52 protein-coding genes (2 of these 52 cut by a window edge) are annotated in these 57,671 nt (G+C 39.0%); 33 read left to right on the top strand and 19 right to left on the bottom strand.

What is annotated here, in order from left to right; all coding sequences use genetic code 11:
- Both JIV24_RS01735 and JIV24_RS01730 read right to left on the bottom strand, forming a co-directional pair.
- A protein-coding gene (locus tag JIV24_RS01735; protein ID WP_200463273.1) for a PadR family transcriptional regulator crosses the window boundary here: on the bottom strand, positions 1-266 show its 5' portion. Its footprint begins 79 nt before the window's first position; 266 of the gene's 345 nt are visible here — the first part of the coding sequence; its start codon is at positions 264-266; its stop codon lies beyond the left edge, outside the window.
- Between the two features lie 66 nt (positions 267-332).
- Entirely contained in the window at positions 333-599 is a 267-nt protein-coding gene (locus JIV24_RS01730; protein ID WP_200463272.1) for a hypothetical protein, read from the bottom strand.
- Positions 600-801: 202 nt separating this feature from the next.
- Here JIV24_RS01730 and JIV24_RS01725 point away from each other — a divergent pair, with 202 nt between their 5' ends.
- The 7 genes from JIV24_RS01725 (at position 802) to JIV24_RS01695 (ending at position 6,684) form a co-directional block, all read left to right on the top strand.
- The gene (locus tag JIV24_RS01725; protein WP_200463271.1) at positions 802-1,248 is read left to right on the top strand and encodes a YqaA family protein; all 447 of its coding nucleotides are present in this window, start codon (positions 802-804) and stop codon (positions 1,246-1,248) included.
- Positions 1,249-1,514: 266 nt separating this feature from the next.
- Complete coding sequence (trpS, locus tag JIV24_RS01720; RefSeq protein WP_200463270.1) at positions 1,515-2,600, top strand: tryptophan--tRNA ligase; 1,086 nt, start codon at positions 1,515-1,517, stop codon at positions 2,598-2,600.
- A 186-nt stretch (positions 2,601-2,786) separates the two neighbouring features.
- Positions 2,787-3,128 (top strand): ArsR/SmtB family transcription factor, encoded by a 342-nt coding sequence (locus tag JIV24_RS01715; RefSeq protein ID WP_200463269.1) that lies wholly within the window; start codon positions 2,787-2,789, stop codon positions 3,126-3,128.
- Positions 3,129-3,147: 19 nt separating this feature from the next.
- Positions 3,148-3,564: an arsenate reductase ArsC gene (locus tag JIV24_RS01710; RefSeq protein WP_200463268.1), complete on the top strand. Its 417-nt coding sequence runs from the start codon at positions 3,148-3,150 to the stop codon at positions 3,562-3,564.
- A gap of 46 nt (positions 3,565-3,610) precedes the next feature.
- Positions 3,611-4,642, top strand: a complete 1,032-nt coding sequence (gene arsB, locus JIV24_RS01705) for an ACR3 family arsenite efflux transporter (protein WP_200463267.1) — start codon at positions 3,611-3,613, stop codon at positions 4,640-4,642.
- Positions 4,643-4,738: 96 nt separating this feature from the next.
- Entirely contained in the window at positions 4,739-5,125 is a 387-nt protein-coding gene (locus tag JIV24_RS01700) for a hypothetical protein (RefSeq protein WP_200463266.1), read from the top strand.
- 128 nt (positions 5,126-5,253) lie between these two features.
- Positions 5,254-6,684 (top strand): sodium:solute symporter, encoded by a 1,431-nt coding sequence (locus JIV24_RS01695; protein ID WP_200463265.1) that lies wholly within the window; start codon positions 5,254-5,256, stop codon positions 6,682-6,684.
- Here the strand turns inward: JIV24_RS01695 and JIV24_RS01690 are convergent.
- Entirely contained in the window at positions 6,681-7,796 is a 1,116-nt protein-coding gene (locus JIV24_RS01690) for a CapA family protein (RefSeq protein ID WP_200463264.1), read from the bottom strand. The genes JIV24_RS01695 and JIV24_RS01690 overlap by 4 nt on opposite strands.
- A gap of 131 nt (positions 7,797-7,927) precedes the next feature.
- On the opposite strand from JIV24_RS01690, the gene JIV24_RS01685 reads away from it, so the two are divergent.
- From JIV24_RS01685 to JIV24_RS01665, 5 genes are all read left to right on the top strand, one after another.
- Entirely contained in the window at positions 7,928-8,266 is a 339-nt protein-coding gene (locus tag JIV24_RS01685) for a MerR family transcriptional regulator (RefSeq protein ID WP_200463263.1), read from the top strand.
- Positions 8,267-8,272: 6 nt separating this feature from the next.
- On the top strand, positions 8,273-9,367 hold the full coding sequence (locus JIV24_RS01680) for a Nif3-like dinuclear metal center hexameric protein (RefSeq protein ID WP_200463262.1): 1,095 nt from the start codon (positions 8,273-8,275) through the stop codon (positions 9,365-9,367).
- A 4-nt stretch (positions 9,368-9,371) separates the two neighbouring features.
- On the top strand, positions 9,372-10,139 hold the full coding sequence (locus JIV24_RS01675) for a zinc ribbon domain-containing protein (protein WP_200463261.1): 768 nt from the start codon (positions 9,372-9,374) through the stop codon (positions 10,137-10,139).
- Between the two features lie 78 nt (positions 10,140-10,217).
- On the top strand, positions 10,218-11,657 hold the full coding sequence (locus JIV24_RS01670; protein ID WP_200463260.1) for a hypothetical protein: 1,440 nt from the start codon (positions 10,218-10,220) through the stop codon (positions 11,655-11,657).
- Between the two features lie 219 nt (positions 11,658-11,876).
- A complete protein-coding gene (locus JIV24_RS01665; protein WP_200463259.1) occupies positions 11,877-12,695 on the top strand; it encodes a lamin tail domain-containing protein in 819 nt (272 codons plus the stop codon).
- Between the two features lie 120 nt (positions 12,696-12,815).
- On the opposite strand, the gene JIV24_RS01660 is transcribed toward JIV24_RS01665, so the two are convergent.
- Positions 12,816-14,822 carry a urocanate hydratase gene (locus JIV24_RS01660; protein ID WP_200463258.1) on the bottom strand — a complete coding sequence of 669 codons (2,007 nt, stop codon included), beginning with the start codon at positions 14,820-14,822 and terminating at the stop codon, positions 12,816-12,818.
- 313 nt (positions 14,823-15,135) lie between these two features.
- Between JIV24_RS01660 and JIV24_RS01655 the strand changes: the two genes are divergently transcribed.
- From JIV24_RS01655 to pepF, 3 genes are all read left to right on the top strand, one after another.
- Positions 15,136-16,533 carry an aminopeptidase P family protein gene (locus tag JIV24_RS01655; protein ID WP_200463257.1) on the top strand — a complete coding sequence of 466 codons (1,398 nt, stop codon included), beginning with the start codon at positions 15,136-15,138 and terminating at the stop codon, positions 16,531-16,533.
- A gap of 162 nt (positions 16,534-16,695) precedes the next feature.
- Complete coding sequence (locus JIV24_RS01650) at positions 16,696-17,799, top strand: C1 family peptidase (RefSeq protein ID WP_200463256.1); 1,104 nt, start codon at positions 16,696-16,698, stop codon at positions 17,797-17,799.
- 142 nt (positions 17,800-17,941) lie between these two features.
- A complete protein-coding gene (gene pepF, locus JIV24_RS01645) occupies positions 17,942-19,822 on the top strand; it encodes an oligoendopeptidase F (RefSeq protein ID WP_200463255.1) in 1,881 nt (626 codons plus the stop codon).
- A gap of 711 nt (positions 19,823-20,533) precedes the next feature.
- Here pepF and JIV24_RS01640 read toward each other — a convergent pair.
- On the bottom strand, positions 20,534-21,514 hold the full coding sequence (locus JIV24_RS01640; RefSeq protein WP_200463254.1) for a M23 family metallopeptidase: 981 nt from the start codon (positions 21,512-21,514) through the stop codon (positions 20,534-20,536).
- 123 nt (positions 21,515-21,637) lie between these two features.
- Here JIV24_RS01640 and alaS point away from each other — a divergent pair, with 123 nt between their 5' ends.
- From alaS to JIV24_RS01620, 4 genes are all read left to right on the top strand, one after another.
- Positions 21,638-24,274 (top strand): alanine--tRNA ligase, encoded by a 2,637-nt coding sequence (gene alaS / locus JIV24_RS01635; protein WP_234445664.1) that lies wholly within the window; start codon positions 21,638-21,640, stop codon positions 24,272-24,274.
- Positions 24,275-24,468: 194 nt separating this feature from the next.
- A complete protein-coding gene (locus JIV24_RS01630; protein ID WP_200463253.1) occupies positions 24,469-24,921 on the top strand; it encodes a DUF2846 domain-containing protein in 453 nt (150 codons plus the stop codon).
- A 77-nt stretch (positions 24,922-24,998) separates the two neighbouring features.
- Positions 24,999-25,466 carry a hypothetical protein gene (locus tag JIV24_RS01625; RefSeq protein WP_200463252.1) on the top strand — a complete coding sequence of 156 codons (468 nt, stop codon included), beginning with the start codon at positions 24,999-25,001 and terminating at the stop codon, positions 25,464-25,466.
- A 390-nt stretch (positions 25,467-25,856) separates the two neighbouring features.
- Positions 25,857-26,570, top strand: a complete 714-nt coding sequence (locus JIV24_RS01620) for a DNA-binding domain-containing protein (RefSeq protein WP_200463251.1) — start codon at positions 25,857-25,859, stop codon at positions 26,568-26,570.
- Positions 26,571-26,791: 221 nt separating this feature from the next.
- Here JIV24_RS01620 and JIV24_RS01615 read toward each other — a convergent pair whose 3' ends face one another.
- Entirely contained in the window at positions 26,792-29,548 is a 2,757-nt protein-coding gene (locus tag JIV24_RS01615) for an ATP-binding protein (protein ID WP_200463250.1), read from the bottom strand.
- A gap of 312 nt (positions 29,549-29,860) precedes the next feature.
- Positions 29,861-31,858 (bottom strand): 1-deoxy-D-xylulose-5-phosphate synthase, encoded by a 1,998-nt coding sequence (dxs, locus tag JIV24_RS01610; protein ID WP_289047719.1) that lies wholly within the window; start codon positions 31,856-31,858, stop codon positions 29,861-29,863.
- A 134-nt stretch (positions 31,859-31,992) separates the two neighbouring features.
- Between dxs and JIV24_RS01605 the strand changes: the two genes are divergently transcribed.
- The 5 genes from JIV24_RS01605 to hutG all read left to right on the top strand — a co-directional run bounded on the left by JIV24_RS01605 (position 31,993) and on the right by hutG (position 37,810).
- The gene (locus JIV24_RS01605) at positions 31,993-33,015 is read left to right on the top strand and encodes an OmpA family protein (protein WP_200463249.1); all 1,023 of its coding nucleotides are present in this window, start codon (positions 31,993-31,995) and stop codon (positions 33,013-33,015) included.
- A 3-nt stretch (positions 33,016-33,018) separates the two neighbouring features.
- Positions 33,019-34,032 carry a radical SAM/SPASM domain-containing protein gene (locus JIV24_RS01600; RefSeq protein ID WP_200463248.1) on the top strand — a complete coding sequence of 338 codons (1,014 nt, stop codon included), beginning with the start codon at positions 33,019-33,021 and terminating at the stop codon, positions 34,030-34,032.
- 187 nt (positions 34,033-34,219) lie between these two features.
- Positions 34,220-36,046 carry an ATP-binding protein gene (locus JIV24_RS01595; RefSeq protein ID WP_200463247.1) on the top strand — a complete coding sequence of 609 codons (1,827 nt, stop codon included), beginning with the start codon at positions 34,220-34,222 and terminating at the stop codon, positions 36,044-36,046.
- Positions 36,047-36,200: 154 nt separating this feature from the next.
- Positions 36,201-36,704, top strand: coding sequence for a hypothetical protein (locus JIV24_RS01590; RefSeq protein WP_200463246.1), 504 nt, complete (start codon positions 36,201-36,203; stop codon positions 36,702-36,704).
- A gap of 122 nt (positions 36,705-36,826) precedes the next feature.
- On the top strand, positions 36,827-37,810 hold the full coding sequence (hutG, locus tag JIV24_RS01585; protein WP_200463245.1) for a formimidoylglutamase: 984 nt from the start codon (positions 36,827-36,829) through the stop codon (positions 37,808-37,810).
- Here the strand turns inward: hutG and JIV24_RS01580 are convergent.
- Positions 37,800-38,495, bottom strand: coding sequence for a Crp/Fnr family transcriptional regulator (locus JIV24_RS01580; RefSeq protein ID WP_200463244.1), 696 nt, complete (start codon positions 38,493-38,495; stop codon positions 37,800-37,802). The genes hutG and JIV24_RS01580 overlap by 11 nt on opposite strands.
- Positions 38,496-38,873: 378 nt before the next feature.
- On the opposite strand from JIV24_RS01580, the gene JIV24_RS01575 reads away from it, so the two are divergent.
- The 6 genes from JIV24_RS01575 to JIV24_RS01550 all read left to right on the top strand — a co-directional run bounded on the left by JIV24_RS01575 (position 38,874) and on the right by JIV24_RS01550 (position 44,658).
- Positions 38,874-40,469 carry a tetrathionate reductase family octaheme c-type cytochrome gene (locus JIV24_RS01575; RefSeq protein WP_200463243.1) on the top strand — a complete coding sequence of 532 codons (1,596 nt, stop codon included), beginning with the start codon at positions 38,874-38,876 and terminating at the stop codon, positions 40,467-40,469.
- A gap of 2 nt (positions 40,470-40,471) precedes the next feature.
- Positions 40,472-41,080, top strand: a complete 609-nt coding sequence (locus tag JIV24_RS01570) for a cytochrome b/b6 domain-containing protein (RefSeq protein WP_200463242.1) — start codon at positions 40,472-40,474, stop codon at positions 41,078-41,080.
- Between the two features lie 28 nt (positions 41,081-41,108).
- Complete coding sequence (locus JIV24_RS01565) at positions 41,109-41,618, top strand: rhodanese-like domain-containing protein (RefSeq protein WP_200463241.1); 510 nt, start codon at positions 41,109-41,111, stop codon at positions 41,616-41,618.
- A 68-nt stretch (positions 41,619-41,686) separates the two neighbouring features.
- Entirely contained in the window at positions 41,687-42,721 is a 1,035-nt protein-coding gene (locus JIV24_RS01560) for a rhodanese-like domain-containing protein (protein ID WP_200463240.1), read from the top strand.
- Positions 42,722-42,780: 59 nt separating this feature from the next.
- Positions 42,781-43,806, top strand: a complete 1,026-nt coding sequence (locus JIV24_RS01555) for a porin (RefSeq protein ID WP_200463239.1) — start codon at positions 42,781-42,783, stop codon at positions 43,804-43,806.
- A gap of 18 nt (positions 43,807-43,824) precedes the next feature.
- Positions 43,825-44,658: a sulfurtransferase gene (locus JIV24_RS01550; RefSeq protein WP_200463238.1), complete on the top strand. Its 834-nt coding sequence runs from the start codon at positions 43,825-43,827 to the stop codon at positions 44,656-44,658.
- Positions 44,659-44,734: 76 nt separating this feature from the next.
- On the opposite strand, the gene JIV24_RS01545 is transcribed toward JIV24_RS01550, so the two are convergent.
- The 5 genes from JIV24_RS01545 to JIV24_RS01525 form a co-directional block, all read right to left on the bottom strand.
- Positions 44,735-45,115, bottom strand: coding sequence for a hypothetical protein (locus JIV24_RS01545; RefSeq protein WP_200463237.1), 381 nt, complete (start codon positions 45,113-45,115; stop codon positions 44,735-44,737).
- Between the two features lie 4 nt (positions 45,116-45,119).
- The gene (locus JIV24_RS01540; protein WP_200463236.1) at positions 45,120-45,362 is read right to left on the bottom strand and encodes a putative signal transducing protein; all 243 of its coding nucleotides are present in this window, start codon (positions 45,360-45,362) and stop codon (positions 45,120-45,122) included.
- Positions 45,363-45,449: 87 nt separating this feature from the next.
- Positions 45,450-46,526 (bottom strand): amidohydrolase family protein, encoded by a 1,077-nt coding sequence (locus JIV24_RS01535; RefSeq protein WP_200463235.1) that lies wholly within the window; start codon positions 46,524-46,526, stop codon positions 45,450-45,452.
- A gap of 112 nt (positions 46,527-46,638) precedes the next feature.
- The gene (locus JIV24_RS01530; protein ID WP_200463234.1) at positions 46,639-47,364 is read right to left on the bottom strand and encodes a LytR/AlgR family response regulator transcription factor; all 726 of its coding nucleotides are present in this window, start codon (positions 47,362-47,364) and stop codon (positions 46,639-46,641) included.
- The gene (locus JIV24_RS01525; RefSeq protein ID WP_200463233.1) at positions 47,351-48,418 is read right to left on the bottom strand and encodes a sensor histidine kinase; all 1,068 of its coding nucleotides are present in this window, start codon (positions 48,416-48,418) and stop codon (positions 47,351-47,353) included. Before JIV24_RS01525 ends, JIV24_RS01530 begins: the two co-directional genes overlap by 14 nt.
- 211 nt (positions 48,419-48,629) lie before the next feature.
- Between JIV24_RS01525 and JIV24_RS01520 the strand changes: the two genes are divergently transcribed.
- The 3 genes from JIV24_RS01520 to JIV24_RS01510 all read left to right on the top strand — a co-directional run bounded on the left by JIV24_RS01520 (position 48,630) and on the right by JIV24_RS01510 (position 52,319).
- Positions 48,630-48,989 carry a MotA/TolQ/ExbB proton channel family protein gene (locus tag JIV24_RS01520; protein WP_200463232.1) on the top strand — a complete coding sequence of 120 codons (360 nt, stop codon included), beginning with the start codon at positions 48,630-48,632 and terminating at the stop codon, positions 48,987-48,989.
- Between the two features lie 130 nt (positions 48,990-49,119).
- Positions 49,120-50,382 (top strand): DEAD/DEAH box helicase, encoded by a 1,263-nt coding sequence (locus JIV24_RS01515; RefSeq protein ID WP_200463231.1) that lies wholly within the window; start codon positions 49,120-49,122, stop codon positions 50,380-50,382.
- A gap of 95 nt (positions 50,383-50,477) precedes the next feature.
- Entirely contained in the window at positions 50,478-52,319 is a 1,842-nt protein-coding gene (locus tag JIV24_RS01510; protein ID WP_200463230.1) for a Xaa-Pro dipeptidyl-peptidase, read from the top strand.
- Between the two features lie 35 nt (positions 52,320-52,354).
- Here JIV24_RS01510 and JIV24_RS01505 read toward each other — a convergent pair whose 3' ends face one another.
- From JIV24_RS01505 to JIV24_RS01480, 6 genes are all read right to left on the bottom strand, one after another.
- Complete coding sequence (locus JIV24_RS01505) at positions 52,355-53,041, bottom strand: hypothetical protein (RefSeq protein ID WP_200463229.1); 687 nt, start codon at positions 53,039-53,041, stop codon at positions 52,355-52,357.
- A 23-nt stretch (positions 53,042-53,064) separates the two neighbouring features.
- Entirely contained in the window at positions 53,065-53,745 is a 681-nt protein-coding gene (locus tag JIV24_RS01500; protein ID WP_200463228.1) for a hypothetical protein, read from the bottom strand.
- Positions 53,746-53,802: 57 nt separating this feature from the next.
- Positions 53,803-54,069, bottom strand: a complete 267-nt coding sequence (locus tag JIV24_RS01495; RefSeq protein WP_200463227.1) for a DUF4834 family protein — start codon at positions 54,067-54,069, stop codon at positions 53,803-53,805.
- A gap of 171 nt (positions 54,070-54,240) precedes the next feature.
- A complete protein-coding gene (locus JIV24_RS01490) occupies positions 54,241-55,854 on the bottom strand; it encodes a S41 family peptidase (protein ID WP_200463226.1) in 1,614 nt (537 codons plus the stop codon).
- A 22-nt stretch (positions 55,855-55,876) separates the two neighbouring features.
- On the bottom strand, positions 55,877-56,356 hold the full coding sequence (locus JIV24_RS01485; protein WP_200463225.1) for a deoxycytidylate deaminase: 480 nt from the start codon (positions 56,354-56,356) through the stop codon (positions 55,877-55,879).
- A gap of 3 nt (positions 56,357-56,359) precedes the next feature.
- Positions 56,360-57,671, bottom strand: partial view of a YfhO family protein gene (locus JIV24_RS01480; protein ID WP_200463224.1) — the 3' portion only. It continues 1,181 nt past the right edge of the window; only the last 1,312 of its 2,493 coding nucleotides appear in the window; the start codon falls outside the window, past its right edge; it ends in the stop codon at positions 56,360-56,362.

The raw sequence follows: 57,671 nt of genomic DNA, 5'->3' as shown, positions 1-57,671 counted from the left end.
CCTAAAAATGTTCGACCTTCATCGGTAAGCGCGTAATATTTACGCGGTGGTCCCTGAGTTGACTCCTCCCAGCGGTAGCTAAGGAGTTTCGCATTTTTTAATCGCGTCAATAGCGGATATAGTGTTCCTTCAACAACAATCATCTTAGCTTCTTTCAGTTGATTAATTATATCAGAAGCATAAGCATCGTCATTTGACAGGATGAGCAATATGCAATACTCTAAAACTCCCTTCCGCATTTGCGCTTTTGCATTTTCTACATTCATTCTCCCGGTTTTATAGAGTTAAAATTATTATTCCCTTTTACTAAGCAGTCTTTTTAATTAGCTATCTTATAACTGGTGTATAGAATGCTGTTTAAATAAGAAGGCACTTTCCATGTTCTGATTGTTTTTCTTTTTCTTAGTATTCTTCTTCTCTTTCGGTTGACTCCTTTTTACTGACACTTCTTTTTCAACTACCTCAACTGTCTTTTTATGACTGATGATTTTACAAGTATCCGTTTTTTCAGCTTGAGCATTAAGACCTGCCACAGCAAGTAACATTAGAACTGTAACTGCTGTTACCCGACGATTTGATATTGAATTAAATAATAACATGATTAAAATACTATCTTAAACAATGAATTATGCATTACAAATATACGGCTATAGGATGGTACTTTGCAATGCATAGTACCATATTTTTTTATATTATTTTTTACAAAATCGCTGAAAGTCTTACCAACAATGACTTTCGGAAGAAAAAAAAATTCAATACAAAGCCCTTATTTTCTTACATTTGTGACACAATTCAATGAAAATGCTATTTGATTCAGGATATTTTGCGCTGTTTTTAGCCTCATTTTTGGCAGCTACTGTGATACCTTTTAGTTCTGAGGCACTCCTATCGGGCATGTTAGCAACAAACTACAATTTATATTGGTGCTTAGGACTTGCCACATTAGGCAACTGGTTAGGTGGCATGAGTTCGTATGGACTTGGCTGGCTAGGCAAAATCCAATGGATTGAGAAATATTTAAAAATCAAGCACAGTCAAATCAATAAAACTCAGAAACGAATTAAAGGCAAAGAATTGTGGGTAGCATTCTTTTGCTGGCTACCTGGAGTTGGAGATGTCATTGCTGTTATTTTGGGTTTGCTCAAAGTAAATATTGTATGGGTAAGCATAGGTATGTTTATTGGTAAATTACTTCGATACATCGTATGGGCATTAATTACCTTAGAAGCCATTAATTGGTTTCAGTAATGCGGATGGGATAAGCCATATAAGCAATCAGCTGAATAGCACTCAATACAGCCTCTTTGATGAATAAAAAGGTTCGCACTTCTCTCTATTCTGGCATCTTAACTTTCGCCTTCATACTTGTACCAAGCGACTATTCATCTACCTACTATCTATTTCGTAATTTACCTTATCTCATATTTTCAAATCATCACAATTTTACCCATTTTTGCAGCTCTTTATTAACACATTAGACGAAAACTTATATTCGTTGTTTAAATAAGTTCCAGATGGCAGAAGAAAATATAGTTGAATCAATCAATGCATCGTTTGACAGAGCCGTGCAAAAGAGTAATGCATTAGAGGCTGATTTACAAATAAATCCTGAAAAACACAGAGTCTTAACAGGCGACAGACCAACGGGCAACCTGCATATTGGCCATTATTTTGGTTCATTACAGAATCGAGTACGTCTGCAAAACCTAGGTGTTGAAACCTTTATTGTGATTGCCGATTACCAGGTGTTGACCGATCGTGATGTATTTAAGGATATTTCAAAGTATGTGCAGGAATTAACCATCGATTATTTAGCTTGTGGATTAGACCCTCATAAGTTTAAGACGCATATATTCCCACATAGCCACATTCCTGAATTGAACCAATTATTGGTGCCTTTCTTATCCTTGGTTTCAAACTCAGAATTAAGTAAGAATCCGACTATTAAGGAAGAGATTCAGGCATCAGGACAGAATGTGATTAATGCGGGCATGTACACTTATCCTGTTCACCAGGCGGCCGATATTTTGTTTTGTAAAAGTGATGTGGTACCTGTTGGAAAAGACCAATTACCTCATATCGAATTAACGCGCAACATTGCCAAGCGCTTTAATAAGAAATTTAAAGCTCGCGTTTTCCGTGAACCAGTTGGTTTATTAAGCGAAACGCCAATGATACTTGGTCTTGATGGCGGACAGAAAATGAGTAAGAGCCGTAATAATACCATCATGATTAAGGCCACTGCTGATGAAACTTTAAAAGCGGTCAAGTCGGCCAAAACAGATTCAGAGCGAATGATTACATACGATCCAACGAATCGTCCTGAGGTTGCGAATCTATTACGATTAGCGGCTTTATCAACGGGTGGATCTCCTGAAAAAATTGCTGAAGAAATTGGTGAACAAGGAGCCGGTAAGTTAAAGCAGGTTGTAACAGAAGCAATTAATGAGCACTTCCGCGAAATTCGTGATCGTCGTTCTCAATTAGAAAATGATTTAGACTTTGTGAGAAGCATCTTGCGAGAAGGCATTGCTGAATCACGTAGTGTGGCTCAAAAAACTTTAGAAGAAGTTCGTGCTGCAATGAACATGGAAATCTAAACAATCATTCTGAAAATAAGATTTTAAAGGGGAGCTTGTGCTTCCCTTTTTTTGTGCCTGAATGTTAAATAATTATTAAAACATGTTTCGACGTATTTTTACGTCATTTATTTGACGTAATTTTACGTCGGAATGATTTTTAAAGATTTCCACTTATTATAGAAATTATCAATTTACCCTTAAAATATGCCTCAAGCAAAAACCGATTTATTTGACAATGATCTTCAGGAACTAGCGCTTATATTTAAAGCACTCGGTCATCCGGCACGATTGCAAATCTTAAAGTTTCTTGGCAATCGAGATGCTTGTTTCTCAGGCGACATTACTGAAATTGTTCCTTTAGGACGAACAACGGTTAATCAGCACATTGCCGAGTTAAAGAAAGCAGGACTAATCAAAGGAACTATTCAGGGAAGTAAAACAAATTATTGCCTTAACCCGTGTGGAATAGAAAAACTAACAAAGCTTGGCATTGACTTTTGCACTGAGCTTGAAAACATTAATAATTTTCAATCAAAAGAATGTTAATAATCTAAATAAGAATACAATGAGAATTTTGATTTTATGCACTGGTAACAGTTGCCGAAGCCAAATGGCACATGGTTTTTTACAATCATTCGACAAAAACATTGAAGTATACTCAGCAGGCACCGAAGCTTCAGGTAAACTAAATACAAAGGCCGCTCAGGTAATGAATGAAATTGGTATCGATATTAGTGGCCACACATCTGATTCGGTTGAAAAATACCTTGGTGAAAAATGGGATTATGTAATAACTGTTTGCGGTGGCGCCAATGAAGCATGTCCGGCTTTTATGGGAGACGTTAAGCATCGCCTTCACATTGGCTTTGATGACCCATCACACGTTGAAGGAACAGATGAATTTATCATGAGTGAATTCCACCGTGTGCGCGATGAGATTAAAGAAGGTTTTTACAAGTTTTATACAAAAAATATTAAGTAATACAAATAGCTATCGACTAGTTGCTGGTAGCTTATAGTTCTTTATCATGACTCAAAATAAAAAACAAATTGGCTTTTTTGAGAAATACCTAACTCTATGGGTAGCCTTATGCATTGGAGGTGGTATTTTAATTGGTCACTTCTTTGGTGAAACAGTAACCATCTTGAGCAGCCTCGAAATATCAGGCGTAAATATTCTCGTAGCCGTTTTAGTATGGTTAATGATTTACCCAATGATGCTTCAGGTTGATTTTTCGAGCATCAAAAATGTGGGTAAACGTCCTAAAGGATTAATTCTAACATTAGTCATCAACTGGTTGATAAAGCCATTTACAATGGCCTTTTTTGCCTGGATATTCTTCACTAAACTTTATGGAGCATTTATTGAACCTGAATTAGCCGGAGAATACATTGCTGGAGCTATATTATTAGGTGCAGCACCATGTACAGCCATGGTGTTTGTTTGGTCTTACCTAACCGATGGCGATCCAAACTACACCTTAGTGCAGGTGTCGGTCAATGATTTAATTATATTAGTAGCATTTGTACCTATTGTTGGCTTTTTATTAGGCGTAACCAATATAATAATACCTTATGACACACTCGTAACCAGTGTTGTGGTGTTTGTAGTTGTTCCGCTTTTAGCAGGCACATTAACCAACCACTTTTTGGTAAAAAAGCATGGTGCCAAATGGTTTACTGAAACTTTCTTACCGAAATTTAAGCCAGTCAGTATTTTTGCCTTATTAGCGACATTAGTACTACTATTCGCATTTCAGGGACACAACATCACTGAAAATCCATTGATTATTGTTTTAGTGGCAGTACCACTTATCATTCAAACCTATCTGATTTTCTTTATCGCATGGTTTGGCGGACAAAAGCTCAAACTGCCTCATGCTGTTTGTTCACCGGCTGCCATGATTGGTGCCAGTAACTTTTTTGAATTAGCAGTAGCTGTAGCAATCGCGTTGTTTGGACTGCAATCTCCAGCCGCATTAGTGACTGTAGTAGGCGTTTTAGTAGAAGTACCGGTTATGCTTTCGCTAGTAGCATTAGCCAACAAGTGGAAGTACTAATTATAGTATAAAAATTAAGGCAGAAGGCAGAAGGAAGGAATGAACAAACTTCTGCCTTCTGCCTTAATACTTCTAACTATTTTTTAATTTTGCAGCATGATTTATTTATTGGCAGGCATAGTAGTAGCATTGATATTGGCTTACTTTTTCTCACGTAAGTCAAATGGTGAGGGAGATAATGAAGCGCCGACTGAGGTTGCTGATGATTGCTGTGGGGCCCATGAAGTATGCGAATCCGATAGTTTATTAAGCAGTAACGATAAGGCCGAATATTACGAAGATGAAGAGCTTGATAACTACAAAGAAATGGCCGCAAACAGTTACAATGATGATCAAATAGAACAGTTTCGCGAAGTCCTTATCACCCTTAAAGAAAGAGAAGTAGCAGGCTGGCTCAAAAGTCTTCAGATTCGACAGATTAATCCACCGGACATCATTAGAGAAGAAGCACTAATGATCGTTGCCGAACGTCGTGGAGTGTAAATCGGATGTTAGATTCGCTATTCTACTCTGAACCTGTTCAACATACTATATAGATTAATAGCTTCGATATATACGCTTCGAGCTTCTGACTAATAATCCTATCTTAGTGCTGAAAAATTCAAAATCAAATGAATCCAGCATTAACAGCAAGCATCATCGCCGGATATTTTGGCGTATTAATCCTCATTTCATTTCTTACCAGTAAAAAGTCGGATAACGACACCTTTTTCAGAGGTAATAAGCAATCGCCCTGGTACATCGTATCCATTGGAATGATTGGTGCTTCATTGTCAGGGGTTACTTTTATTTCTGTTCCTGGCTGGGTTGCTTCTACTGGCCTGACTTATATGCAAATGGTGTTTGGTTATTTCTTAGGTTACTTAGTTATCGCACACATACTTTTGCCATTATACTACAAACTAAACCTAACTTCCATCTACACTTATTTAGATGAACGATTTGGATTCTGGTCCTATAAATCAGGTGCTGTCCTGTTTTTATTGTCACGAACCATTGGTGCTTCAGCCAGACTTTACCTGATGGCTAATGTATTACAAATAGCCGTTTTTGATGCCTTCAATATTCCATTTGAAATTACGGTGTTAGTCACCATTTTATTGATTTGGCTCTACACATTCCGGGGTGGTATTAAAACCATTATATGGACCGATACACTACAAACACTTTTTATGCTGCTAAGTGTCGGCATTACGGTTGTAGTTATTTCCAAATCAATGAACTTGTCTTTTTCTGGAATGATCAATACCATTGCCGATAGCGAATTCTCTAAGATATTTGAATTCAGTGATTGGAACTCGAAACAGCACTTTATCAAACAGTTCTTCTCAGGTGCGTTTATCACCATTGTGATGACCGGGCTTGATCAGGACATGATGCAGAAGAACCTTACTTGTCGTAATTTGAAAGATGCTCAGAAAAATATGTACTGGTACGGGTTTTCATTTGTTCCGGTTAACCTGCTATTCCTGAGCTTAGGTGTGTTATTGTTTTTATTCGCCGCCAACCAGGGCATTGCTATTCCTGAACGCTCTGACGACCTGTTTCCAATTATTGCTACAGGCGACTACCTTCCAAAAGTTGTTGGTGTATTTTTTATGCTTGGCTTAGTGGCTGCTGCCTATTCAAGTGCCGATTCAGCGCTAACTTCACTTACCACTTCATTCTCCGTTGATATTTTGAATGTTGAAAAGAAAAGTGATGCACATGCCAAAAAGATACGTTTTAAGGTACATATTGCATTTAGCGTACTATTGGCTGTAGTTATCCTCTTGTTCCGAATATTTAATAATGACAGCGTTATCAGCACGGTTTTTAATCTAGCAGGTTACACTTACGGACCATTATTAGGCCTGTATGCCTTTGGATTATTTACAAAACTCAAAGTTCACGATCGCTATGTACCGCTTATTGCCATTTTATCACCAGTAGTTATTGGCCTATTGGATTACAACTATTCTATGGGTTTCGAAAAGCTAATTTACAATGGTGCATTTGCATTTATCGGCCTACTCCTAATCAGTAAGTGGAATAATAATTAGAGTTGTTTTGGTGACTGTACCTGATTGTTTTCCATAGTAAATCCAAAACTTTCAAGTGGTTTTTCATAAGGCATATAGAAGTCACCATCATCATCAATAACAAGGCGATGATTTAACTCAGGAAAGTCTATCTTAGTTAAATCACGCATTTTAAATACTACGGCATTACTACGATCACGTAAAGTACCTTTGCCTTTTATCTGATGGTACGAATGAATCTTTCCACGTACAAAAGAACCATCATCATTGGTCCATATTTGAACCACAGGCGATAAACCATTGGCACCTGTTAAATTAAAACGACTATAAGTACAAAAATTACCTAAACTATAAGCGATAAAACGATCCTTGTAGATCTCGATGGAACGCGGCACATGTGGTCCATGACCAAAAACGACATCAGCACCAGCATCAATCATCGCATGTGAGAATTTATATACATTCCCCCGATTTTCGCCATAGAAAATCTCTGTTTCCCGGGTCACATGCATATGTTTTTTTCCTTCTGCCCCACCATGAAATGAAACGATGACATAATCACAACTTTCTGATAATGATTTTACAATTTTGGCAGCACCTTCAATGTCGCCTATTTGAGCGGTACCTGTATTGGGTGCAAAAGCACACATACCAATTATCTTTCCATTAACCTCCGTAATTACTGAAGGTTTATTCATTAATCCAGCATACGCAATTTCAAGGTTATCCAGTAAATGGCGGGTAGTTTTTAATCCTTCAGGACCAAAATCGCGAATATGATTATTGGCAATACTCAACAAATCAAAACCTACCTTTTTTAACACTGGTGCATAACGCGTAGGCGTTTTAAAAGCATAGCATTTACTTAAGTCTTTACAGCGTTTAAACACATCACCTTCATCCAGAAAAGCACCTTCCAGATTACCAAAAACCAAATCGGCATCGGCAAAAACAGGAGCAACTTCTTGCAATATTGGCCACGGATCATCCTTAGGCGGCAAATAGTCTTCTGAAGGGAAATGCGTCCCTAACATCATATCGCCTACTCCTACAAACGACAATCCATTATTGCTTTGTGACAGCATTGTAAGCGACCACATAAAAACACAGACTGATAAAGAAAATTTCAACATGCTTTTTGCCATTTTGCTTATAAAGATACAATTTTGCTATTGAGCCCAAACAGCTGCATTTGGCTTTTCGCCAAAATACCGTTAATATTGTGTTATAGCAATCAATAACAGCGGTCGTAAAATTCGAAATCATGCCTTACAAAGAGCAAAAAATAGAGAAATTGTTCTACCCCATTGGGGAAGTTGCTGAGATGTTCAATGTAAATACATCGTTGATACGTTTTTGGGAGAAGGAATTTGATATTATTAAACCGCACAAAAACAAAAAAGGCAACCGGATGTTTACGCCTAAGGATGTGGAGAATTTTCACCTCATTTTTCATTTGGTTAAGGAAAAAGGCATGACGCTTAAAGGCGCTCAAAAAAAATTGAAAGAGAATCATGATGATACTGTCAATAATTTTGAAGTGGTGTCTAAACTAAAAGACATCCGTGAATTATTGGTTGAAATTCGTGATAACATAGATTAAGACAAAGTGCAGATTCAGGAAATAATTAACGAATTGGAGCAATTCGCTCCATCGGCCCTCAAAGAAGATTTTGATAATGTAGGACTATTGGTTGGCGATGCCAGTCATCAGGCCACTGGCGTACTTATTACTTTAGATATTACTGAACAGGTAATTGATGAAGCCATTAAAATAGGATGCAATCTGATTGTTTCTCACCATCCTATTATGTTATCAGGCCTAAAAAAAATAAATGGACGCAATGCCACCGAGCGAATGGTCATTAAAGCCATCCAGAATAACATTGCTTTATATGCCTCGCACACCAATGCCGATTCGGTGATAAATGGCGTAAGTGGTAAAATGTGCGAAAAGTTAGGGCTCGAAAATTGCAAAATTCTGTCCCCTAAAAAAGAAAACTTACTAAAGTTGGTAACGTTCGTACCTACTGAACATGCCGGGAAAGTGCGTGAAGCCATTTTTAAGGCAGGTGCCGGTCAAATTGGCAACTACGATGCTTGTAGCTACAACACGAGTGGCGAAGGAACTTTCAGAGCTGGCCATGGTGCCAATCCTTTTGTTGGTGAAGTAGGAAAAATACATCAGGAAGAAGAAGTACGAATTGAAACAATTTTACCTGCCTACCTGAAAGGGCGTATTATTGGCGCACTATTAAATGCACATCCATATGAAGAAGTAGCCTATGATTTATACCCTTTGGCCAATGAATGGACAACAACTGGCATAGGTATGGTTGGCGAATTACCTCATGAGGTGGATGAAGCCACTTTTTTAAACCGATTAAAAAATACTTTTCAAACAGGATGTGTTCGTTACACGAATCTTTTGAATAAACCCATTAAACGTGTGGCACTTTGTGGCGGTTCAGGTAGCTTTCTGTTAGGCAAGGCAATAGGTGCAAAAGCCGATGTTTTTGTGACCGGAGATATTAAATATCATCAATTTGCCGATGCTGAAGACCTGATTTTAATTGCTGATATTGGACATTTTGAGAGCGAACAATACACTAAAGAAGTTTTTTTTGAGATACTTACAAAAAAATTCTCTAATTTTGCAATCCATTTATCGAACGTGAATACGAATCCCGTAAATTATTTATAACAGCATGGCAAAAGCAAATTCGAAAGCAAATGCACAAGAGATGACAGTAGAGGAGCGCTTAAAGGCTCTTTACGACCTACAAAGCGTAGAGTCATCAATTGATAAAATTCGCACCCTTCGTGGTGAGCTTCCATTGGAGGTTCAGGATTTGGAAGATGAAGTAGAGGGGCTTGAAACTCGTATGGGTAACCTTGATGGAGAGGTTAAAAATTTAAATGACGCCATCCTGAGTAAAAAGAACGAGATTAAAGAAGCTGATTTACTTATTAAGAAATACGAAGCCCAGCAAGGTAACGTACGTAACAATCGTGAATTCGACTCATTGTCTAAGGAAATAGAATTCCAGAAATTAGAGATTGAGTTATGCGAAAAGCGTATCAAAGAGTTTACTGTTGAGCTTAAAAATAAGAAAGAACTTGGCGAGTCGTCAAAAACATTGGTTGAAGAGCGTAAAGCTGATTTATCGGCTAAACAAAAAGAGCTTGAAGAGATTGTTGGCGAAACTCAAGTTGAGGAAGAGCGCATGATGGAGAAATCTGATAAGATTCTGAACATCATTCCTGAGCGTTTACAAATTGCCTTTAAACGTATTCGCAAGAATGCACGCAACGGCTTAGCAGTTGTAACTGTTGAACGTGATGCTTGTGGCGGTTGCTTTAACAAAATTCCACCTCAGCGCCAAATGGACATTGCATCTCGCAAAAAAATTATCGTTTGTGAGTACTGTGGTCGTATCTTGGTTGACAATGCCATTGGTGGAGAAGCTGAATAAGCTATATCTTAAATAATATATTTGCAGCCGGACTTGTTCCGGCTGTTTTTGTTTATAGCTTTTAGTATTTTTAAGCCAATGAAGCACATCCTGACCATACTTTTCACTTCGCTCTTTGCAGTCTCAACATTTGCACAGCAAGAGCATTTTTTATCAATTGAAGGTCAGAATGAATTACAACAAACCTACCATACGCCTGAAGCTGATATTCTATCATTAATATCAGCAAGATCAGAGGCCAGCCTGCAGGATGAATATCTTCGTTTATACGGTTTGTTTATCGCTTATCAGGTGAATGAGAGAGAACTTTTTGCAAATACTTTTCATAAAGACATTGACCAATTTGAAGTCCAGTTTGATGTATCTGACCGTCAGCAGTTGATGCTGGTGACCTTACTTATTCAACAAAGCCTGTTGCACTGGAATTCAGGTTCAAATACTGATGGTGCCCGTTCATTTTACAAAGCACATCGGCTATTTCGCAGAATTAATGCAGAAAGCTACCCCAATGAATATCAAAAGCTACAGGCTATATTCAATGTATTTCTTAGTCAGATTCCAGTAAATTACCAGTTTTGGGCTTCTCTTTTTGGACTGGAGGGTGATTTAAATAAAGGGCTCAGTGAAATGAAACAATACGCTCAAACGAATATTAATAACCAGGAAGCACAGGTTCTCTACTCCTATTGCCTGCTGAAGTTTGGCAATGCCAGGAAAAAAGAAACAATTCTTCTGATTCAACAATCACAGAACAACGCTTCTCCCATTTTAAATTTTGTACTTGCTTCACTTGCAGTTAAAAATAGAATGGGACAAGATGGGTTGGATTTCATGGAATCAATAGAAGCCAAGCAGTTTGATTCTTTCCCCTTACTACAATACCAACATGCCCGAGTCAAACTCAATCAACTCGACACTAATAGTTACAATGCATTACAAAGCTTTCTTTCAAATTATTCAGGGAATTCATTTAAAACAGACGCTATGATGCGTCAAGCCTGGTATTTCCACATACAACATGATAATCAAAAGCGCGATAGTCTCATTCAAATTATTCATCAACAAACAAAACTTCCCACCACAAATGACAGACAAGCTGCGAAAGAAGTTGCTCAACTGAAGTCGGTACCTGTCGATCTGCTCAAAGCACGTTTGTTGTACGATGGAGGTTTCTACAATGGTGCTCATCAACTACTTTCGACGATTGACCCTAACGAACTTGAGTCGTTTTATCTGGCCGAATTCTTCTATCGTTTAGCTAAAATAGATGTGGAACTGAATAAGCATCTTGAAGCTATACAATCCTTTGACAAAGTTATAGAAGTGACTCAAAATGACACGCGATACATTGGGCCTTATGCAGCCATTGAAGCGGCAAAAATCATGCTCTCACAAAACAACATGCACAGATGTCGGTTCTATCTTGAGCAAGCCAGTCAACTCAACACAGGAGAATACGCCATTGATATCAAACGTAAAATCACTGCATTCAACTCTAAGATTGACTCTGCTCAGTAGGCAAGAAAAATTTGAACATCGTTAATTTGACATTTCAAATGTAATTCTGAAAGAACTGAGCTAATAAAACTCTATTCTCTTAGAGACACGCATGTTACATCAGCACCATAGAGGCTATCATTCATTAAAATATTTACCAAATACTTTTACCAGTCTCAAAATTTGAGACTGGTATGGTTTATTATTGTATCAATCTTTTAATGAACAAATAATCGTCATATGAAAAAACTATTACTCCTTCCCCTATGTCTTTTGATTGTAAACCACAGCAACGCACAAATCTTAATTAATGAGATTGATCCTGATCAAACAGGTTCAGATGTCGCAGAGTTTATTGAACTTTACAATTCTTCTGCTTCAAGTATTTCATTAGATGGATACGAACTGGTCTTGTACAATGGAAGCGACAATGCTTCTTATGCCAATTATCCCTTGGATATCTACAGTATTGAAGCCAATGGCTATTTTGTCATTGGAAATGTAGCCGGGGCTGATATTTCATTAAGCAGCTTACAAAATGGCACTGATGCAATTGCCCTTTATAAAGATCACCCAAACAGTTTCACAAACGATACGCCTTTGACATTAGATAATTTAGTTGATGCTGTTGTCTATGGAAATTCCCCAAATGAGGTATTATTGACGCTCCTTAATGCGGATGAAGTACAATTAATTGATGATACAGAAACCTCCCTGCAACGAGATACTGATGGCGCAGGAGGTGCCAGAAATACATCCGCTTTTGTTTCAAGAACTCCAACGCCCGGAGCATCGAACAGTACAGCAACAAATAGTTATACTCCAAAAACAGAGAAAATTAAAGTTATCCCTAATCCATTTTATAATGATATAAGAATCGAATCAAGCCGTAAAATAAAAGCTATTCATTTATTTAATGCTGCGTGCAACCAGATTCTTAAAAACAACAATTCAATCGATGGATATATCGAGACTACTGGTCTTAAAGCTGGCCTATACATATTACAAGTTGATTTTTTTGATGGTAATACGACAACTCAAAAAGTGATCAAAAAGTAAAACTTTCCTCCCTAATATTTCATGGCTGTCATCTTATATAAGGATGGCAGCTTTTTTAGTAAAAGAAAAGGCTTGTCAAATGACAAGCCCTTCCGTTTTTTCGATTGATTGGGTAATATATTAAAATAAGCCATCTATCAAGTTATCATCCGCCATATTTGGGATGGTTACTTTTAAATTCGGATTAGCTTTCATGGCACGTTTGATAGCAAAAACGGCACCTTCGTTACGAGCCCAGCTACGGCGTGAAATACCATTATTCACATCCCAGAACAACATGTTGGTTAAGCGGCGATGAGCATCGTCAGAACCATCTAACACCATTCCAAAACCACCATTCATTACTTCACCCCAGCCTACGCCACCACCATTGTGGATAGATACCCATGTGGCTCCGCGGAACGAATCACCAATCACATTTTGAACAGCCATATCAGCTGTAAATTGCGAACCATCATAAATATTTGATGTCTCACGATATGGGCTATCAGTACCCGATACATCGTGATGATCGCGACCAAGTACAACGGGTGCCGAAATACGACCATCAGCAATGGCTTTATTAAATTCGGCAGCAATGCGTGTACGTCCTTCGGCATCGGCATATAGAATGCGTGCCTGCGAACCAACAACCATCTTATTTTTACCTGCTTCTTTAATCCAAAGAATATTATCAGCCATCTGTTGCTGAATCTCAATTGGCGACTCCTGCATCAACTCTTCCAATACATCGGTAGCAATCTTATCGCTTACTTCAAGATCTTTTGGATCGTTGCTGGCACATACCCATCGGAACGGACCAAATCCAAAGTCGAAACACATAGGCCCCATAATATCCTGTACATACGATGGATACCTGAAGTCGCCCTTATCATTCATAATGTCGGCACCGGCACGGCTTGATTCTAACAAGAAAGCATTTCCGTAATCAAAGAAATACATACCATTATCGGTACATTTGTTAACCGCTGCCACATGACGACGTAAGCTTTCCTGTACTTTTTCTTTAAATAAGTCAGGATTTTCGGCCATCATCTGGTTTGACTCCTCAAACGATAATCCTACCGGGTAGTAACCTCCTGCCCACGGATTGTGTAACGACGTTTGGTCAGACCCCATATCTACCTTGATGCCTTCTTCAGCAAATTTCTCCCACACATCAACCACGTTACCCTGATAAGCTATTGACACGACTTCTTTAGCAGCTTTCGCTTTCTCAACACGGGCAACCAACTCATCTAAATCCGAAATCACTTCGTCAACCCATCCTTGCGAATGACGCGTATACGTTGCCTTTTCATTCACTTCAGCAGTTATACTAATCACACCTGCAATGTTACCTGCTTTAGGCTGAGCACCAGACATACCACCTAATCCTGCTGTAATAAACAGCTTACCGGCTAAGTCAGTTTTACCACCTGAAATTTTACGCCCTGCGTTTAAAACGGTAATGGTTGTACCATGCACAATTCCCTGAGGGCCAATATACATAAATGAACCGGCTGTCATTTGACCATACTGTGTCACACCCAAGGCATTGAATTTCTCCCAATCATCAGGCTTAGAGTAATTCGGAATCATCATACCATTGGTTACAACAACGCGAGGTGCATCTTTATGTGAAGGATACAAGCCCATTGGATGACCCGAATACATTACTAAAGTCTGCTCATCTGTCATCTCAGCCAGATATTTCATACAAAGACGATATTGTGCCCAGTTTTGGAAAACAGCACCATTACCTCCATAAGTGATTAACTCATGAGGATGCTGCGCCACAGCATAATCCAAATTATTCTGAATCATCAGCATAATAGCTGCTGCCTGCTTTGATTGATGAGGAAACTGCTCCAGGTGACGAGCTTTCATCTCATAATCCGGACGCAAACGGTACATATATATACGTCCGTAAGTATTTAACTCTTCTAAAAATTCAGGAGCTAATTCTCCGTGTTCTTTCTCAGGAAAGTAGCGTAGAGCATTACGTAATGCCAGCTTCTTCTCACCTTCACTTAGTATTTCCTTACGCTTTGGCGCATGATTAATGCTTGCTTCGTAAGCCTTAGGTGCCGGCAACACCTCAGGAATTCCTTCGAGTATTGCTGCCTGAAATGATTTAGTATCCATATATAAAGTTTTTGTCTTTTCGATTTTGAGCGAAATTACAAGCTTATTTATTTCATATACATGACAAAAGGCAAATTGAGCAAAATCAGGTTTTTAAAATAGCCGCCAGAAGCTAAAGCCAAGTCGCTAGCTAAATCAACGATTACAACATTCTAAAGCCTCATTGTATTTTAGAATAATGAGAATCCTAAACATAAAAAGACAGCTAAATTCTAAGATCAAGTTTCTAGCCTGTATAACAAGGTGATAAAAGTCGTTTCTCTTTGTTGTTAAAAACTGTATATTGAAATCCAATTTTTAAAAATCATTAATCATGTTTTCAAAAGAGACGTATATAAATAGACGTAAGCGACTTGCTGAGAAGGTTGAGTCGGGGCTAATACTAATGCTAGGGAACAGCGATGTACCAATGAATTACAAGGATAATGTGTACCACTTCCGCCAGGATAGTACCTTCTTATATTTCTTTGGGATTGACTTACAAGACCATGCAGCCATCATTGATATTGATAACAACAAAGAATACTTATTTGGTGATGATATCTCATTAGGGCATATCATTTGGATGGGGCCGCAACCTACCATGTCTGAAAAAGCAGCATCGGTAGGTGTTGAGAATACAAGACCAATGGCCGATTTAGCTAAGATGATTAGTAATGCTCTTAAAACAGGTCAGAAAATACATTTCAATCCTCCATATCGTGGTGAAAATATTATGTGGTTGGCCGATCTATTGGCTTGTCATCACAATGAGGTTCAGAACAAGACATCTCTTGAATTAACAAAAGCTTGTATTGAAATTCGCTCGGTTAAGGAACTGTGTGAAATTGAAGAAATGGAGCGCCACATGGCCACCGCCTACCAAATGCACACAACAGCTATGCGTATGGCTCAGGATGGTGCTACCGAGCAACAAATTACAGGTGCCATGGAAGGCATTTCTATGAGTGGCGGCGGAATGGTTTCATTCCCAATTATTTGTAGCAAGCGTGGTGAAACGTTGCATAACCACGATCACAGTAATACATTGCGTGCTGGCGATTTATTATTGGTTGATGGCGGTAGCGAATCACCTTTACATTATGCAACCGACCATACGCGTACATCACCTGTAGGTGGAAAATTCAGTCAGCGTCAGAAAGAAATTTACCAAATTGTAGTAGATGCTAATAACGTTAGCCGCGAAGCAACTAAACCAGGGGTAACATACAAAGAAGCTCACCTGGTAGCGGCACGTGTCATTGCATCCGGTCTTAAAGACTTAGGTTTGATGAAAGGTGATGTTGATGAAGCTGTTGCAGCTGGTGCGCATGCGATGTTCTTCCCACATGGATTAGGTCATATGATTGGTTTAGATGTTCATGACATGGAAGATTACAACGACACCTTGGTTGGTTACATGGATGAGATGGAGCGCAGTACACAATTTGGCTTATCAGCGCTACGCCTAGGTCGCACTTTACAGCCTAACTGGGTGGTGACCAACGAGCCTGGCATCTATTTTATTCCTGCCTTAATCGATACATGGAAGGCTGAGAAAAAACACACCGACTTTATCAACTACGATAAAGTAGAAGGATATAAAGATTTTGGAGGTGTTCGTTTAGAAGACGATATTTTGGTAACTGAAGATGGTTGTCGCATTCTTGGTGAGCGTATTCCAATTACTGTTGACGAAGTGGAAGCCACTGTTAGTGAAGGAAAAAAATAATAGCGGCTAGAAGTTAGAAACTAGAAATTAGCTTTTATTTTTTCACGAAGAAAGTCCGGCCTTGAGCTATTTAGCACATATGGAGGCTTTTTGATAATTTTTAAAATACTGCCGCTAGTGTCTAGTTTCTAGCCTCTGGCGGCTATATCATAAAAGTAAATCATGAAGAAACTACAATTATTAATGCTTGCTGGCGCCATTGCATTTGGTGCAACGGCACAGGAAGAGCAAAAAAGCACCATTGAGTTTACGCCGGTGCACGACATTAAAACCACACCTGTTAAAAGCCAGGACAGAACAGGAACTTGTTGGTCATACGCCACTACTTCTTTTCTTGAAACAGAAATCATTCGTCAGAATGGTCCTGAATTAAACCTTTCGGAAATGTACTTTGTACGTTATGCTTACCCCGAAAAAGCTCGTTTATATGTGATGGCTCATGGCAAAGGTAATTTTAGCGAAGGAGGGCAAGCCCATGATGTCATGAAGGTTGTGGCAGAACATGGCATTGCTACAGAGGAAGCTTATCCGGGACGTCGTGATGTTAGCAAGCCGCATAATCACTCCGAATTGGCCTCATCACAAAAAGTTCTACTTGACAACTACATTAAAGGCCGCAAAGCTTCACCATCATCAGTATGGTACAAAGTACAAGACGCTATCTTAGATATCTATTTAGGCGAGGTGCCTGCTCAGGTGGACGGCAAAACACCACAGGACTATGCTAAAGAGGTGAAAATTGATGCTGATAATTACATCGAATTAACATCGTATACACATCACCCTTATTACACAGCCTTCAACCTTGAAGTACCGGATAACTGGAGCGATGACTTTTATTACAACCTACCATTAAAAGAATTAATGGTTGTGATGGACAATGCTTTGGCCAACAACTACTCGTTTGTTTGGGATGGTGATGTTAGTGAAAAGTTTTTCTCACATAAATTGGGTGCTGCTATTATTCCTGTTGATGAGGAAAAAGGCTTTGCTCCACAAGAAGAAAAAGAAATTACGCCAGAGCTTCGCCAGGAAGCTTTCTTATCCTGGCAATCGACCGATGATCACTTGATGCATATCACTGGTTTATCAAAAGATCAAAACGGTACCGCGTATTACAAAACAAAAAACAGCTGGGGAACCAACCGTGGCGGTTATGATGGTTATCTATATATGTCAGAAAGTTATATGCGTCAGCACACTGTTGCCATAATGGTACACAAAGACGCTATACCAAAAGCTATTAGAAAAAATTTAGGCATTTAATAATGCCCAAAGCATAAAAAAAGGCGTTGTGGCAAAGGGTTAATATATAGTGAACCAGCCGCAGCGCCTCTGTGTTTATTGAAAAAAGAGTTTAAGAATTGTCCCATTTATTCTTAAATCAATCACTTAAAAATTAATCCAAATGAAACACTTAGTACTAATGTGTATGTTAGCTGTTACAGGCTTATCGGCTGTAGCACAGGTCAATTACAAAACACGAGAAGAAGTTCCGGAGAAGTACAAATGGAACTTTGATGATATCTATACAAGTTGGGACGCCTGGGAAGCTGATCTAAAAGCGATTACCCAGGATATGGAAACCATACAAACCCACAAAGGTAAGTTAGGTGAAAGCGCTGATAATTTACTGGCCTTAATGCAAGTGCAGGAAGACTTGATGAAGAAGGCCTACAAAGCCTATCAATTTGTTTCGCTTCAAAGCACTGTTGATAACCGCAATATGGAGCTTCAGGCTAAACTTCAGAAAGTACAATTGATGTTTGCACAGTTTGGCGTTGAAACAGCCTGGATGTCACCCGAAATGCTTCAGATTCCTGAAGAAACGATGAAGCAGTGGATTGCTGATAATGATGCCTTAAAAGTTTATCAGTTCGATCTATTGGACATGTACCGCTTACAGAAGCATGTATTAAGTGAAAAAATGGAACAGTTGATGTCGTATTATTCTAATGTGACAGGAACAGCTGGCAATGTATTTAAAGCATTATCTACTGCCGATATAGAATTTCCAGAAGTGGAATTATCAAGTGGTGAAAAAGTAAAAGTGACGCCTGGTGGCTATTCTAATGTAGTAACGAATAACCAAAATCAGGATGATCGTCGTATCGCTTATGAAGCCTTTTACGATGTATATTATAAGAATAAGAATACCTATGCAGCCATTTATAATGGAATCGTTCAGTCGGATTGGGCTTCGGCTCGTGCGCGCAAATATCCAACTTGCCTCGATGCTGCTTTAGAAGGTAATGCCATTCCTACCGACGTTTACCTAAACCTTATTAACACCGTTAAAGAACACACAGCTCCTGTTCAGAAATACACTAAGCTACGTAAGCAAGTATTAGGACTTGAGAAGTATTATGGATATGATGGCTCAATAAGTCTGGTTGATTTTAATAAGAAATACCCTTATGATGAAGCCGTTGACATCGTAACAGCATCAGTATTGCCTCTAGGTAAGGATTACCAGGCCAAGCTAAAAACAGCTACCTCAAGCGGCTGGTTAGATGTATATGAAAATCCGGGGAAACGCTCTGGGGCCTTCTCATCGGGTGTATATGGTGTTCATCCTTACATGTTATTAAACTACGATGAAACCTTGAATTATGTGTTCACCCTGGCCCATGAATTAGGTCATACAATGCACACCACACTTTCTAATGAAACACAGCCATTTGCTACTCATAACTATACGATTTTTGTGGCTGAGGTAGCGTCGACTTTCAATGAGCACCTGTTGCTTGAATACATGATGGAAAATACAAAAGATCCATTAGAGCGCATTGCTTTATTGAATCAAACCATCAAGGGAATTATTGGAACCTTCTATGCACAAACGATGTTTGCCGATTACGAATATCAGGTTCACACAATGGCCGAGCAAGGTCGGCCTATTAATGCTGACATCCTAACCAACGTTTGGAAAGAATTGGCCAATACGTATTATGGTGATATCTCAGAAGAAACCATGTATTCAGGTTATGCATGGACTCGCATTCCTCATTTTTACAATTCTCCATTCTATGTATACCAGTATGCAACGTGTTTTGCATCATCGGCCAAGTTATATAAAGATGTAACCGAAGGTAAAAAGAAAGACCGCAAAGCGGCGTTAGATCGTTATATCACTCTGCTTCAATCTGGTGGCAACGATCATCCGATGGAACAGTTGAAAAAAGCTGGTGTTGATTTAACGCAGAAAGAAACCATTATGGCAGTTATTAATCAGTTGGACGTATTGGTTGATCAATTAGCGCTTGAATTGGAGAAATTAGAGAAATAGAACATGAGTAGTTGAAATTCCTTTTAAAACGAAATTCCTATTCATTCATATCTAAAAGGTGGCCATGCGGTCACCTTTTTTTTGTGAAAGGCTTCATACGATTCGTGCTTTAGATGTGCTTAACGGGTATTTCGTTGCTTATGGCATTTCCCTAAAACATGAATATTTTTGTCTATTGCTTATTTCTAATACCACTTTCGCTTTCTCACTTCCCTTGAATGCGAAAAAAAATGGCTCAATATGATATTTAGTGGGTAATACTCTTACTATCATTCTGGGGTTTTCAACCCCAAACCCCGACTTCATTTTTTCAAAGATGAAAAAACGCAAGCAAAAAAATCTTTGGCTACGCCTGCTTAAGCTCATAAAACTACGGTTGATTGACTGGAATCGTTTAAACTCACTTCGCTCGAACAGAAAACGATTCTTAAACGTCATATACAACCTTGTTTTATGGCTCACCAGCCAAGGCCATAGGGTAATTCTTGGGCTTGCTCACTCTAATCCATACAGAACCAAAAAAATTGCTGTGAGTAAAAAAATAAATGACTGTACTAACATCATTTAAGCACATCTTCCCTCATATCCTGAGCAAAAGGGGAAGTACCGTGCCTAAGGCTCGGATGGAGATTCTCGATTACACAAAACAAAAAAGAGGCAACTCAACAGTCACCTCTTTTCTCAATTTCGTATTTTCGAATTAACTCTTCCCTAATCAAATGTCTGATTCGAATTAGTCGATATTTGAATCATTTTATCATACTGCTCAGCAGTAAAATCTTCTTTAAAATAGTAGTGATGCGGGTTTACTTTTTTACCCTTAACATGCACCTCGTAGTGTAGGTGAGGCGCTGTACTACCTCCTGTACTCCCCACATAACCGATAACATCACCGCGCTTCACTTTTTGCCCTTTCTTTACATTGAAATCATGCAAATGAGCATAAAGTGTTTTGTATCCAAACCCATGATCAATCTCAATACGCTTACCATATCCCGAACTAATCTTCCCAACAGTTATGCGAGAAACTACACCATCTGCTGCTGCGTATATATCAGTACCTGTTGGTGCAGTAAAATCCATTCCCCAATGCATTCGCTTATCTTTGTAGATAGGATGAATCCGGGGTCCCCAACCTGATGCGGTGCGACGCAAGTCTCGATTGGAGATAGGCATAATAGCCGGCGTACATCTCAACATCTCTTCTTTGCGCATGGCCAGCGAAATAACTTCATCAAATGAAGTCGACTGTACATACAACTGCTTCATTACAATATCCAGACGTCGGGCTGTTGAAACAACCATATCTGCATTATTCATACTTTCCAGATGTTGATAGCGATTCACACCACCAAAACCTGCTCTTCGAATGCTATTAGGAATACTGTCGGCCTGAAAAATAGTACGATAAATATTTTCGTCACGTAATTCTATATCATCCAAAACCAATTCAAGCTGATCCAGCTTTTTATTCATGACATCGTATTGCGCCAATAACTGATGGTTTTCTCTCTCTAATCGTTTCTCTACCGGGCTTTTAATAACATGCGGGTAAATAAAGAAACTAAGCACACCTACCAATAATACAAATAATGAATAGATGGATGCTCTGGATATATAATACTTATAACCTTTATCAATTTTATCGTAGCTAAGCGTTTCTGGATTATAACGATACTTAACTTTTGACATAGTACGGGTGTTTTACTTTTTAATTAGAAAAATTGGGCACTAATCGGTCCAAAATTACTTAAATAATCTAACTTTGCAAGGTTTTTTATTGTACATAACACCTTGATATAAAATTTACGAGATATGATGACGGCCTCTGAAGTAAGGAAGAGTTTTCTTGATTTCTTTAATTCTAAGCAACATAAGGTGGTGTCTTCGGCACCAATGGTGGTGAAAAATGACCCAACACTGATGTTTACCAATGCTGGTATGAATCAGTTTAAAGATATCTTTTTGGGTAATAATCCAGCCGAAAGTTCGCGAGTGACGAACTCTCAGAAGTGTTTACGCGTTTCGGGAAAACACAATGACCTTGAAGAGGTAGGTCACGATACCTATCACCATACGATGTTTGAGATGCTAGGTAACTGGTCATTTGGCGATTACTTTAAAAAGGAAGCCATTGCCTGGGGCTGGGAGTACTTGACGGATGTGCTAAAGGTTGAAAAAGATCGCTTGTACGTGACTGTTTTTGAAGGTAGCAAAGAAGATAACGTGAGTCGTGATGACGAAGCTGCTGCTGCCTGGGAAGAATGGATTGATAAAGACCGCATCATCAACGGAAACAAAAAAGATAACTTCTGGGAAATGGGCGAAACAGGTCCGTGTGGTCCTTGCTCCGAGATACATATTGATATGCGCCCCGATGATGAGCGTGCCAAGGTTGATGGCAAGTCATTGGTGAACATGGACCATGACCAGGTAATTGAAATCTGGAACCTGGTATTTATTCAATACAACCGCATGTCGAATGGTGAACTTAAGCCACTTCCGAATAAGCATGTAGATACCGGAATGGGATTTGAACGTTTAGTACGTGTTATTCAAAACAAATCATCGAACTACGACAGTGATGTCTTCACCCCTATCATCAACAAAATTGCTGAGCTTAGTGGTTTTGAATATGGTAAAAGCGAGGAGATAGACATCGCCATGCGCGTAGTAGCCGACCATGTGCGTACAATTTCATTCTCTATTACCGACGGTCAATTACCATCAAATAATAAAGCAGGTTATGTGATTCGTCGTATTCTTCGCCGAGCTGTACGTTACAGCTACACCTTCTTAAACAGCAAACAGGCATTCGTATATAAATTGGTTGACACACTTATTGCAACCATGGGTGATGCCTTCCCTGAATTAGTGGCGCAAAAAACACTTATTGAGAAGGTTATTAAGGAAGAGGAAGAATCATTCCTTCGCACTTTAGCAACAGGCATCAGCATGTTGGATAAGATCATGACTGAAACCAAAGCCAAAAACTACAATGTAGTGAACGGAGCTGTTGCTTTTGAATTGTATGATACCTTTGGTTTCCCATTGGACTTAACCGAGCTCATCCTTAAAGAAAATGATCTGGTGGTGAACCGCGAGGAGTTTGAAGGCGAAATGCAGAAGCAAAAAGACCGAGCACGTAATGCCTCTGCTATTGAAACAGACGACTGGGTAGTTCTTCAGCAAGATGATCGCGAAGAATTTATCGGCTACGATTACCTGGAATCGGATGTATTCATTACCCGCTACCGTAAGATAAAACAGAAGAATAAAGAGTTATATCAGATTGTATTCAATATCACGCCTTTCTATGCCGAAAGTGGTGGTCAGGTTGGTGATACTGGTTACATACAACATGGTGATGAAAAAGTTTCCATCATCGATACAAAGAAAGAAAACAACCTGATTGTGCACCTGGCTAAGAAATTACCAACTGAATTGAATGCTACATTCAAAGCTGTTGTAAACAAGCAGGCCCGACAAAACATTGCCAATAATCACACCGCTACTCACCTGATGCACGAAGCATTGCGTGAAGTATTAGGTGAGCATGTTGAGCAAAAAGGTTCATTGGTACATCCTGATTATTTGCGATTTGACTTCTCTCACTTCCAAAAGGTAGGTGACGAAGAAATTGCTAAAGTAGAAGCATTGGTTAACCAGCGTATCCGTAGTAATATGCAACTGGAAGAAATGCGCGAGATACCGCATGCCGAAGCCACCAAAATGGGTGCAATGGCCTTGTTCGGTGAGAAATACGGCGATTTGGTTCGCGCCATAAAGTTTGGCACATCGGTTGAATTATGTGGTGGTACGCACGTTGAAGCAACCGGTCAGATGGGCTTCTTCAAAATCATCAGTGAATCATCTATTGCAGCTGGCATTCGTCGTATTGAAGCTGTTACAGGAACAAAAGCTGAAGAGTTCATTAACCAGCAGTTTGCTTTAATTAAGGAGCTGGGCGAGATGTTTAAAAACCCTGCTAACCTTAAGAAGAACATCGAAAACCTGATGGATGAGAATAGCAACATGAGTGCTCAGGTAGATGGCATGCGCAAAAATGTAATGTCGATTGAAAAACGCAACCTGGTTGATTCTGCAAAGGATGTAGCAGGCGTGAAAGTCATTGCTCAGCGCGTAAAACCGATATTAGCCGACTCATTAAAAGATTTGGCATTCCAAATCAAACAAGAGCTGGACGATGTGGTAGCTGTTTTGGGTGCCGAAGTAAAAGGCAAACCGCAATTAGCAATTCTTATTGCCGATAATTTGGTGAAAGAAAAAGGCTTAAATGCCGGCGGCATTGTTCGTGAGGCCGCTAAAAAGATGCAAGGTGGTGGAGGTGGTCAGCCTTTCTTCGCTACTGCAGGTGGTAAAAACCTTGATGGACTGGATGTGGCCATTGATGAAGCTGTTGCCATCATCAAAAGCCAGCTTGATAATTAAACGACTTCTTAAATAGACTCAAAAGCTCGCCCAATGGCGGGCTTTTTTCGTTTCCTCACCCCAGTAAACAACTTTAACCACCTAACTGTTACTTCTCTACAGATTGACCTATTGGGAGTATTACCTGAACCAAAGCGAGTAGAAACGCCCCATTCAAAGCATCATCTTTGTACCAAACAATAAATCATTGAGTCATGAAGAAGTTATTATTTGCATTATTGGCATTACCATTATTAATAGGATGTGCTTCAACGAGCAAAGCTCCTGTTGAAAGTAGCGAGACAGCTAAAAAGTTTGAAAAGAACCCAGAGAAAGCAGTTGTATATGTTTACCGAACCGGCAGAGTGGTTGGTGCAGCCGGACAAATACAGGTGAAGATCGATGGCATTGAAGCCGGAGGAACAGGACCCGGTACTTTCTTCAGGTGGGAACTAAAACCCGGCACCTATTCATTTATGAGTTCAACGGCAGAAAGCTCAAAAGTGGTTGAGTTAAACTTAAAAGCAGGTGAACATTACTTTCTAAGACAAGATGCCCGCGTTGGTATCAGTTCAGGACGCGTTACACTGGTAGAAAAAGACGAAAAAACGGGGATGAATGAAATGGGCGATTGTCAATTAATTGTGAGTACATTTCATCAGAAGTGAGTTTCATTATTTCAGCTTGCTTTAAACTAATCACCTGATTATCTGTTAAACTACCAACATTATTAAAAATAACCAATATGAGAAGATTTACATTATTATTGACTGGCCTCATCGTTGCCAGCGTATCGTATGCACAAAGCTTTACCGAAGAAGTAGATTTATACCAGGCTGCGTTTGGGATGGAAAAAAAAGCCATTGTAGAGTACTTTGTTAATCCTGATGATTCCCACAAAGAAGCCTTCTGGAAAGTGTATGACGAATATGAAGTTAAACGCAAAGAACTAGGCAAGCAACGATTGGATGTACTCATGAAATATGCCAATACCTGGGAGAATATGAACGATGAACAGGCCGATGACTTTATGAAAGACCTGTTAAAGTTAAAATCGTCAACCGACAAATTACTGGCATCTTATTATAAAAAAATGAAAAAGGCTACGACACCAAGCGTTGGCGCCCAGTTCTTTCAGGTTGAATCATACATCTTAACAGTCGTACGTTTTCACTTACAAGAGAGCATCCCGTTTATAGCTAAGGACAACTAATAAATTAATAGTTACAGTTTGAGATAAGCTCGCCTTTTGCGGGCTTTTTTTTGTTTCATAGAGTCAGTAGCATATCGAAATAATAAGCGCCACATGCAATATAGTTGGATGGCGTTTCACTGGTGTTTTTTTTGATACCCATCGCTAAATAAGCAGAATTTTGCTATTTATGGTCAATAAAACATGCTAATTACGAAGTAATTCTTAACCGCTTATTTGGAAATTCCTACCACTTATTCCTTATTTCCTAACGCTTATTCAGCTTTTCTTACCACTTTGAATTTCATACTTCAATTAGTCCTATATTCATTCACCATAATTAGCACTCAAGGTATTAAATGAAGACCAATACTTGAAGTGCATCTTATTTAACTAATAAAACCTTTACAAATGCAAAACTTAAATTTATGGTTGTATGACAATCAACTAACAGAAGACCCCAATGATTATTTTGGGAAAGTCAAATCCAATGGCCATATCTCCAATGCCGATGTTGCCCGTTTAATTGTGGAAGATGGCTCGGAGCATAAGGAAGAAACCATCTACAATATTATCACTGTGAGTGACAGGTTGAAGGCTAAACTGCTTGCTCAAGGCTACTCACTTAACACACCACTTTGTTATGGTCGAATTGGTGTTACAGGCGTATTCGAGGGCAGTGCTGCCAAATTTGAAAAAGAAAAACACAAACTAACTGCTAATTTCACACAAGGGGCCGAATTACGTGCCACACTCGAAACCATTGCAGTGGATGTATTAGGCGTTGCAAGTACAGGTCCGGTGATAGGAAAAGTAGAAGATAGCTATACTGGCCTATTCGATTCAGTAATTACACCTAACAATGTGATAAAAATCGCGGGGAGTAGGATTAAGCTGGAAGGAGATAATACCAACATCGGGCTCTTTTTCAAAAGTGTGACTGATGGTGTTAAAACAAAAGCTGAACAGATCATTACAAATGAGCGAAGTGAATTACTGGTAATGGTCCCTGGCTTGAATAAAGGAGAATACGAACTTGAATTAAGCACCCAAGGTTCAGGAGGAGGCACATTGCTAAAAGAAGCTCGCACAATAACTTTTGAGCATATTCTTGTAGTTGAATAACGATTCATAAAGCTGGGAGCCTATGCTCCCTGATAGCTATTACGCTCGCTCCCAGATGCCGGGAGCGAGCGTCGTTTATATGTGGGAGCATGAGATATCTTCTACACATGCATTATTAATACCATTGATATATTAGTTGGGATAAATAAACTACACCTTAAATTTCATGTTACAGCCTTAAGTAAAAATGAAGAGCGTTATTCCCATTGTAATAATGATTATTATTCCTGAGGTAAGGCTACCGATACACAAGTCCCTTTTCCCGGTTCACTATCAATCCAAATCTGACCCTCGTGACGATCAACAAAACCCTTAATAATTTTCAAGCCAATACCGGTGCCTTGCTCTCCATCAGTGCCTATCCCCGATTGCATATACTCATCGGAGAATAAACATTGAGCCTTTTCTTTAACGATACCAATTCCTGTATCAGTAAGCGAAAGTATGATTGAATCATTTTCTTGCTTTACACCTAATGATATTTGACCACCTTCAGGTGTAAATTTAATGGCATTGTTGACCAGGTTACGAATAATTGCATCGAGCATAAATGGATCACCATGTACAAAGGCATTCTGCTCATCAGCAAATGTAAATGACAATTGCTTTTGATTCAGTTGTAATTGGTAAATTTGGCTACTTGCTACATATAAGTCTTGCACTTTCACATTTTCTGGTTTAAATCCGATTTGGCCCGATGTGTTTTTACCCCAGATCACAAGATTCGTTAGCAAACCATGTGCAGAAAGCGTATTATCAAATATTTGTTTGATAAACATTTGACGTTCTTCCTCTGAGCATTCTACTTTATTTAATAGATTGACTATTTGCACACTGCCACCTATTGCATTGTTTAAATCGTGCCCCAAAATAGAGATAAAAGTATCTTTATCATTATTCGCTTTGCGTAAGCTTTTTTGATTTTGCAAAAGTGCCTCTTCAGCCAATTTTCTTGGCGTTATATTAGTAATCACTGAAATAAGTCCTTCACTTTCATCTTTGTTATTATAAAAAGCAGCCATCAGAATGGCATATATTAACTCTCCGTTCTTAGCTTTAAGGGTTACCTCAACACTCGCATGCTTGCGTACTTCCAACTGACTATAAGCTTTTTCTCTAACAGTATTATAGTCTTCAATACTGCAAAACAAGCCTGAAGTAGGCATTCGCAATACCTCTTCATCCGTATACCCTAGTAAGTCAGCCAGGTATCGATTAACAAAAACAAACTCACCCTGTTTAGCCAAACAAATCCCAACCTGCGCGACAGAGAATATCTGCTTCAGGCGTTTCTCATTGGATTTAATCAGGTTTTCAGCCCTTTTACGTTCGGTGATATCATCAATACTAACAAGCACATTTTCACCATTCTTGTGCTTGATAACGGCAGTGGAAACAAGTACAGATACAGCACGAACACCATTACTTGTATTCACCCTCATCAAGCCTTCAACTTTATTTTCGCCTTGACCCAAATCAAGGTTTTTAATGATGGTAGTGCGTATGGTGCAGTTTGAACAGAACTTGGATTCTCCACACTCTTTCTCTTTTGTATGATTAATGCATTTAAAGACCTCCCCAAATGGCAGGAACGAATCTTTTTCAAAACCAATTCGATAATCAAAAACCTTTGAATGATTCACTCTTAATACCTGAAGCTGGTCATTGAGTAATACTTGTGTAACCGGACTGTTCTCGAATATTAAATCCAGCTGACGTTTCGATGCTTCAAGTTGCTGACTTGCATGCTCTCGCTGAATAGCTGTTGAGATTATATTAGAAACTGTGCGAATCAGTTTTAATGTTGAGGAATCCCAATGAAATCTCTCATCGGTGTTATTCACACCTAAATAACCTAACTGCTCATTGCCAATACGTAGAGAACAAGCATATACAGCCTTGACACCTTGGGGTTCAAACAGTGCTTTAATATCACCCGGTAATTCACTGATATTAGTCGTGATAATTTCTCCTCTTTGTTCAATCAATTCTTTCCACGATGGAATGATGTGATAATCGACATGCTGCAAGTAGTCTCGGTATGGTTGTACATCAATGGCGCACCATTCATAGGTATTGTTAAAAAAACTACCAGAAGAAATATCTTCATAAATATAGACCCTGCTGACTTCTAAATAATTACCAAGAAGCTCGAGCGCATTTTTAATCTTTGTTTCAAAGTCATTATTTGATATTAAACTTTTAGATATGGATCCGATTAAAGTTTGCTCCAATTCATACCGTTTATCATCAGTAATATCAGCCAGTATTAAAACAATTTTACTAAACGAAATCAAATAAGCTTTGAGCTTATACCATCTGTTTAAAGTCTTGTTGTAATATTCAGCGTTAATGGCTTCCCTAGTTTGTAATAAATTTGTCAAAGCTTCAAGGCCAACAACACCCTCTAGTTCAGGATAATCCTTAAAGCTTGTGCTTAACACCTCCTCCAATTCTTTATTTGTGTGTAACAGAAACGAGGGGTTTGCTGTTGAAATAATGGCATCCACCAATATTCCTTTCATATCATATAAAGGCTCAAGAACAAATGAACAGCTATTCATTTCCTGAAAAAGGGCATTGTATTCATCAAGCTCCTTGTATCTTTTTAAAATACGACTAAGCCTCAATTTGAAAATATCCTTGTTAATGGGCTTAATGATAAACTCTTCTGCCCCTAATTGCAGACCTTGCATTATCTCACTTTGGTTGGATAGAGCAGTTAAAAAAATGAGTGGAATTTCTTTTGTTTTGGCATCGAGCTTCAACCGGCGACAAATTTCAAACCCGTTGGTGGCCTGCAAAACCACATCCAAAATAATCAGGCTTACTTTATAATGATATAAATACCGATTAAACTCATCTTCATTATTAGCAATTAACGGAATGTATCCTGCTTCAATAATGTGAGATTTTATCTCCAAAAGTTCAAGCTTAGAATCATCATAAACCAAAATCGTCGGCTTATCAATAGTCATTTTTCTCCCCAATTAGTTATCCCTATTAAACAAGTTTCATTTCTATCTGGCATTAGTATAGAATTGATAAAAGCGGCGACAAAATTAGAAAAATAACACTTTAAGGTTATTCATAAAGATTGTTTCCCTCGTTCTATATGGCGTTTTTACTATTCGCTTGTTTTATTCAAATAGTTCGGAGTCAATGACAGCATACGATTGCGCATGATAACATTATGAAACCTGCGCTTTATTTCATTTAGTTAAAAAATGCAAAAACCCGTTAGACAATGAAAGTCTGACGGGTTTTTACGGTATATAATCAAGTTTTCCCTACTCTTCTATCATCTGTTTCATGGCATTTTCAATACCTTCCTTATCAAAACCACACACACCATACAATTCGGTTTGTGTACCATGCTCAATGTAGGCATCCGGAATACCCAAACGTTTTACTTTAGAGCAATAGCCATTATCAGCCATAAACTCCAACACGGCACTACCCATACCACCAATAACAGTTCCGTCTTCAATAGTAATGACCTTTTTGTGCTTTTTAAACACTTCATGCAACAAACCTTCATCCAGCGGCTTAACAAAGCGAATATCGTAATGGGCAATAGATGATCCACTTTTTTCAAGCTTACTAATAACCTGACTTGTTTTAACTCCAATGGGGCCAATCGTTAACACTGCCAGCTCATCGCCATCTTTAAGTCTTCGCCCTGTACCTACTTTAATTTCCTTCATTGAACGTTGCCAATCCAGGAGCGATCCATTACCTCTCGGATAACGAATCGAAAATGGTCCTGTATTTGGCAATTGAGCAGTGTACATCAAGTTGCGTAATTCTTCTTCATCCATAGGTGATGACACCACCAAATTTGGGATACCTCGCATATATGATAAATCATAAGCTCCATGGTGTGTGGCACCATCAGCACCAACTAAACCACCACGGTCGAGGCAGAACACCACATTTAAGTTTTGAAGCGCCACATCGTGTATCACCTGATCGTAAGCACGCTGCATAAACGACGAGTAAATATTACAGAATGGTGTATAACCGGCAATGGCCATTCCTGCAGAGAAAGTCACTGCATGCTGCTCGGCAATACCAACATCAAAGGCACGATCGGGCATTTTCTCCATCATTATATTTAAGCTACAACCTGTTGGCATGGCAGGCGTTACACCTACAATCTTTTCATTTTCCTCGGCCAGCTCAACAATGGTATTTCCAAATACATCCTGGAACTTTGGTGGCCGGGGAGCTGCCGGTTTTGCTTCCAGCTTTTGACCTGTAGCTTTGTCAAACTTGTCACCTACCGCATGCCAGGCTGTTTGGTTTTCTTCGGCCAGCTTAAAGCCTTTACCTTTTTTAGTTATGACATGTAGTACTTTAGGCCCTGGAATATCTTTTAGGTCGGCCATTACTTTGCGAAGGTGGTCAACATCGTGCCCATCCACCGGGCCAAAATAACGGATATTAAGCCCCTCGAATATATTGGTTTGCTTAGTCAGCAGGTTTTTCAAAGAGTTGTTAAGCTTTGTAATCATCTCTTTGGAACGAGGGCCTGTCAGCTTCATCTTCTCCAGCATCTTAAAAGCTTCGGAGCGGAGCTTATTATAGGTTTGTGATGTGGCAATATCAACAAGGTATTCGCTAAAACCACCAACTGCAGGGTCAATAGCCATATTGTTATCATTCAAGATAACCAACATGTTAGCCTTAAGCGTAGACATATTGTTCAAGCCCTCAAAAGCCATACCTGCAGTCATAGCACCATCTCCAATCACGGCCACCACGTGCTTATCCGGATCATTATCCATGGCAGCAGCTGCAGCCATGCCCAAACCTGCCGAAATTGAAGTAGATGAGTGCCCAACACCAAAGGCATCGTATTCGCTCTCAAAAACATTTGGAAATCCACTAATGCCCTTAAACTTACGGTTGGTATGAAAATTATCTCTGCGCCCCGTTAAAATCTTATGTCCATAGGCCTGATGACCAACATCCCATATGATTTTATCTTCAGGGGTGTTAAATACATAGTGAAGTGCCACTGATAATTCAACAACACCAAGGCTGGCGCCAAAGTGTCCAGGATTACACGACAAGGCATCGATTATAAATTCTCTTAATTCATCACATACTTGCGGCAAGTCTTCTTCCCCAATCTTCTTTAAATCGTGGGGCGAATTAATTGTATCCAACAAGCGGCTTGAGCCTTCCTTCATATGCTTAACTCCGTGAGCTGATTTAATTTGTGTGTTCCAATGTGCTTTTAACTGCGCAAAGATAATAAGAAAGGTATTATGAGCGTACACTTCTGCTAATTTACATTGAGTGTGAATAATTTTTGGCGTTGTTTTTGATAAATCCTAAAACCGAATACTAAATCTTTGAATATTGACCTTTCAGGTTTTTTTGTAATCTTTGAATTGAAAACAATCAACATAACATGAAGAACTTTATCTACATATCACTATCAATCGTGTTTTTTTCATCCTGTATTCCTCTAAAACAATTTGAGGACACTGTAGATGAAAACAAAGAACTTCAGTCCATTGCCGATGAAATGGAGAAAGATAATGACGCCCTCAAGGTTGAAAATCGCGAACTTTCATCTGACTTGTCTCGATACAAAAAGAAAGTTGAGCTCTTAGCACAAGATACAGCTCGACTTGGTCGCCAAAACAGGCGCCTGCAACATCGTTACGATGATTTGAATAAAAACTATGCCGACGTATTAGGTGGACTAAAAGCGACATCGACCAAAGATGTTGACAATAAAAAATTACTCACCTTCCTTCAGCAATTGCAAGACGATTTGCAGCAACGTGAGGATGCACTGATAGCAGCCGAGCAAGAACTGAATGACAAAAAACGTCGTTTAGGAAAAGCAGAGGCAGAATTACAGGCTGCACAGCAAAAACTAGAAGAACAGAATAAGCGCCTGGTGGAGTTGGAAGATATGCTCTTTAAAAAAGAAGAAGCCATGCGTTCATTAAAACAAAGCATTTCTAATGCACTAAAAGGCTTCTCCGATGATGAACTTCAAGTACACATGCGTAATGGAATGGTCTATGTTTCGCTGGAAGAAAAACTATTGTACCAATCCGGAAAGTACGATGTAAATGAGCAAGGAGTGACCGTCCTGAAGAAAATTGCTGCCGTTCTTGAAAAACAAACCGACATCGCCATTGTTGTAGAAGGACATACTGACAATGTACCATACAAAGGAAGAGGCGAATTAAATGACAACTGGGATTTAAGTGTAAAACGCGCCACTTCAGTAGTTCGTATCATAATGGCAAACAGTTCCATTGACCCTTATAGAATTACGGCTGCCGGACGAAGTGAATTTGCACCAGTTACCGAGAATAACAGTACCGAATCGTTGCGAAAAAATCGACGTACTGAAATAATCATCACCCCACGCTGGCGAGAGGTATTCCAGCTACTGGAAATGGAAGAAGAATAAATCATGAGGATACACCCAACTATACTTGAAGCATTGGCCACCATTCGAGCTCTTAATTTTAGACGACTGACCAATGCTTTTAAGCTAGTTGCATCGTACTTATTAAGCTACTACAGCTCAAATACAAAACTCAAAGGATTACCAATGGCATTTGCCATTGAACCAACCAATGTTTGTAATCTTAAATGTCCTGAATGCCCAACAGGTTCCAACTTGCTTAAGAGACCTCGCGGAATGATGGATATGAAGCACTTCTCTCAAATCCTTCAACAAATTGGGCCTAAGCTTCTTTATTTGAATTTATACGTACAAGGCGAACCACTCATGCACCCTAATTTTGGCCTAATGGTGAGGCAAGCTTCTAAATTTCGTTTATACACCTCAACATCAACGAATGGGCATTATATGAATTCATCTATTGCCGATGAATTGGTACAGGGCAAATTAACCAGGCTCATTTTTTCAGTTGATGGTACAAGCCAGGAGAGTTACGGACTATATCGTGTTGGTGGCAATTTCAATCGTGTTAAACAAAGCATTATTGACGTAGTGAGGGCCAAGCAACGGGCTCGCTCACTCTACCCGATTATTGTTATGCAATTTATCGTGTTTCATCACAATGAACATGAGATACCTAAGATTAAAAAGTTAGCTCGCTCCTTAAAAGTAGATAAGCTTGAAATTAAAACAGCTCAACTCAATAATTTTGGCAAAATGCGCCCTCCGCTTAATGCACGATTTAGCAGATACGCCGATAGTCTGGGCCAAATACTAAAAACACAAACACACAATCGTTGCTGGCGTCAGTGGCATTCAGGAACTGTTACATGGGATGGACGATTTGCGCCATGTTGTTATGATAAAGATGCTAAATTTTCGTTTGGAAATTTTTTGACACAACCCCTGACCGAATTATGGCATGGAAAGAGCAGCTTAAATTTTAAACATCAAATATTTACCGATCGTTCTCAGCACGACATCTGTAACAATTGCCCCGAAGGTGCTAATCTGTTCTAGTCAGCTGACCTGTAATTCCCTTTCACTCGACTATACAGGGGATTTATCAAAGCTTTTTGCTTGTTAATAAAAGGCTGGTAAAAATTCACCCAAATAGCTAGATTAAGTGTTATAATTATTTAACTTTAGCAAGAATTCTAATAACAAACCATTGAAATTGCGCACGAAATAATGCCTTAAAAAAACTATGGGAAAAGTTACTAAGGCTAGACTATACAGGAAGATCGATATCTTTATTCGTAGGAAGTTAGGACCAACCAGCTTACGATCAGGAGATGGACTGCATTATTGGCGCGAGCGTATCTTTCATTTTTTCTCCATTGGTGTATTATTTATTGGCCTGATTGTTTATCTGTATCTAGGTCTCTCATTTATCAAAAGTGGTGAATTTACCTATGCCATTTTTGCCTCATTTATATTTTTCTCAGCCGTATTTGTCACTACAGTGCGAAGCCTGCCACTTAAATTCAGAGTTTCCTGGTTACTGTTTCTGATATACCTCATTGGCCTGTATTCTTTGCTCGAAACAAATAACTCTTCTTTGGGATATGCCTTTTTCATTTCCTATGCATTACTATCGGGCATATTAGTTGGTCAAAAGCGAGCCTGGATGTCAATAGCTACCATATCAACTACGCTGGTTGTTATTGGGCTTATTTTGTATAACCCCGTTATTTCACTGCCATTTAAGGCCAGCATTCCAATTAACGAATACATCCAATCATCCATTGTATTTCTGGTTATAACACTTGTAACACTATTCCCATTAGTAAGCCTGATAAACGGCTTGATATTTAACCTCGAAAAAGAAACACGATTCCGTCGATTATTAAGAAGAGAGCATGAAGATCTTGCATTGGCCAAGCGCAAAGCCGAAGAAAGTGATCATTTAAAAACAGCCTTTCTATCAAATATGTCGCACGAAATCAGAACGCCAATGAATGCTATCCTTGGCTTCTCCAACCTATTGTCACACCCCGACATTAGCCTTGTTGAAAAGGAGGAATTCATCAATTTGATTCGCATAAATGGTAAAAACCTTTTAACACTGGTCGAGGACATTATCGACATCTCAAAAATTGATAGCGGTCAGCTTCAGATAAAAAATGCGCCTTGTAAGTTACACGAGGTAATGACACAAGTGTATAGTTCATTTCAGGATGATATTAAGCGACGTGGCTTATTCAACCTTAAGCTTTACCTAAAAGAAGGAGTGAGCGATGAGAATATTCGCATCCTAACAGATGAGCATCGTTTACAACAAATACTGATCAACCTGGTTGGGAATGCTGTTAAGTTTACAGAAAGAGGCTTTGTTGAATTTGGTTACACACAAGAAGATGACCAATTCTTACGATTCTATGTAAAAGACACAGGCATTGGCTTACCCAAAGGTAAGGAAAGTGAAATATTTGAGCGCTTCTCAAAGTTTAATAGCGACAAAGAACGCTTGTATGGAGGCACTGGCATTGGCTTATCCATTGCCAAACATCTGGTTACCTTAATGGGTGGCGAAATTTGGGTTGAATCAGAACCACTTGTTGGTACTACTTTCTACTTTACCTTGCCTTATCATCGATTAGCTGCACCTGTTGGGGCTATCGAAGATAAGAGAGAACAAGTACGCGAATTCAACTGGGAAGGAAAAACCTTTTTGGTGGCTGAAGATGAAGAAGACAACTTCAGGTACATTGAAGTTGCTTTAGCTTTATCAAATGCCAGTTTAATATGGGCGCGCGACGGACAAGAGGCCGTTGATGTTTTCAAACGCGTGGGTGGCATTGACCTGGTACTGATGGATATTAAAATGCCACTGATGGATGGCTATACAGCTACACGTGAAATAAAGAACCTCAGCAACAAAGTGCCTGTTATTGCGCAAACGGCTTATGCCATGTCAGAAGAAAAAGAAAAGTCGCGCGAAGCGGGTTGCGACGATTACATTGCCAAACCAATTGGCTACGATGATTTATTATCAACCATCAATCGATTCGTTCCCAGCAACGGGCATTAATACACTTATATTCTAATAGTTGCAGAATCCTCTCAAATAAAAATTCAGTTTTATTTACGTGTGCACAATACAATAGATGTCTTACTAATACAGTGAGAATGTTATCAGGGCCCAAAAACATACGCTGACTTGTTTAACTATTAATCCACAAGTTATGAAAGCGAAATATTTACTAATACTGGTAGCCATCTTCTCAACCAGTTGCTCTAAATCGGTTTTGAGCGACATGGAAATAAGCGATCCGCACTTATTAAAAGTGAAGGTTAAGATTGAGCAGAATATCCATGACGAAAAGGAGGTTCACGTATTCATCCGGGATAAAAACAATAAGCCGGTTGACTTGCTAAGCGGCCGTGTTATCATTAATGAGCATACCCTTCCATTTGAAAGAGCTCAAGTGAATGCCGCAGGCACAAGAGGTTATATCTATACTCCTCATTACGATGAGCAAATATTTAAAATAACAATATACTGGAACTCATACGAGTCACACACCTTTATATTAAGCCCACAAAACGGATGGCCGGGTTTTAAATACCCAAACTGTTCGTGTACTCACAACCACGATTCGGATACCATTTACAATAGTTATTCGTTAAAACCAGCTCCGTTTTACAATCATGAAATTGATATCGTTTATAACATCATGAATTGGTAGCATGTATAAACGATTTCCTTTAGAGAGAGAGAAGAGGCCCTTTGGGCCTTTTTTTTGATGCAAATGATGTAGATCAGTATCTGCCGGGAAGATAACTCTCACCTTTGTAAAAAAAAGGAAATATGCTTAAAAGATATCAGTCTCCTACCTCTCTTAATGGCCGTGTTGATAGTACGACAGATCCCAATGCCTTTAGGTGGCATCAAATTATCGAAGCTATCGACCTTAATAAGGAAATCGATATTAAAGAAGCACCTATTAATATTTGCTTTTTAGGCTTTTGTTGTGATGAAGGGGTTAAACGTAACCTAGGCCGACCTGGTGCCGCCAATGGCCCAGCAAGCATTCGAAAGGAAATGGCCAGTTGGCCAGCGAACTGCTTACCACATGCGCAATTATTTGATGCAGGAGATATTACTTGTGAAGACGGCAATCTGGAAGAAGCACAGGAAGCATTATCAGATGCAGTGGCCATTATTCTTCGAAACAAGCTATTCCCTATTTTACTTGGCGGCGGTCATGAAATTGCCTTAGGTCATTTTAATGGCATTCAAGCAGCCGGATGTGATACACCTGCTATAGTAAATTTTGATGCGCACCTTGATTTACGTCCTGTAATTGACCGGGGCTCATCGGGCACCATGTTTAGTCAGATTCATGAAATATGCTCTTCGAAAAATGAGGAATTTAATTATTTATGCATTGGTCCGCAAACCTATGCCAATACCCAAAGCCTATTTGATAAGGCAGATAGCATTAATGCTCAATACATATTGGCAAAAGACATAAGCACTTCCTCACTCGAAAATGTAGCAAGAATAATTAATGACTTTATAACAACGAAGACATCTATCTACCTGACTTTATGCTCCGATGTACTATCTGCAGCTCACGCACCTGGCGTATCTGCTGTTCAGCCATTTGGACTGGACCCGGACATTGTACTGCAATTAATCAAACAGATTATTCAAAGTGGCAAAGTCTGTAGCATTGATATTGCTGAGGTATCTCCACGTTTTGATTCAGATAATCGGACTGCAAAGCTTGTTGCTGTATATATATATGCAATAGTTAACTCTTTAATTGAATTAAAGCTTAACCAATAGCACTAATTTCAAGCAACTTATCAGCATTCAGTATCTCAATCTCATTACAATGAACAGCTATCAGTCCTTCATCTTTAAACTTCGTAAGAATACGAGTGGTACTTTCAACCGACATACTGGACAGCTCAGCCAAATCTTTTCGGGTTAATTGCAATGGGAATTTATCGGTCTTATAAATTCGATTCGACAGGCACAATAAAACATCGGCCAGGCGACCATACGTTTGTTTTTTAGTGAGGCAGAAAAAACGACCATTAATAATAACCGTATTCTCAGCTAACATACTAATCACCTGACCAGCAAACTTGGCATTACTTTCAATCAACTTTTTAAAAGCACCAATCTCTATTTGCTTTACGGTTGAATCCATATAAGTTTGTACACTGTATGGAAAGGTATTGTTACCCTCAAACAAAGCCGGAAGACCGATCATATTTATAGCAGGAAGTATTTTTAAGATAAGGGCATCATTACCATTCTCCAGATATATTTTTGCCAATCCTTCCTTCATAACCATTATATGTGATGCGAAAGAGCCCTGTTTGCAGATGTTTTCTCCACGTTTATACTCCACCTCAACACTATTCTCTTCTACAAAATCACATTCTTCTTGTGTTAAGTCATCAAAACAACAAAGTGGATTCTCTCCCACTGAACATCCATTATAAACCACCGACTTTGGCATAGCATAAACTTTAAAGGGTTAAGCAAATATAAGTATTGTCTTTTAATTTTATTTGCTTTTCAGGTATGATTTAACTCACATTAAACAACTATATATCAACATACAAGACCAAACACCTGATCACATACAGTATTTTTATATGCAAGGTTACATATAAAACTCTGCTTGCCTCCATATTTTTAACCGTAATGCGTCATACATTTCATTGATCTCCATCAAGCATTCATCATTTAAGTTACCTATTGAAGTCCGTTTTGTTGCGCATCCATTTATATAGAGAAAAAATTCTTCAAAGCTAATTTTGTAACGAATCCAATTAGTAAACAATGAGCCAATTTAATATGGCATCATTGCCATTTATGAAAAACGAAACAGCGCATGAAAAATCAGTTCTCTAAATCAGTTGTCGCGATACTGGTAAGTTTATTGCTCCCAATTGCAGTATTGTTCATAACTGTAAAGGTTGCGGCTTATCGGGGCGATCCTGACCAAGTAGATGTAAAATTAAAGTCGGAGCACATACCTTCAGTTGACCACTCTCAATTTGAAATTCTTCAACAGGACTTTGAACATCCACGCGATGTTACAGCGGCATGCTTATCATGTCACACTGGCCGAGACGAAGAAGTAATGGCTACCGCCCACTGGAAGTGGGAGCGCGAAGAGGAGATTCCTGGCCGTGGTATGGTATCGGTTGGTAAAAAGAACTTGCTAAATAACTTTTGTACTGGCGCCAACGGCAATAATGGCTCGTGCATGCGTTGCCACATTGGTTTGGGATGGAAAGATAAATCCTTTGACTTTGCCGATAACCTAAACATCGACTGCTTAGTTTGTCATGATCAAACGGATACCTACTTTAAGCAAAAAGGGCAAGGAGGAATGCCTGCAACTACCGAAACAGCCAATGCTGCTTACCAAGTGCCTGACTATCCTTATGTGGCGCAAAATGTAGGACTGCCAAAGAAAAACAATTGTGGTATTTGTCACTTCTACGGTGGAGGTGGAAACAATGTGAAACATGGCGATTTAGAAGAGGCTCTACTAACATGTAGTAAAGATGTAGATGTGCACATGGCCATGGATGGACCTGATATGGCCTGTATCGATTGTCATACAACAGAACGTCACAACATAATGGGTAAGTTGTATTCTGTTTCATCAGCCAATACCAATCGTATTCATTGTGAACAATGTCATACAACAACGCCACATAACGATAAAGTACTAGATAACCACTTTGAAAAAGTAGCCTGCCAAACTTGTCATATTCCTGAATACGCCAAAGCCAATGCCACTAAAATGTATTGGGACTGGTCATCAGCTGGGCAAACCGATGAAAGCGGTCATGGCTATTCTGAGGATGATGCTGATGGCAACCACAATTACCTGTCTATTAAAGGTAATTTTGTATGGGATGACCATGTAAAGCCAGAATACTACTGGTTTAACGGAACAGTAGACCATTACCTATCAACCGATACAATCTCGGAAGCACCCGTAAAAATCAATAGCCTTTTTGGTGAATATCGCGATTCAACAGCTAAAATATGGCCTGTTAAAGTACATCGTGGAAAACAGATTTACGATGTCGATAACAACACTTTAATTAGTCTAAAGTTATGGGCTCCTGAAGTTGGACAAGGTGCTTTCTGGAAAGACTTTGATTGGGATACAGCAGCACGATTAGGCATGGAATACAATGACAGACCGTATAGTGGTAACTACGACTTTATTGCTTCGGAAGTATACTGGCCAATCAATCACATGGTATCACCAAAAGAGCAAACTTTAACATGTATTGAGTGTCATCAAAGAGATGGTCGTTTAACTGGCTTAAATGATTTCTATCTGCCTGGGCGCGATTACAACAAATCAGTTGATTACGCCGGATTTGGCCTCATCTTTTTAACACTTATTGGTATAGTGGCCCATTTCCTTGGACGCATTGTTGCCTTCTTTAAAAACAGATAACTATGGAAAAAGTAAAAATATATAGCCGATTTGAACGCTTTTGGCACTGGACACAGATGGCCCTCATCTTATTATTAATGATAACTGGTTTTGAGATTCACAGCACCTTTGAAGCTTTTGGTTTTGAAACATCGGTACGCTTACATTCTGCCGCGGGATGGGCCTTTCTCATCCTTACCATATTTGCAATTTTCTGGATGCTGGTAACAGGTCAAAGCAAGCAGTTTGTACCTGTACGTAATAATGTAAAACAACAAGCCATGTATTACATGGTTGGTATTTTCAAAAAGGCTCCTCATCCGGTAAAAAAGACAGTAGACAGTAAATTAAACCCATTGCAGCGCATCATCTACTTTGGGCTTATCATCCTGGTTTTTCCTGTTCAATTAATTACAGGCTTTCTGTATTTATTTTTTCATTATCCAGATAAACCATTTGCATTAGAAGGCTTGGAGGCAGTAGCGGTGCTTCACACCCTAGGAGCATTCCTTTTGGTAGCCTTTGTGATTGCTCACCTGTACTTAATAACCACCGGACATACGGTTACATCCAATCTACAGGCAATGATAACCGGCTATGAAGAATTGGAGGAAGAAGAGAAAGAAGTTTAAGTAGAAACAACTAAATAATAATAATCATATGAAAAAGCTTTTGATATATACAGCATGCTTGATGGCAATGATAAGTTGCCAAACAAGGCCAACAAACCTAACGGTTGACATGATGGTGGATCTGGCCAATGAAGTTGTCACCACAGTTACTCCAGCCGAATTGATGAATATTATGGAGACCGAAGAAATATTCAATGTGATCGACGTTCGTCAGAACAATGAACATTACTATGGTTTTATACCTGGTTCGGTAAATATTCCAAGAGGTAGCATTGAATTCAACATTGCTACAGAAACCTTCTGGGAAACTGAAGGCTTATACATGCCCGAAAAGAAAGAAACACTCATTCTTTATTGTAAAAAGGGAAAACGCTCCACATTAACCGCTGAGACTTTAATGTCGATGGGCTACAAAAAAGTATTGGTACTCGAGGGCGGTTGGAAGAATTGGGAAATGACGTACCCTGACTACTGCGACAAAAATTTAGAGATGCTAGCTGGTGGTCCTGCCAAGCACGATGATGGTGGCGGATGCTAAATAAAAGACACGACAATACATATCAAATAATTACAAACTATTCTTTAATTATTAAATCCTTTTTAGTTATGAAAAATCTATTTCGTTATTCAATTTTAATGCTTGCCGTAAGTGCAATGTTATTTACTGGTTGTAAAGATGATGGCGATGACGCCGACGTTAGTCACTTTGAAATTATGACTGACTACATGGTAGCCAATAATTTGGATTTACCTGCCATCATATCAGGTAGTGAAGGAGACCTTAAATTTGTAAACCCTGGGCCTGCTGATGAAGCAAGTGTTCCAACCTGGGCAGCTGGTTTTGATATTATAATGGATATTAGAGGCGGTTCAGACTACGCTGCCGGACATATTGTAGGTGCTCAAAATGTCGCTTGGGCTAATGTTATGACAGAGGCAAATACAGTAGGACAAAATGCCAAAATTTTAATGGTTTGCTACTCAGGCCAGTCAGCTTGTTATGCAACTTCTTTATTACGCTTAGCTGGTTTTGATAATGCTCAGGCTCTTAAATGGGGTATGAGCGGATGGGCTTCTTCATGCGCAAATCATAATAGTGGATGGAATAATGCTACTGGTGACTTGGTTAGTGGTCATGCGAACTGGACTAATGAATTAACACAAAGCACATTCTTTAACTACCCTAAGTTCACAGCTTCTTCTTCTGATGGTGCATCGATATTATTAGAACGTATTAATGCTGTATTTGGTGCTGGTTTTGGTGCTGCTGCTGTTTCTGGTTCGGCTGTTCTTGATGATCCATCAGCCTTCTGCATTAACAATTATTACAATGAAGCAGACCATACCGAATTTGGACATTTCTCAGGAGCTTATCGAATTCAGCCATTAACAGTTGGTAATGATGAAATTAAGCACCTTGATCCTGAAAGTACTGTAGTTACATATTGCTATACTGGTCAAACCTCAGCTGTTATTTCGGCCTACTTAAATGTATTAGGTTATTCAGCTAAAAGTATGAAAGCTGGTATGAATGGTATCAACAACCACAGTGATGTTTGGACATCAGGAACAAATGCTGGTAATAACTCTAAAAATCAGTGGAAAGACTCGAAACCTAAAGATTATCCTTTTGGTAACTAATATCTAACAATATAAATCCCGGGTGTAATACCCGGGCTTTTTACTTTAATTCGAACATTATGAAGAATATCAATATCCTATTTTTTCTATTACTCATGCTCGCAGTTCCATTTGCAGGATTATCACAAGGTTGCGAAGAACCAAGTGGCGATACTGACGATGGATCACCGAAAGTAATAGGATTTATCCAACCACAATATGAAAGTCACTTTACCGATCCGGGTACAAGTACTTTTAAATTTATGCGTGCACGCCTGGGTGTTACAGGTCAAATCCCTTATGACTTCACTTATTATGTGATGGCTGAATTTAGTTCATTTGTGAGCTCTGGTGGTAATCCTTTCTTGTTAGATGCCTTTATCTCTTATCGCCGATTTGAATGGGCTAAAATGTCTGTTGGTTCTTTTAAGCAACCATTCGGATTAGAAGTAAACACATCATGCTCTGGTCTTCACACCATTATGCGCTCAAAAGTATCTGACCAATTAATTAGCCCACAACGCGATATGGGTTTTATGGTATTTGGCGGCACGAATGAAAACTTATTGCAATATCAATTTGCCATAATGAATGGAACAGGTCTTGGAGTGAAGGACAACAACTCTAAAAAAGATATGATTGGCCGTTTAAAAGTTAACCCACTTGACTTCCTAAGTATTGGTGGTAGTTTCCGCTACGGTTATCCAATAAACAATGAAGAAACACGTACTTCATTCGCTGCAGAATTTGAAGTTAACCTAAACAACCTGTTAGTACAAGGTGAATATATTTATGATGAGGGTGACCAAAACCCTGCCGCTGGTGGTGGTTGTGGTTCTGATCCTGTTATTCTTGGTGAAAAAAGAGGCGGATATTGGGTACAAGGTATGTACATGACGAAGTGGATGCTTCAGCCTGTAATGAAATTTGAGATGTTTGACCTTGATAGTGATATCGATGAAAATGAAGAGTACATTACCACTTTTGGTCTTAACTATTTCTTCAATGATTGGACACGCTTACAGGTTAACTATCAATACAAAGCCGAAAAAGCAGGAGAGGTAGAAAATGATGCCCTATTAATGCAATTACAAGTGAAATTTTAATCGACAAAACAAAAAAGCATGAAGAGATTAAGTATAATAGCAGCCCTTGTTATTTATACACTAGGAGCAGCTGCGCAGGGTGATTTTATTTCGGTTAAAGAACTGGCTGGTAAAATCAATAGCAAAGATGTTATTATTATTGATGCACGTAAAGAAGCCGAATATAAAAAGGTACATATTCGCAATGCCATTAATTTTCCAGTGGAAGAGTTATCTACAAAAACTCCCATTGAAGGCATTTTAAAAAGTGATGCAGATGTGTGTAAAGTAATGGGTGCACACGGTGTTGATTTCAACAAAGAGATTGTGTTGTACTGTAACAAAGGCAGTAATGCAGGTCGCATGTATTGGATCATGAAAATGATGGGTGCGTCAAATGTGAAGTTATTAGATGGAAACCTTGATGCATGGAAAGCTGGTCGCAAGCCAGTGACGCGCATGCCAAAAATGCCTAAGAAAACAACTGTTACCGCTAAACTTGATCGTTCGACTTACCTGACAATGGCCGATGTAAAAGCCAAAAAAGGTAACGCCGTATTGGTAGATGCTCGTGCCGATAATTATTTCAATGGTACAGACCCAAAAAGTAAAGGTCATATTGAAGGTGCCATCAGCATTAACTCCGATTTAATGCGCGATGATAAAGGCCTGATTAAAACAGATGAAGAGCTTAAGAAATTATTTGCCTCAAAAGGGGTAACAAAAGACAAAGAAGTAATTTTATATTGCCAGACAAGTACACGTGCAGGTTTGCTTTATACTATTATGACCACAAAATTAGGTTATACCAACGTAAAAGTTTACGATGGTGCCTATAACGAATGGGTAACTGCTAATAAAGTAGTTTCTTAAGATACCTTTTAAATCAGTCAGCTTGATTTTAAACAGGTTGCCCTAAACCCTTGGGCAGCCTGTTTTTTTTATTCTCTTATCCTAAGAAAACTAAAACTGAAATTAGTATCCAGAAAATCCACTGGAACATTTTGAATAACCCACCTTTAACTGATGATGTAAGTGCAATAACAATTTGAACCACTGCAAAAAAGGCATAATTCATCCCAATAAAATTAAGTACCATAGTAGGATCATGCATACAGTTTTCAAAGTTAATCCCAACCATTACTAAAACCAGCGATGATAAGATTTGGTATACCGAGATATAATGAAAAACAGAAAGAATAACATTCTTAGGTATAGGCTCTAAATCACAGGCCAAAAAGGGTTTCAAATACAATTTGCTTCCGGCAGTGAAATGCCCCAGCGTTGCTAATCCGGCCAAAATACCGGCCATCAATACCATTGTGTTCATACATTTATTTTTTTAGGTTACTGATATAATCTGCTACTATTTGAAGTGCTTCGTCTTTATCCTTTTCCAATACAATTACTTTGGCTCCTTCTGATTGAATTGGTTCATACATATGAACATTCAACAATGAGTTCTTCATAAAGTTTGCAATATGCGCCGCTTCCAGCAGCGATCGAACCATTTCTGCCTCCCAAAGTGTACCAGAGAAGACTTCAACACTTGCTTGCTTATCATATGACTGTTTCATATAGCAACTTACTAATTGTTGGCGAGCAAAGCAATTTATAATCAATCAGGTGCCATAGTATAAAGCAATGTCACCTAACACTACCGTTTAATCATCCAATTTAGTTTGAAAAAAAACCTCAGGATTATCTTTTGCAATGGTCATAAAGTCCTCTTCGCCCAGATATGCTCGTAAATCAATACTGAAACGACGCTCACTGGCTTCGGTTTCGACCATATAATAATCGGAGCCAAACAATACTTTTGAACGAATTGCCTTATCCTGCAATAAAATCTTTAGCAATGGAAAAAACGCTTGCTCATTCAATGTAAATGAGATATCAGAATACAGGTTCGGGTATTTCTCAATCATCTCTTTAATGATTAAAAACCAATTATCCTTATCACCCGGGTTATCCAGAAATTCATCCCAATAATGTGATGAGCCGAAGTGTCCAAGGCAAATCTTCAATTCGGGAAAATCGGCCATCACATGCTCCCAGTTTAATGGATTAGTAAACTGCGAACACATTACTTTTCGACTCATACCACGTGTATCAATGCTATCACGAGACTTTTCCAACAATTTCTTCAACTCTTTCTTTTTACCTTTAAAATGCACGGGATTAAACGGACTACAATGTGTAATAATTGGCAAGGCATGATGTTGACAATATTCATACACCGGATACATGCGCTCATCGTAAGGAAAATAACCCAAGGGTGGATATATTTTTACGCCACGAAAGCCCCATTCTTCAACACATTGCTTCAGTATATCCATGTATGCTTCGCGTCTGGGATCGATGTGAACAAATGGAATCACTAGAGGGTGCTTCTGTTTTAACTCACCCAACTCGCGTAGCTGCTCAATATAGGCTCGCGGCACTTTACCGGCTCCCATAAATGCCATATCCATGGCCAAAACACCAAACTTACTGTTTCGAGGATAAAAACGCTGACACTCTTTGAAGATAGCTTCCTGAGAACCAAGACGCCCCAACTCCACAAACTTCACATATCGGTCAAACGCATCGTTGTCTGAAAATGGATTGATGTTATTTAAAATGCGGGAAATAACTTTAAAACCCGGTTTTGTTGATAGTAATCGAACAAGTCCCAGAGGCAAAAAACCTCGCGGAATATCGGCATCCTTAAAAGTGTGGATGTGACTGTTGTAAATCATCGTTGTGTTTTAGGTTAGAAAACGGCAACAATAATACTGAAAACTATTGCAATGTTAAACATTAGCCTGCATCAGTTTTCTGATGACGCTAAAATGCAGTATTAAGGCTATATTATATTTCTGACAGCCGATTTTCTAAAGGGCTTTGAAGAAGCCTTTGTACTGTACTTCGATAGGTACGCCCAACAGGTAACTGATTATCGCCAACCTGCAACATATTGCCATTAATCGCAGTCACAAATTGATTGGCCACAATAAACTGGCGATGTATACGAATAAAACCCCTTTTATCTAATTTAGTTTCCATATGGCTTAAACGCTCACGCGATGTCAAACGACCATCTTTATGATGAATAATTACATAATCACCAAAGCTTTCAATGTATCGTATATTGCTTATTGGCATTCGGATAATACCAGTACTTACTTTAAAATTAATAATCCCATTATCAGATTCATTTTCATTCGATTTCACATTACCCATTCGCTCGTAATAACGGTCAATCGCACGCCCCAGTCGTTCTATCGAAATGGGTTTTAACAGGTAATCGATCACATCTAAATCATAGGCCTCAACAGCAAAATTGCGATAGGCTGTAGTGAAAACAATAGCAGGCTGATGACGAAAGGACTTCAGAAATTCAATACCGTTCATCAATGGCATCTCAATATCAGAAAAGATGATATCAACCTGGTGACTGCGTAAAAAAATAAGTGCTTTTGGAGCAGAAGTAAATGTTTCGAGCACTTCTACCTCTGGGAATGCTTCGAGATGCCTTTCTAAAATTCGAATGGCGATTGGCTCATCATCAATGATTAAACATTTACTCTTCTTCATTATCAATTGTTTTAATAATTAATCTGGCCTCAAAGAAATTGTCACTACAGTTCGTTTGTAAATCAGCCCTATTACCATATTGTAATACCAAACGTCGATTTAAGTTATCCAAACCAAGGCCACCGCTTGTACTCACTTCGATATCGTCACATGAACAGGAGTTGATAAGCTTGAAATCAATAATCGCGTCAGTTTTAATCTCAATATCAACTTTCAAAATTCCCTCTTTTGATGGCTTTCCATGCTTAAAAGCATTTTCAACTAAGGTGAGTAATAGCAAAGGCGCAATACTAAATTCTTGCCTAAATTCTTTTCTAAAGGTCAGGTGCAGGCTTTCACCAAAGCGCACCTTCTGAATAGCCGTGTAGTTTTCTATTTGTTTTATTTCATCACATAATAGCACTTCACCATTACTTTTATACAACATGTAGTCGAGCATCTCTGAAAGTTGCATAATCACTTTGGGGGTTTGCTCCGATTTTTCAAGACTCAGACCATAGATACAATTGAGAGCATTAAATAAAAAATGGGGATTCACCTGACTTTTGAGCAACTCCAGCTCCACTTCCTTAAGCTTTAAATGAGCCTCCATTGCCAGTTTATCGGTCTTTTCCTTTTGACGCTGAAGGTTCAATGTTTCCACGACAAAACGAAAAGCCACACCACCAAACACAATCATGTTAACACCACCCACCTGAAAGCGGATATCATTAGATTCTTCGACAATTCTGGCATTATCAAAACTCCAAAACAATATGTGTAGAATAAAAGTTAAAATGCTTTCGAGCCAAAAAGCCGTCACAAACACATAAAGGGAAAATATAACAAAGCGAAAATATCGTCGGGCAGGCAGGTTAGGTTTTGTCACAAAGCGATGATGAATATCAACACAGGCAAAAGAAATAAAAAGAAAGATTATTGAAAAAGTTAAGGTTACATTTTTGGGTGTTTGGGAACTACCATAAAACAGCCTGAAAAAATAAAAGGCAAACAGCCAGTATAGTGTAAACACACCATAAACTATCCACTTTCGTTTATCTGTTATTGCTAGCATTGCACCAAATTAGTAAAAAATGCCAGCCATTTGTCTTTAATAATTGGATTTGCGCTCAACAGCCTATTTGGTACGATAAACAACCATTTATTCCTTAAACGCTTCGCCATATCTGTTCATCGCATTTTTAATCACGTTCATCGCATTTTTTATGATTACACAACGCTGCCTCATAAGTTTGGCATATATTGTTAAACCAAATTAATTTATTATGATTGATTTTCTAGTGCAAGGCGGCATAATTGGCATGCTCATTATTACATTTTTTGGTATGGCTGCTATTGTTATGGCTGCTTTAAATACCTATAATCAGTTTTCAGGTCGAGGAATTACACCCAAAACGCTCAACAGTGTACTTTACCTGGGCAGTCTGGCCTTTTGTGCCGGCTTAGTCTGGAATGCCTTAGGTATGTATGAGATTCTGGATGTGATACAACGAATGGGAAGCGTTTCTCAATCGGCTTTAGCAGGTGGGTTAAAAGCAGCAAGCATCAGTACTATTTATGGCCTATCGCTATTTTTTATCGCCTATGTTTGTTGGTTCTTATTGCGTCTGAAAACCAATAGCTAGCAGATATCTTATGCATTAAAAGTTAACTGATGTTATCGCTCACGGCGATTACATCAGTTGCGAATATCAAACTTACTGGCTTCATCACTTTCTTACTTTTAATCGTATCTTTGCCGAAAATTGATACACCATGAAGTTTTCAGAGTTCGGCTTACACGAAAAAATTACCAAAAGCATCGACCAGCTTGGCTATAAGCGCCCAACTGACATTCAGTTTAAGGCGATACCAGCTATTCTCGAAAGAGAAGATGTTCTGGCCATTGCACAAACCGGTACTGGTAAGTCAGCTGCATTTGTGATTCCTATCTTACAATTGCTACAGAAAAAACGCAAAAATAAAGACAATGGTGTACGCTGCATTGTGATGGTTCCTACACACGAATTAGCGAAACAAATTACGGATGTATTTAAGCAAATAGGTAAAAACACTTCGTTGAAATTTACAGCCATTTATGGTGGGGTTGACCAAACAGAACAAATAGAACGATTAAAAAAAGGAACCGATGTGCTTATCGCTACCCCTGGTCGTTTGTTTGACTACATTAATCAGGGTGTTGTTAAAGTCTACAATGCAGAGATTTTAGTGTTGGATGAAGCTGATCACATGCTTGATCTGGGTTTTTATAAAGACATTGAAGACCTGATTAAATATTTGCCCAAAAAGCGCCAGACCTTATTCTTCTCGGCCACCATCGATCAGAAAATTAAGAAGCTGGCCTATTCACTGGTTAGTCGCCCCATTCGCATTCAGATATCTCCTAAGAATCCTGTTGCCAAAAACATTGACCATTCAGTGGCCTTTATCAAAATGGATGATAAACGTTTCTTTTTGGAACGTGTGGTTCGCTCACATCCCGAAAAGAAAATATTGGTTTTTGTTCGAACCAAAGTACGTTGCGAACGTGTACTTAAAGCTATGGAACGTGTAAAGGTTGCTGCTGTTTCCATTCATAGCGATAAAAGCCAGGATGCTCGCGACAGCGTTATGAAACAGTTTAAAGCGGGCGAGGTAAAAATGCTTATTGCCACCGATGTGAGCGCACGTGGAATAGATATTCCGAATGTGGATATTGTGGTTAACTATGACATGCCTGAGCAACCTGAAAACTATGTTCACCGGGTAGGACGAACAGGACGTGGTAAATTAAAAGGTACGGCCATTGCTTTTTGTAGTGAGGAGGAAAAAGAGATGCTCACCACTATTGAAGATTACACCGGCTATCCGATTGACATCACAGATGTTGGCCATGATGAATATTCGGATACGATCGACTTCTCAACCGAAACACATGCCGATTGGAAAACACTGATGCGACAGGCTGAAGTAGAAGAGGAAGAGTACCAGGTTATCAAGAAGAAAAAAACTAAGAAGAAGAATAAAAAGAAGAAGTAAGTTTTCTACTCCACTTTGTTTTATAATACCTATTTTTAACTGACTTAATAACAAAACAATTCGTCAGTTAATAGAAATCAACACCCTCTTAAATCATGAAAAACAGCTGTGTTTTTGCCTTTGTAATGGCCAGTCTTCTTGCCATTCAGACCAATATTGCTCAAGAAACTGATAAAGCCATTCCTGTATTTAAAGATGGCGAAGCTCAAATTGTTGAAGCATTTAGCAAGTCAAACCAATGGATAAGGCATGATTTATGGGTCGAAACAGAATTTGATACAGATGGAGATGGTAATGCTGATCGCATGCATGTAGCCGTAACACGACCTGCACAAACTGACACTGAAAAATTAAAATTACCTGTTATTTATGTTTCCAGTCCCTATTTTGCAGGTGTGGCTAATGATGGTGGCGGCATGTGGGATGTTAAGCATGAATTAGGCGAACTACCTTCTGTTGAACGGCAACACCCGCAAGTTACACGAACCGGCGAGCGACCCATTATCTCCAATTCACATATTAACAAATGGGTACCGCGGGGTTATATTGTGGTGCACTCTTCATCGCCTGGAACAGGATTATCACAAGGAGCACCAACCATTGGCGGCGATAATGAGTCACTCGCGCCTAAAGCAGTGATAGATTGGCTATGTAAGCGCATACCCGGTTATACCACTCCTGATGGTGATGAAACGGTTGAGGCTTATTGGTCTACCGGCAACATTGGCATGACCGGAACCTCGTATAATGGCACTATCCCATTAGCTGCAGCAACAACCGGTGTTGAGGGGCTTAAAGCCATTATTCCTATTGCGCCCAACACTTCTTATTATCATTACTATCGTTCAAACGGTCTTGTACGTTCGCCAGGTGGTTATTTAGGCGAAGATATTGATGTCTTATACGATTTTATACACAGCGGCGATGAAGCAAAACGTGCCTATAACAATGCAACTGTTCGTGATAAAGAAATGAAAGAAGGCATGGATCGCCGAAGTGGTGACTACAATGACTTTTGGGCTGGCCGCGATTATTTGAATGATATGGAATCAATGAAAGCAGCCATGCTGATGTCACACGGTTTTAATGACTGGAATGTAATGCCTGAGCACAGTTATCGCATTTACAAAGCAGCAAAAGAAATGGGATTACCCTGCCAGATATACTATCATCAGAAAGGTCATGGAGGTCCACCACCAATGCGTCTGATGAACCGTTGGTTTACCCGTTATTTACATGGTGTCGAAAATGAGGTGGAGAATGACCCCAAAGCATGGATTGTGCGTGAGCACGATCATGAGATGGAACCAACACCTTACGATGATTATCCTAATCCTGAAGCAGAAACGGTAAGTCTTTATTTATCTCCAGGTGCACCTGCCAGTGGTCAATTACTTCTTGAACAACAGAATACTCAAGCCGAAGAAACACTCATTGACAATTATTCATTCTCAGGTTCAAGTTTAGCCATGGCCGCTGTAACCAATCATCGTTTAATCTATTGTACCCCCGTATTAAATGAAGACATCCATATTTCAGGCGTCCCAAGCATAACAGTGCGACTGGCTTGTAGCAAACCGGCGGCTAATTTATCTGTTTGGTTGGTTTCATTACCCTGGAATGAAAGCCGGCGAGCTAAAATCAACGATAACATAATCACCAGGGGGTGGGCTGATCCACAAAATCATCGTTCAATACGAAAAAGTTCACCTTTGAAACCAGGTAAATTCTACGAAATTAGTTTCGACCTGATGCCCGATGATCAGATTATTCCAAAGGGACAACAAATTGGCCTGATGATATTTTCAAGTGATCGTGAGTATACACTCTGGCCACAGCCCGGTACAGAGTTGACAATTGATCTTAATAAAACAAAAATCGATATACCTATCATTGGTGGAAGCCAACAATTCAGACAATCGATTTTAACAGATTAATGCGGTGAATAAATCACCCTAAAAAAAACTGATGGTTACTGGAGCGAGTTGTAATACTCAACTAAGCGCTTAACACTGTCAGTTTTTTTGAATTTAGTTTTGTGCTTTTTAATATAAGCGGCAAGTTCTTCCTGGTGTGCAGGTGCTAATTCGAGAAAGTCTTTTTTAGTTTTTACCTCGTGAAGTACATCTTTATTAAAAGCGATGTAAAAACCGGGCATTTTGCTTTTAAATTCAGCTGGCTTGGCATCCTTATATGGCCTTGACTCCTCAGGCTCTGATAAAAATATATTGTGCTTGATGAAAAAACCACAGAGTGAGTCATTGACAAACTCTTCGAAATAAGCAATCTGTTTCTTATTAGAATCAACATATACCTTTAGGGCAAAATGATGTCCATCAAGCACCATGGATGGAAACAGTTTCTCCTTTGGAATTGAATAATACTGATCTCCTTTTTTGATTTCCATTTCATCGTTATATACATTATAACGCATAGTGAGACCTTCGAAAGATTGCTCATCAGCTAAAATCAATTTCCCTTGATCGGTTTCAAATAAGTAAGGGCTTCCATTATAGTTTATGGCCGTTTCGCCATTCCGAATCTTTAAATTATCAAGGTTCTGCCAAAAATTATTGAATTCAGGTGAGCCATAGAAATCCTGAGACTTCGATAAACCACAAACACTAAAGAATATTGTAAAGAGTAGCAAAATACGCATTGGTCAACGGCTTTATCTAATGGTTAAAGAGTATTATAAAACTGTACCAATTCTTTGATACTTTCTGGCTTTCGAAATTTGATTTTGTTTTTCTTGATGAATTTCTCCATCTCTTCTTTATGGTTTGGTAACAGGTTAAGGAAATCCTTCTTACTGTTAATGTAGGCTAGCATACCATTATCGAAACTAACAAATACTTTTGGAGGATTATTGACAAACTTTGCAGGTTGAGCTTCTTTGTAACCTTGTGATTCTACAGATTCTACCAGGATGATATCATGCTTTAAAAACAATCCACACTTTTTATCATCTACTAAGGGTTCGAAATATCCTGAGCTCTTTTTAGTGCCATATTGGTAGGGTTTCAATACAAACGGATGTCCATTTAAAGTGAAGGTCATAAACGTTTTTTCTTTTGGAATGGCATAATAATGTTCACCCTTTTTGATTTCCATTTGGTCATCGTAAACATTATACCTTATCGTTAAGCCATCAACTTTTTGACCATTAGTCATTTCTAATGAAGCAGCACCACTCTCGAATAAATATGGCGAACCTTTGTATTCGGCAAACTGAGAGCCGGTATCGATCTGTTTATTTTCAAGATCACGCATTAATTGCCGGATTGCCGGGTGAACAAAATCCTGTGCTGTACTTGAAAAAAGAACGATCATTAAAATAAGGAGTGAGTAAATTCGTCTCATGAGTTATAGTTTAAGAAGTTAAAATTAAACAATTAACCCATTCATCCAAATATACACCTATTTCACCTCTTCAAAATCGACATACTCACCTTCATTTTCATCTACAACACCTGACGATTTCTTTTGAGTATTCTTTTTAACGGTTACTTTGCCTTCTTGTTGCTGAGCCTTCTGCTGGTAATTCGTGGTGGCATTTTGCTGCTGTTGCTGCATACGCTCAACCCCTTTTTTAAGGATATAAGGTAATACCAGTCGCCCAATAATTTTAAACAGGTAATAGAAGGTAATAAGGAAAAATATAGTTTTTAAAAGACCTACGAGCATATCAAATAGTTTTAATCAAATATACAGCTATGGTATCAATTATCGTGCAAAAGATAAAGTATGGATGGCAACATGTCAAGATTTCAAAAATTATATAATTTCTTGACAATATGACATTAAAAATGCGCAAAGAACTGACGCTTTGCGCATTTTTAATATTTCAATTATTAATTAGCTCTCAATCTTACCAGCTTCTTCAATGGCTTTTATAAGCACGTCGTCAAGCTGCTGAATAATTGGATAAAATCCTTCGTTATCAATCATATTGCGGGCAATATAGGCCTTTAATTCAACCTCAATTAATTGCTTTGATGTTTGATATTCATCTCGCTTATACTCCACCCCTTTGTCTTTTGCGTAACGTAAGAAATCGCTCAACAAGCTTTGTGTATTAAGGTATTGCTCCAGTGTTTCTGCACTGTTATATTTCTCTAGTTGCTGACGATTATTATCGGTGTACTCCAAAGCATAACGATAAATCACTCCATTCATGCGTAATTTTGCAAAATAATCGGTTAGCATGGTTGTATCACGAGGTACAAAAATATCTGGCATTACGCCACCACCTCCATAAACAGTACGTCCATTTTTAGTCGTGTATTTTAACTCATCATCAAACTGAATACTATCCTGATTGAAGAACTCACCGTGCTCATAGCGCTTATAGATATCTTCGTAATAATCATCGTTTCCATTTTCATACGATTTTTGGATGCAACGACCGCTTGGCGTATGATAACGAGCCACAGTCAACCTCAGAGCCGAACCATCAGGTAGAGGGATTTGCTGTTGCACTAAGCCTTTACCAAATGAGCGGCGACCAATTACCAATCCGCGATCATTATCCTGTATGGCACCTGCGAAAATTTCACTGGCCGAAGCAGAAAATTCATCGATCAACACGATGACTTTGGTGTCCTGACAAGTACCTGCACCGTTGGCTTTAACGTCTAATCGCTTTTGTGCTTTCCCTTCGGTATAAACAATTAAATCCTTTGCCGGTAAAAACTCATTACAAAGACGAATAGCGACATCAAGCAAACCGCCTGAATTACCTCTGAAATCGATAATCACCTCTTTGCAATTATTGGCTTTCAGCTTGGCCAGAGCTGTTAAAAATTCCTGGTAGGTGTTCTGAGCAAACTTATCCACTTTAATATACCCGGTTGATTCGTTAATCATGTAACTTACCTCAACACTATTAATCGCAATGCTACCGCGGGTAATTTTATAATCAATCAAATCTTTATTTGGTCGGCGAAGCACGCCAACTTTCACTTCTGTACCCATCTCACCTTTCAGCTTCTTCATCACTGCATCAGTTCCAATATTTTTACCGGCTATAATGGAATCGTCAACCGCTACAATACGATCACCTGGTAACAAGCCAACCTTCTCTGATGGGCCACCCTGAATAACCTGAATGACCATTACCGTATCATTTTGCATCGTAAACTGTACGCCAATGCCTCCAAAGCTACCTTGTAACTCCTCATTCACCTTATTTAAATCCTTGGCCGGAATGTAAACAGTATGCGGATCAAGGTTTTTAAGAATTTGAGGAATCACTTTTTCCTCAATGGCTTCCCTGTCAACAGTATCGACATACTCCTCATCAATTAAATTAATGAGGGTAGCTATTTTACTTGACTGTGGGTATATCATTAAAGGGTTACTTCCTCCCGAACTTGGTGCTTTGATAAAATTACGACCTATAAATACTCCTGTTGCCACAAGCAGGGCATATAGGAAAGGCATAAATATTTGCTTGCGTGTATTTGACATATAACGTTATTTACAAATTGAGTTATTGTTGTGTATTACCAAGTATTAAACCGTCTTCTACCTTAATGAGTTCATCTTCGATGTGAACAACTTCTATATTGGCCCTTGATAATAGATCTAATCCATCGGTATTATGGTATTTTTCGGCAAAAACCACACGCTTAATACCAGCCTGAATAATCAGCTTTGAACATTCGATACAGGGCGATGCCGTAACATATAAAGTTGACTCGTCGGAACTGTTATTTGATCGCGCTACCTTGGTAATGGCATTGGCTTCGGCATGTAACACATAGGGTTTGGTTTTATTCGCACAGTCTTCGCACTCATTCTCAAACCCTGAAGGCGTGCCATTGTAGCCATCACTAATGATCATTTTATTTTTAACGATAAGCGCTCCCACCTGTCTTCTAACGCAATAGGAATTTTGTGCCCAGATGCGTGCCATGGCCAGATAACGTTGATCAAGCAGAAATTGCTTTTCCTCTTGTGTTAATTTCATCCTTTAGTTTGTTTGGTTTTTCCGCGCCATATAAACAGCTACTGCAATCAACAACAGAATTATAATGGAACTAATGGCAGCCAACGTTTGTCCAATTACAAAGGATTGCGGCTTAAATCGGAACTCGATATCATGACGCCCTTCAGGTATCATTAGTCCACGCAATAAATAATTGGCACGTATGATATCCACCTCATCACCATCGATATAAGCCTTCCAGCCTTTATCGTAATACACATCGCTAAATACAGCAAATTGCTCTTGCGGTGCATTGGATTCGAATATTAAATAATCGGGCGAATAAGATGTTAACTGAATCTGCCCCATTACTGAATCGGTGGAATAACCTTTTACTTTATCAACAAAGCGTTGCTCCACAACAGCTGTCGTTCTTAAATCTGTTGTCCCGATGGCAGCAATTTCTTCATCCGGATTAGCCACTTCCCTGATGTTTTTAACAAACCAGGCATTGCCCATGTACGAGGGATTAAAAATCGGATCTGCTCCAGGGTTGTAGATGATATATTTCGTATTCATCATGTTTAAAGCCGGCATGTTTTCCATCGCTTCTTCAAGTTCACCCGGTGTTTGTGCCGTTTGAAGCACCTTCATCAGCTCCTGCCAGTCGTTCATCAGGTAGCGATCAGCCACATCCTGGTAACGGCGTAACTTAGCTCCGTGGAACCCACCAACTGATTTGTGCCAGTAAGGTGTAAATCCATCTTTAAAAGGATCGCGATAGATTGGAAAAACCCGATAATAATCGTCCTTATCTTTTAAAATAGCTTTATCAGCTTTTGATTGTGCTAACTCCTGACGAGCTTTTGACTTGCTCACAAAATCATCGTTATTCAAGTAACGCTTCGAAACACCCCACAGGTCAATAAATACAATCAAAGCCAAGCCCCACATGACGTAGCGTTTTTGCAATTTCCCTTGTACAAAGAACCAGATCGACGCTGACCCCAGCAAAATAAACACAAATGAACGCCAGGCATCGGCTGTTAATAAAACCTGACGCGCTGCAATCAGGTTTGATACCAGCAAGTCATACATCTGCGCATTCTCACCTCCCTGTTTGATCATACCACCAAAATTCTCAGCTTCCATCGGTGATAGAAAGCTATAAAATGATGTTGGGAACAAGGCCAATATCAAACTAACACCACCTGTTAGGGCAAAAGCAATGGCAAACCACTTGCTGTCCTTCTTTAGCGTTTCGGGCTTATCCAATATGGTTTTTAAACCCAGAAAACCTAGTAATGGCATAGCCATGGATGCTAATACCAATGCCATTTCCACTGTTCGGAACTTG

Source organism: Carboxylicivirga marina (assembly GCF_016612505.1).
Taxonomy (GTDB): Bacteria; Bacteroidota; Bacteroidia; order Bacteroidales; family Marinilabiliaceae; genus Carboxylicivirga; species Carboxylicivirga marina.
Note: the sequence above shows the minus strand (reverse complement) of the source record. Positions and strands in the feature narration are given on the sequence as shown.

Bases quoted from the DNA above. Each gene is read 5' to 3' on its own strand.
- JIV24_RS01660 (WP_200463258.1), bottom strand. From the start codon at position 14,822: ATGGATACTAAATCATTTCAGGCAGCAATACTCGAAGGAATTCCTGAG.
- JIV24_RS01485 (WP_200463225.1), bottom strand. From the start codon at position 56,356: ATGAAATTAACACAAGAGGAAAAGCAATTTCTGCTTGATCAACGTTAT.
- JIV24_RS01665 (WP_200463259.1), top strand. From the start codon at position 11,877: ATGAAAAAACTATTACTCCTTCCCCTATGTCTTTTGATTGTAAACCAC.
- JIV24_RS01730 (WP_200463272.1), bottom strand. From the start codon at position 599: ATGTTATTATTTAATTCAATATCAAATCGTCGGGTAACAGCAGTTACA.
- JIV24_RS01530 (WP_200463234.1), bottom strand. From the start codon at position 47,364: ATGAAGAAGAGTAAATGTTTAATCATTGATGATGAGCCAATCGCCATT.
- JIV24_RS01685 (WP_200463263.1), top strand. From the start codon at position 7,928: ATGCCTTACAAAGAGCAAAAAATAGAGAAATTGTTCTACCCCATTGGG.
- hutG (WP_200463245.1), top strand. From the start codon at position 36,827: ATGCTTAAAAGATATCAGTCTCCTACCTCTCTTAATGGCCGTGTTGAT.
- JIV24_RS01640 (WP_200463254.1), bottom strand. From the start codon at position 21,514: ATGTCAAAAGTTAAGTATCGTTATAATCCAGAAACGCTTAGCTACGAT.
- alaS (WP_234445664.1), top strand. From the start codon at position 21,638: ATGATGACGGCCTCTGAAGTAAGGAAGAGTTTTCTTGATTTCTTTAAT.
- JIV24_RS01540 (WP_200463236.1), bottom strand. From the start codon at position 45,362: ATGAAACAGTCATATGATAAGCAAGCAAGTGTTGAAGTCTTCTCTGGT.
- JIV24_RS01535 (WP_200463235.1), bottom strand. From the start codon at position 46,526: ATGATTTACAACAGTCACATCCACACTTTTAAGGATGCCGATATTCCG.
- JIV24_RS01565 (WP_200463241.1), top strand. From the start codon at position 41,109: ATGAAAAAGCTTTTGATATATACAGCATGCTTGATGGCAATGATAAGT.
- JIV24_RS01630 (WP_200463253.1), top strand. From the start codon at position 24,469: ATGAAGAAGTTATTATTTGCATTATTGGCATTACCATTATTAATAGGA.
- pepF (WP_200463255.1), top strand. From the start codon at position 17,942: ATGAAACACTTAGTACTAATGTGTATGTTAGCTGTTACAGGCTTATCG.
- JIV24_RS01690 (WP_200463264.1), bottom strand. From the start codon at position 7,796: ATGTTGAAATTTTCTTTATCAGTCTGTGTTTTTATGTGGTCGCTTACA.
- JIV24_RS01555 (WP_200463239.1), top strand. From the start codon at position 42,781: ATGAAGAATATCAATATCCTATTTTTTCTATTACTCATGCTCGCAGTT.
- JIV24_RS01725 (WP_200463271.1), top strand. From the start codon at position 802: ATGCTATTTGATTCAGGATATTTTGCGCTGTTTTTAGCCTCATTTTTG.
- JIV24_RS01650 (WP_200463256.1), top strand. From the start codon at position 16,696: ATGAAGAAACTACAATTATTAATGCTTGCTGGCGCCATTGCATTTGGT.
- JIV24_RS01590 (WP_200463246.1), top strand. From the start codon at position 36,201: ATGAAAGCGAAATATTTACTAATACTGGTAGCCATCTTCTCAACCAGT.
- JIV24_RS01710 (WP_200463268.1), top strand. From the start codon at position 3,148: ATGAGAATTTTGATTTTATGCACTGGTAACAGTTGCCGAAGCCAAATG.
- JIV24_RS01500 (WP_200463228.1), bottom strand. From the start codon at position 53,745: ATGAGACGAATTTACTCACTCCTTATTTTAATGATCGTTCTTTTTTCA.
- JIV24_RS01520 (WP_200463232.1), top strand. From the start codon at position 48,630: ATGATTGATTTTCTAGTGCAAGGCGGCATAATTGGCATGCTCATTATT.
- JIV24_RS01700 (WP_200463266.1), top strand. From the start codon at position 4,739: ATGATTTATTTATTGGCAGGCATAGTAGTAGCATTGATATTGGCTTAC.
- JIV24_RS01550 (WP_200463238.1), top strand. From the start codon at position 43,825: ATGAAGAGATTAAGTATAATAGCAGCCCTTGTTATTTATACACTAGGA.
- JIV24_RS01655 (WP_200463257.1), top strand. From the start codon at position 15,136: ATGTTTTCAAAAGAGACGTATATAAATAGACGTAAGCGACTTGCTGAG.
- JIV24_RS01525 (WP_200463233.1), bottom strand. From the start codon at position 48,418: ATGCTAGCAATAACAGATAAACGAAAGTGGATAGTTTATGGTGTGTTT.
- arsB (WP_200463267.1), top strand. From the start codon at position 3,611: ATGACTCAAAATAAAAAACAAATTGGCTTTTTTGAGAAATACCTAACT.
- JIV24_RS01715 (WP_200463269.1), top strand. From the start codon at position 2,787: ATGCCTCAAGCAAAAACCGATTTATTTGACAATGATCTTCAGGAACTA.
- JIV24_RS01515 (WP_200463231.1), top strand. From the start codon at position 49,120: ATGAAGTTTTCAGAGTTCGGCTTACACGAAAAAATTACCAAAAGCATC.
- JIV24_RS01560 (WP_200463240.1), top strand. From the start codon at position 41,687: ATGAAAAATCTATTTCGTTATTCAATTTTAATGCTTGCCGTAAGTGCA.
- JIV24_RS01570 (WP_200463242.1), top strand. From the start codon at position 40,472: ATGGAAAAAGTAAAAATATATAGCCGATTTGAACGCTTTTGGCACTGG.
- trpS (WP_200463270.1), top strand. From the start codon at position 1,515: ATGGCAGAAGAAAATATAGTTGAATCAATCAATGCATCGTTTGACAGA.
- JIV24_RS01670 (WP_200463260.1), top strand. From the start codon at position 10,218: ATGAAGCACATCCTGACCATACTTTTCACTTCGCTCTTTGCAGTCTCA.
- JIV24_RS01575 (WP_200463243.1), top strand. From the start codon at position 38,874: ATGAAAAATCAGTTCTCTAAATCAGTTGTCGCGATACTGGTAAGTTTA.
- JIV24_RS01615 (WP_200463250.1), bottom strand. From the start codon at position 29,548: ATGACTATTGATAAGCCGACGATTTTGGTTTATGATGATTCTAAGCTT.
- JIV24_RS01605 (WP_200463249.1), top strand. From the start codon at position 31,993: ATGAAGAACTTTATCTACATATCACTATCAATCGTGTTTTTTTCATCC.
- JIV24_RS01580 (WP_200463244.1), bottom strand. From the start codon at position 38,495: ATGCCAAAGTCGGTGGTTTATAATGGATGTTCAGTGGGAGAGAATCCA.
- JIV24_RS01675 (WP_200463261.1), top strand. From the start codon at position 9,372: ATGGCAAAAGCAAATTCGAAAGCAAATGCACAAGAGATGACAGTAGAG.
- JIV24_RS01490 (WP_200463226.1), bottom strand. From the start codon at position 55,854: ATGTCAAATACACGCAAGCAAATATTTATGCCTTTCCTATATGCCCTG.
- JIV24_RS01510 (WP_200463230.1), top strand. From the start codon at position 50,478: ATGAAAAACAGCTGTGTTTTTGCCTTTGTAATGGCCAGTCTTCTTGCC.
- JIV24_RS01600 (WP_200463248.1), top strand. From the start codon at position 33,019: ATGAGGATACACCCAACTATACTTGAAGCATTGGCCACCATTCGAGCT.
- JIV24_RS01625 (WP_200463252.1), top strand. From the start codon at position 24,999: ATGAGAAGATTTACATTATTATTGACTGGCCTCATCGTTGCCAGCGTA.
- JIV24_RS01505 (WP_200463229.1), bottom strand. From the start codon at position 53,041: ATGCGTATTTTGCTACTCTTTACAATATTCTTTAGTGTTTGTGGTTTA.
- JIV24_RS01695 (WP_200463265.1), top strand. From the start codon at position 5,254: ATGAATCCAGCATTAACAGCAAGCATCATCGCCGGATATTTTGGCGTA.
- JIV24_RS01545 (WP_200463237.1), bottom strand. From the start codon at position 45,115: ATGAACACAATGGTATTGATGGCCGGTATTTTGGCCGGATTAGCAACG.
- JIV24_RS01620 (WP_200463251.1), top strand. From the start codon at position 25,857: ATGCAAAACTTAAATTTATGGTTGTATGACAATCAACTAACAGAAGAC.
- JIV24_RS01595 (WP_200463247.1), top strand. From the start codon at position 34,220: ATGGGAAAAGTTACTAAGGCTAGACTATACAGGAAGATCGATATCTTT.
- JIV24_RS01495 (WP_200463227.1), bottom strand. From the start codon at position 54,069: ATGCTCGTAGGTCTTTTAAAAACTATATTTTTCCTTATTACCTTCTAT.